The sequence below is a fragment of the Pseudarthrobacter xylosi genome (assembly GCF_055412765.1).
Map to the genome: position 1 here is coordinate 1 of NZ_JBVAYT010000006.1, position 57188 is coordinate 57188.

The following is a 57188-nucleotide window of genomic DNA, read 5'->3' on the forward strand; positions in this document are numbered from 1 at the left end:
ACGCCACCTCCACCACGGCCTCATCCGGGGCCGGGGCCGCCACCGGGACCTCCTCGATCCGCAGATCCCCGGCCGCATACGCCACCACCGCCGCACCAGAAACCCGCAGCGCTGTATCTTCGGTCCCCTGAGCCACTGTTTCGATGCCCATCAGACCACCACCGTCATTCCACCATCGATAAAGATCGTCTGCCCGTTCACAAAGTCCGAGCCCTCCGAGGCCAGCCACACCGCCGGACCGGCCAGGTCCCGGACCGTGCCCCACCGGTGCGCCGGGGTCCGGCCCAGGATCCAGGCATTGAACTGCTCATCGTCCACCAGGTTCTGCGTCATCTCCGTATGGATATAACCCGGGGCGATCCCGTTGATCTGCAACCCGGAGCCCGCCCACTCCGCCGTCATCGCCCGGGTCAGGTTCCGCAGCCCACCCTTCGCCGCCACATACGGGGCGATCGTGGGCCGGGCCAGATCCGTCTGCACCGAACAGATATTAATGATCTTGCCCTTCCCCCGCGGGATCATGTGCCGGGCCGCCTCACGCCCCACCAGGAACGCGCTCGTCAGATCCGTCCTGATCACCCGCTCCCAATCCGCAACATCGAGCTCCAGCATCGGCACCCGATGCTGGATCCCCGCATTGTTCACCAGGATCGCCAACGGCCCCACCTGCTCCTCCACCCACAAAACACCCCGCGCAGCCTCGGTGTCTTTAGTGACGTCAAATGCAATGCTGTGCACCTGCCCGGGGGCGAAGTCCGCAGCCATGGTAGTTTCGGCTGCCTTGAGCCGCTCTTCGTTGATCCCGTTGAGGACCACGGTGGCCCCGGCCTCCGCCAACGCCCGGGCCAGGGCGTTGCCGATCCCCCTGCTCGAGCCTGTCACCAAGGCAACCCGCCCCGTCAAATCAAAAAGTCCACTCATGGTGCAGCTGTCCCTTTCGTTGCGGTCTCCGCAGGTCCCGCGATATTGGTGTTGTCGCTCAGATTCGAAATGGCCTGGCGGACCACGGCAAGGTCCTGGTCGCCAAGGCCCTGGCGCTTGAGCTCCGCGTAAAGTTCGACGCAGGCGGTGGCCATCGGTACGGCAGCGCCGGCCGCACGTGCTGATTCGAGCACAAAGGACAGGTCCTTATGCATGAATTTCGCCGGGCCTGTGGGTGTGTAGTCCTTCCGGACCAGGCGCGGTCCCACGTTCTCCAGCACACGGCTGCCCGCAAGGCCGCCGGCGAGGACGTCGAAAAGCGCCGCCGGATCCATCCCGGAGCGCTCGGCGAGCTCGGCCGCTTCGGCGAGCGCCGCCGTCGTGGTTACCACAATGAGCTGGTTGCAGGCCTTGGCGAGCGACCCCGCGCCCAGGGGGCCTATGTGCCTGACGGTGGTTCCCATCGCGTTGAAGAAGGGCTCGACCCGCCGGAAGTCGTCGGCGGTACCGCCGGCCATGATGGCCAGTGTCCCGTCGGTTGCGCCCTTGGTGCCGCCGCTGACCGGGGCGTCCACTACGGCGGCGCGGCCATGGCTTGCCTCGTGTACCCGGAGCCCGAAGTCCTGGACCTTTGCCGGTGAGACCGAACTTGTGACCACCACGGTAGTGCCGGCCTGCGGCGGCGTTTCATCCCAGCTCGCCAAGAGCCCCGCCGAAGCCTCTTCGATGAAGGACAGGTCCGGAAGCATAAAGGCGATGATTGGCAGGTCCCGCAGGGATGCAACGTCCGGCGCTGAGTGGCCGCCCTGCGCCACAAGCTCCTGCAGGGGTCCCTCGGATCGATTCCAGGCGGTGACCGCCCAGCCGCCGCGGACCAGATTGACCGCCATCGGCAGCCCCATCAGCCCCAGGCCTACAAAGCCCGCTGTTCTGTCTTCCATAAATAGGCCTCGACTCACATCGTTGTGTGGTTAATGAAGGGAAATCTGTCCAATATCCTAGCCGCTATTCAGTATGATGAACACTATGACGACTCTAACCACCGTCGCGATCGCCGTCCCGCTCGAAGCAGAGCTGGTGGAGCGCATCCGCGCCGTAGACCCCTCCGTAACTGTCCTTTACGAGCCGGACCTGCTTCCGCCGGAGCGTTTTCCGGCCGACCACTCCGGGGATCCGGACTTCAAAAGGACCCCTGCGCAGGAGGAACAGTACTGGGCCATGCTCAACCAGGCGCAGGTGCTGTACGGCCTGCCCAACGAAAGCCCCGCGGGCCTGGCCCGCATCGCACGCGAGAATCCACGGCTCCAGTGGGTCCACGCCATGGCCGCCGGCGCCGGCGGTGCCGTCAAGGCCTCCGGGCTGGATCAGGAAACCCTCCTCAAATTCAAGGTGACCACCTCCGCCGGCGTCCATGCCCTGCCGCTGGCAGAATTCGCTGCCCTGGGGATCCTCAACGGCTTTAAGCGCAGCGCCGAGCTGGCACAGGACCAGGCCGCCAAGGTGTGGCCCGAGCTTCGGACCCCCACCCGCTTGGTCAGCGGGTCCACGCTGGTAGTGACCGGCCTGGGCGAAATTGGCCTGGAGACGGCCCGGATCGCCCGCGCCCTGGGCATGACTGTCAGCGGCACCAAGCGAACCGTTGAGCCGATCGAAGGAATCGAGCAGGTTGCCGGCAACGACGGACTGCCCGGGCTGCTCGCCACGGCAGACGCCGTCGTCAACACCCTGCCCGGCACGCCGTACACGGAAAAGCTGTTCAACCGTGAGGTGTTCGCCGCCATGAAGCCGGGAACGGTGTTTGTGAACGTGGGCCGCGGCACCGTGGTGGACGAGGACGCCCTGCTGGAGGCCCTGGACAACGGCCAGGTCTCCTACGCCTGCCTCGATGTCTTCGCCGTGGAACCACTCCCCCAGGACAGCCCGCTGTGGAACCACCCCAAGGTTATGGTGTCGCCGCATACCTCGGCGCTCAGCGCCGCGGAGAACCGCCTGATCGCGGAACGCTTCAGCAGCAACCTGCGCACGTTCCTCGACGGCGGCGAGCTGCCCCATCTGGTGGACCCGGTCCACTTCTACTAAGGGGCACTGCCGCAGCAGCACTAGCGGCGCCCAAACAACAGCCGGCACAGAAATAGGCGGCCTCCCCAACCGGGGAGGCCGCCTATTGCACTAATGGAGTGCCTAGCTGGCGTCCTCCGTAGTCAGGAGATCGCGGCCGACAGTTTCCGGAGTGAAGAAGGTGGTGACGAAGGAGATGAGCGCCAACACCAGGGAGTAAATGGACAGCACCAGCCACGAGTGGTTAGTGGCGGCCAACAGAAGGGCACCGAGCAGGGGCGCGAGACCGCCGGCCAGCACAGCCGAGATCTCGCGGCTCATAGCCACACCCGTGAAGCGGTACTGCGAGCCGAACAGCTCAGGGAGCAGCGGGCACTGCGGGCCGAGCATCGACTGCACGCCGATGGCGATGCCCACGGCCATGACGATCCACACCAGGGTGACATTGCCGAGCGTGACCAGGTAGAAGGCAGGAAACGCGATGATGGCCTGGAACAGAGCACCGTAGCGGTACACCGGGACGCGTCCGAAGCGGTCCGACAGAGCGCCGAAGGTGACCACCAAGACAGCGGCGAATCCTGCGGCAATCAACAGGCCCACAGGGCCGATGGAGTTGTTTCCTGCGAACACTCCGGCCGGCATGCTCATGAAGGAGACCAACAGCGCCGAGTAGATCGAAGAGTTGCCGTTCTCGCCCATGCGCAGGCCGATGCCAATGAGGACGTTCTTCTTGGAGTGCCTCCAGAGCGCGCTGATCGGGTTCTTGACCACGTTCTTGTGCTTCTCCAACTCCTGGAACGCAGGCGTTTCCTTGAGCTTGAGTCGGATGAAGATGGCAACGGCGATCAGGATGAAGCTGGCAAGGAACGGCACCCTCCAGAGCCAGCCCTGCAGGACGGACTTGTCCGCCATGGCGATGAGTGCGAACGTTCCCGCACCCAGCAGAGTGCCGAGCTGGATGCCGACAAACGGAAGCGAGGCAAAGAACCCACGACGGCGGCGCGGTGCGACTTCCGAGATCAGGGTGGTGGCGCCGGCCTGCTCTGCCCCGGCCCCGAGACCCTGGACAATCCGCAGCGTCACCAGGAGGACCGCGCCCAGCATACCTGCCTGCTCGAAAGTGGGCAGCAAGCCGATGGCGAAGCTTGCCGTTCCCATCAGGGCGATGGTGAGGATCAGGACCATTTTGCGGCCGTAGCGGTCGCCGATGTAGCCGAACACCAGTCCACCGAAGGGCCGTGCTGCAAAGCCGACACCGTAGGTGGCGAACGAGGCAATGAGGGCACCCTCCGGACCCAGCGGCGAGAAGAACAACGGTCCAAAGATCAAGGCCGAGGCGAGGCCGTAGATGTAGAAGTCGTAGTACTCCAGTGCGGAGCCTACTGAGCTGGCAAGAGTTGCCCTTCGCAGCTGCTCCGGATCGACGGCGGCGCCGTCCACGTCAGTCTGCGGTGATTTAGTACGAGCTGTCACAAGAACTCCCTCAAAAACACTCCAGGCCCCCGTTGGCCTAGTGGGATAGCGAGGACACCCCGTGGCGTCGATCACTATATTGAACAGAGTACAGCAAGTTGAACACGGAGCAAGTGCTTGCCGGATATTTGTTTACAACCGGGGTTATGAACGTTGGGCCGGCCCGTCACGGCTGTGCGCTCAGCCCATGGGGTTACCCAGGGACCGCGCCAGCTCGTTCAGTTCCTTGACCATCTGGGAACCCTGCTCCGCGGAATATGTGGCCTTAAGAGCCGTGACGGACAAGCCAAGGCTAGGGCCGTGGGCGCCGCGCGTCGGCACCGCCACAGCGAGGCAGACTACTCCCGTAGTGGATTCCTCATCTTCGAAGGCATAGCCCTGTTCCCGGATGGTGGTCAGTTGTGCCTTCAACTCGGCTCCGGTGCGGAGAGACTTCGGGGTCAGGACCGGAAGTTCAACGTCATCGGAAAACATTGCGTCGACGTCATGGTCATGAAGGCGGGCGACCAGGGCCTTGCCCACGGCACACAGGGATACCGGCATCTTGTCGCCGATATTGGACGTCAGGCGGACCGCCGGATGCCCCTCGTAGCGGGCCAGATAGATGACGTTCGTTCCGTCCAGCATGGCGATGCGTACCGTCTCCCCGGAAAGGGTCGGCGCCTGTTCGCAGAACCGGTAGAATTCCTGCACTTCATCGAGCCGGCTCAGATATGCAGCACCGAGTTCCACGAGCTTCCGGCCGAGCGTGAATTCGGCGCCGTGACGGCTAATCAGCCTGGCTTCTTCCAACGCCAGCAACAGGTTGGACGTGGACGACTTGGGGATACCCAACTCGCGGGCCAGGTCGCTCAGCGTCAGCCGTCCAGTAGCAGAGGCTGCCAGTGCGTCCATGACGGCGGCGGCACGCGTGACCGCCGGCGCCGGTGACGTACTCCCCAAACCTTCGGAGGAGCGGGGGGTGCGGGAATCGGCCATGATTCTCCTTCGATCGGCACGCCGGGGCGCTTCGCGTAGATGCGTTCATTCTGCTGAACAGTAACCATCATAATGGCTTATTGATGATTCGGGGCCTGAGTCAGGGCGCCGTCCGCCGCACCTTGCAGGACTGTTCGCGTGGCATTTGTTTGTTGCGGGAAGTTCACGGTATATTCATTTCAGACCCTCCACCGCGGCATCCCCCAATAGTCGCGGTGGAGGGTTTTCCAATGCCCAAATATGCTCTGGACATCTGCCGCCGAATTCAGGCGGCGTCTACCACGGCCTCCCTCAGCCTCCAGCCGCCGCCGAGTCCGTCGCGCTCCAGCATCATGGTTGTCAGCGCGGAATGCGGATTGTGGCCCAGGCGCACCTGGACCTGCAACACTTCAACGTCCACACGACCCAGCCCCTTGGGCATACGGCGCTCCGCCTCCCACCAACTCACGCGCTCAAACCATCTCACTGCGTCGGCACCCACAGCCCATTCTCTGCCGCTGATGACTACCGCCGTCGGGCTGCCGTCATGGGCCATCTTCACCACCACATATTCCATAGCGGGAACACTAAGGACAGCCACTGACAATATTGCGACTTGGCCGAATCGCATCTGACAGATGGGGCCCATGAGGGAATTCCTGCCACGCGGATACTCGACCCCAACCACACTCATGCGACGGCCCTACGCCCCGAACCGCTCATGGCAACAAAAAACCCGTTGGTCCCGGCCAGTGGGCCAGGAACAACGGGGTTTGGTAGTGGGTCCTACCGGGATCGAACCGATGACATCCACGGTGTAAACGTGGCGCTCTACCAGCTGAGCTAAAGACCCAAACTGCAGGTTTTTCGCGCCTCAGCGCGTCAACCAACGAACATAAACTCTACCTGACGGTCGGGAAGAAAAGCCAATCGACGCATCGTCTCCGTCATGGGTCAAGATCGGGGAGTTCGGCGGCGAGCCAGGTCAGTGCCTCGCTGACGCCTGCGTGCAGCTTGATGGTGGCGTACTGGTCACCCCGGGTGTCGCCCCTGTTGATGATCACCACAGGTTTGCCATCCTTGGCCGCGTGACGGACGAACCGCAGTCCGCTCATTACTGTCAGTGATGATCCTGCAACAAGTAAAGCGGCGGCGCGGTCCACCATCACGTAGGCGTCTTCCACGCGCTCCTTGGGCACGTTCTCGCCGAAGTAGACAAAGTCAGGCTTAAGCGTTCCGCCACAGGCGGGGCAGGCAGCGACCACAAAACTGCTGATCAGCGCCGTGTCCTCAACAGTGGCATCGGCGTCGGGCGCCATTTTCACCAGGCCGGACGTGGTGGCGCGCGCAAGGAAGCCGGGATTCAGTTCTTCGAGCACCTCCGCAAGCAGGTGGCGGGTGTACGTGCGTTGGCAATCCAGGCAGACCACCCGGTCGTAACGGCCGTGGAGGTCAATGACATTCCGGCTGCCGGCATCTTCATGCAGCCGGTCCACGTTCTGCGTGATCAACCCGGTGAGCAGGCCCCGCCGTTCCAGTTCTGCCGCCGCACGGTGCCCGGGGTTTGGATCCGCGCGCCGCAACTTGGACCAGCCGATGTGGTTCCGTGCCCAGTAGCGCTGGCGGTTGGCGGCCTCGCGCACGAACTCCTGGTAGGTTATGGGTGAACGTGGCACGGCGTCCGGCCCACGGTAGTCCGGAATGCCCGAATCGGTGCTCAGCCCTGCGCCAGTCAGTAAAGCCAGCTGCCTGCCAGACAACAGCTCCCTGACGCGTTCCAGTCCTTGTAGATCCGCGCTGGACAGCGCAGCAGGGTCAGCGGCCGGCAGGCTCGCGAAGCCCGTCAGGCCGATGCCGTGCGGCTGCTGGTCCATGCGGCGTCAGCTCTGTTCCAGGCCTGCCAGAGCATCCTGGTAGTCAGCGAGCTCGCGGGCCTGGCCACGCGGATTCACCACAACGTAGCGGATTGTTCCGGTTGCATCGATGATGAACGTCCCGCGCCCAGCCATGCCGCTCTCCGGGTCGAAGACACCATACTCACTGGCGACGGCGCCGTGTGGCCAGAAGTCGGCCAGAAGGTCAAAGCCGTAGCCTTCTTTCTCGGCATACGCCCGCAGGCTGAACTTGCTGTCCACGGACACCGCCAGGACTGTGGCCCTTGCATCTTCGAACGCGGCAAGGTTGTCTCTGATTTCACAGAGCTCACCGGTGCAGACACCCGAAAATGCAAACGGATAAAATACCAGCACAACGTTCTGGCCGCGGAAAGTGGACAACCGGACAGGTTCTCCGAACTGGTTCACGAGTTCAAAGTCCGGGGCAAGCTCCCCCACCGCCGGAACAGTCTGTCCGGCTACGGCAAGGGCTGCCGTCACTTGTTCTTCCTGCTAACCAGGCGGGTGGCACTCCAGTCCTTCGACACGCCCGCGGAGGTGGTCAGGTGCAGGCCCGCAGTGGGCGCCGCTTCCTGGATTTCCGCCGGCGAGACATACCCGGTGCGCCCGGACTTTGGCGTCAGCACCCAAACAACCCCGGTTTCACTCAAGGTGGTCAGGGAATCCATGAGGGTATCAACCAGATCCCCATCGCCGTCCCGCCACCAAAAAATGACGGCGTCAGCAACGTCGTGGTCGTCCTCGTCCAGGAGCTCGGACCCTGTCAGGTCCTCAATATCATCACGTAAGTCGAAATCGACGTCGTCGTCGTAACCGAACTCCTGAATCAGATCCCCATTTTTGAAACCCAATTTTTCCGCCACATTTACCGAAGTGGCGGCGTCGGCCTCGCTCACGTGTTCCTCCAATGCCTAATACATGCAATGCGCATAGTGATTTCCATTACTCCCAGCCAACACCCTTTGTGCCTGCGCTTCAAGCTGCCACCACCGCGATTCGCCATATTTTGCGTCACATCCGGCGCTGTCAGCCTGCGTTGCAGCGGCTTTCGTCACACAACCAGTATGACGGCGAAATACAACAGGGACGCCATAGACGCGGCTACGCATCGCGCTGGAGTCACAGCTAGAGTGACTGGTGACAACTATGCCTGCGGGGCGACCGCCTGGAACTCAATGGCAGACATAGGCGTGATAGGACCCTGCCCGGCGCACATGACCGGGCTGTTGTAACCGATACGTCGCACACGTCGCATTCATGCCGGACAGTCACCCTGCCCGGCATGTGGGCGCCGATGCATGCGCGCAAAGAGAGGTTGGACGTGGCTGCAGGAGAAGATACCTCCCATATCCTCAGCGGGTTGACAAACCAGCTGCCTGATCGTGATCCGGAAGAGACCGCCGAATGGGTTGAGTCCCTGGATGCACTGATCAGGGAACAGGGCACGGAACGTGCCCAATACATCATGCGCAGCCTGCTGCAGCGCGCCGGCGCGCAGAGCGTCGGAGTTCCGATGGTCACCACCACGGACTATGTGAACACCATCCCGGTGGACCAGGAAACAGCGTTCCCCGGCAACGAGGAGTTTGAGCGCCGGTACCGGGCATACATGCGGTGGAATGCCGCCATTATGGTGCACCGGGCGCAGCGGCCGAACATCGGCGTGGGCGGGCACATCTCCACCTACGCCGGCGCCGCCACCTTGTACGAGGTGGGCTTTAACCACTTCTTCCGCGGCAAGGACCACCTCGGCGGCGGTGACCAGGTCTTCTTCCAGGGCCACGCCTCCCCCGGCATGTACGCCCGCGCGTTTATGGAAGGCCGGCTCTCCGAGGAGGACCTGGACGGATTCCGGCAGGAAAAGTCCAAGGAAGGCCACGCGCTTTCCTCCTACCCGCACCCGCGCCTCATGCCGGAGTTCTGGGAATTCCCCACCGTGTCCATGGGTATCGGCCCGATGAACGCGATCTACCAGGCCCAGTCCAACCGGTACCTGCACAACCGCGGCCTCAAAGACACCTCGGACCAGCAGGTCTGGGCATTCCTGGGCGACGGCGAAATGGACGAGCCCGAGTCCCGCGGCCTCCTCCAGCTCGCCGCGAACGAGAACCTCGACAACCTGAACTTCGTGATCAACTGCAACCTCCAGCGCCTCGACGGTCCCGTGCGCGGCAACGGCAAGATCATGCAGGAACTCGAAGCGTTCTTCCGCGGCGCGGGCTGGAACGTCATCAAGGTGGTCTGGGGCCGGGAGTGGGATGACCTGCTCACCCAAGACGCCGACGGCTCGCTCGTGAAGATCATGAACGAAACCCCGGACGGGGACTACCAGACCTACAAGGCCGAATCCGGCGGGTTCGTCCGCGAGCACTTCTTCGGCAAGACCCCGCAGACCAAGGACATGGTCGCGGACCTCTCCGATGACGAAATCTGGAACCTCAAGCGCGGCGGCCACGACTACCACAAGGTCTACGCGGCGTATAAGGCAGCCACCGAATTCAAGGGCAAGCCCACCGTCATCCTGGCCAAAACGGTCAAGGGCTACGGACTCGGACCCCACTTCGAGGGCCGCAACGCGACCCACCAGATGAAAAAGCTCACCCTCGATGACCTGAAGAAGTTCCGCGACCACCTGCGGATTCCGGTCACCGACGAGCAGCTGGAGAAGGACCCGTACCAGCCTCCGTACTTCCACCCGGGCACCGATGCGCCGGAGATCCAGTACATGATGGAACGCCGTGCCCAGCTGGGCGGTTCTGTTCCTGAGCGCCGTTCCAAGCACCAGGAGCTCGCTCTCCCGGAAGCAAAAACGTACGAGGTTGCCAAGCGCGGTTCCGGGAAGCAGCAGGCCGCCACCACTATGGCGTTTGTCCGGCTCCTCAAGGACCTGATGCGGGACAAGAACTTCGGCAAGCACATCGCGCCGATCATCCCCGATGAGGCGCGCACGTTCGGCATGGACGCGTTCTTCCCCACGGCCAAGATCTACAACCCCAAGGGCCAGAACTACCTGTCGGTGGACCGGGACCTGGTCCTCGCGTACAAGGAATCGGCGCAGGGCCAGCTGATCCACCCCGGCATCAACGAAGCCGGCGCCGTTGCAGCCTTCACCGCAGCCGGCACCGCTTACGCCACCCATGGGGTACCGCTGATCCCGGTCTACGTGTTCTACTCCATGTTTGGCTTCCAGCGCACCGGCGACGCCTTCTGGGCCGCCGGGGACCAGATGGCCCGCGGCTTCATCATCGGCGCCACTGCCGGCCGCACCACCCTGACCGGGGAAGGACTCCAGCACGCCGACGGGCACTCCCCGCTGCTTGCCTCCACGAACCCGGCAGTGGTCACCTACGACCCCGCCTACGGGTACGAGATGGGCCACATCATCCGGGACGGCATCGAGCGCATGTACGGGCCCGATTCGGCTGACCGGAACCTCATGTACTACATCACGGTCTACAACGAGCCCATCACGCAGCCCGCGGAGCCCGAGGAGCTCGACGTGGAAGGTGTCCTCAGGGGCATCTACCTCGCGGCTCCGGCGAAGATCGACGGTCCCCGGACCCAGATCCTGGCTTCCGGTGTCTCGGTTCCTTGGGCCATTGAAGCCCAGCGGCTGCTCGCCGAGGACTGGGGCGTCTCCGCCGACGTCTGGTCCGTGACGTCCTGGAACGAACTGCGCCGCGACGGCATGGCCGCCGAGGAAGAGGCGTTCCTGAACCCGGGCAAGCCCGCCCGCGTCCCGTTTGTGACCCAGCAGCTTGCCGGTGCCACAGGACCCGTAGTGGCGGTCTCGGACTACATGAAGGCCGTTCCGGACCAGATCCGCCAGTTTGTACCGAACGAGTTCGCCACGCTGGGTGCGGATGGCTTCGGCTTCTCCGACACCCGTGCAGCTGCCCGCCGCTTCTTCAAGAACGACATCCACTCCATCGTGGTCCGTTCCCTTGAACTGCTGGCGCGCCGCGGCGAAGTTGATGCCCAGGCCCCGGCCCAGGCGATCGAGAAGTACAAGCTGCACAACGTCAACGCCGGTTCCACCGGCAACGCGGGCGGCGAGTCCTGATCAACTCCTGCTGACACCGTAAATGAACGACGACGGCGACCCTCACCGAAAGGCGAGGGTCGCCGTCGTCGTTCCCGGCGTTTCTGTACATGATGCCGTCTGTGATGCAGGTCCAACAACGTTGTAGCCTTCGCACAAATGGAGCTTGCCGGGCAGGCACCGTATGCTCGAAGGATGCCAGAGCCAACCACCCCGCCCGTGAAGCGCAAGCCGTCCTCGCGCAGCATGACACCGGAGAAATCCGAAACCCTGAAAAAGCTCCGGGCGAGCGTGGGCCAGCTTTCCACCACCACCCTTCGCCAGCTGGAGAAATCGCTGCCGTGGTATTCACGGCTCAGCTCCGATGAGCGCTCGGCGCTGGGCATGGTGGCGCAGAACGGCATCGCAGCGTTTGTCACCTGGTATGAGCGGCCCAGCTCGCCGTCGTGGATTCTCTCCGACGTTTTCGGGACGGCCCCCACGGAGCTGACGCGTTCCATCAGCCTCCAGAAGGCGCTCCAGCTTATCCGGATCGTGGTTGAAGTTGTGGAAGACCAGGTGCCGGTCATCGCCCCCGAAGCTGACCAGCCCTCCCTCCGCGAAGCGGTACTGCGGTACTCACGGGAAGTGGCTTTCGCGGCGGCGGACGTCTACGCGAGGGCCGCAGAATCCCGTGGTTCCTGGGATACGCGGCTGGAAGCGCTGATCGTGGACGCCATCCTCCGTGGCGAAAATACGGACGCACTGCGGTCCCGGATCGCCGCGCTGGGTTGGAAGGCACAGGAGAGGTTCACTGTTATGGTGGGCAATTCACCGTCTGAACCCAGTGCCAGCTACGTCAGCGAACTGCGCCGCCTGGCGGGCCGCTACGCCGAGGATGCGCTGGTGGGTATCCAGGGCGACCGGCTGATTCTGATTCTTGGCGGCGTCCAGGACCGGGAGACCGCGTACCTGAAACTCAGCGAAATGTTCGCCCCCGGGCCGGTGGTCTACGGCCCGGAAGCCGGTTCCCTGCTGGAGGCGAGCGGATCAGCGCAGTCGGCCTTTGCTGGCCTGACCGCTGCGAGGGCGTGGCCCGCCGCTCCCCGGCCAGTAGCCGCCGACGACCTGTTACCCGAACGCGTCATCTCGGGTGACGAAGCTGCGCGCCGCTCTCTGGTGAAGAACATCTACCGCCCGCTTGTCGCTGCCTCCAACGGGCTGGTCGAGACCCTGGGCACCTACCTGGAGTTGGGTCATTCCCTCGAGGCGACTGCCCGTGAATTGTTTGTCCACGCCAACACCGTCAGGTACCGGCTCAAGCGCGTCTGCGACGTCACGGGCTGGGATCCGCTGCTTCCTCGGGAGGCGTTTGTGCTGCAGGCGGCGTTGGTAGTCGGCCGGCTTTCGGCACCGCCAAAAGCACCGACAGAGCGTCATCCGGCGCGGAATCAGTCCTGAGTCGTTGTAGACTTCCTACAATCTGACCCCTTGAGCTTGGTGCAGACAAACACCCCTGGATGACCCCGTAATTTGGAAAGCTGGATACGTGCTTGCAATAGTCTGCCCTGGACAGGGCTCACAGACCCCGGGTTTCCTGGCCCCTTGGCTGGAACTGCCTTCGGTAGCAGGCCATTTGGCCTCCCTCAGTGAGATCGCAGGCATCGACCTGACCGCCCACGGGACTACCTCTGACGAGGACACCATCAAGGACACTGCCGTTGCGCAGCCCTTGATTGTTGCCGCCGGGCTGGTCGCCGCGAAGTCGCTGTTCGACGTCGAACTCGGCACGCTTCCGGTGATCCTTGCCGGTCACTCCGTTGGTGAAATCACTGCCTCGGCACTCGCCGGCGTGCTCACGGAGCAGGAAGCCATGACGTTCGTCCGTGAACGCGCCAACAGCATGGCCGCCGCCGCTGCCGTGACCCCCACCGGCATGAGTGCCGTGGTGGGCGGGGACCCTGCAGAGGTTCTGGCCGCCATCGAGGCCACCGGGGCCACACCGGCAAATGTCAACGGCGCGGGCCAGACCGTGGCAGCCGGAACCTTTGAACAGCTCAAGGCACTGGCGGACAACCCGCCAGCCAAGGCCCGCGTCATCCCGCTGAAGGTGGCCGGCGCGTTCCACACCTCACACATGTCCCCCGCCGTGAGCGCCCTTGAGGCGCTCAGGCCGGGCCTCAAGCCGCAGAAGCCACAGGTGCCCCTGCTGTCCAACTTTGACGGACGGGAAGTGACCGACGGCGATGCCGCCGTCGAGAGCCTCATCGCGCAGGTCTCCCGGCCGGTCCGCTGGGACCTCTGCATGGAAACACTCGTGCGGCGCGGCGTCACCGGTGTCATTGAGCTGGCCCCGGCCGGTACACTGGCGGGGCTCGCCAAGCGCGGCATGCCCGGCGTCAAGACCGTTGCAGTCAAAACGCCGGACGACCTCACGGCCGCACTGGCACTCTTCGCAGAACTGGAGGGAAATGCATGAGCGTTCCCACGCTGAAACAGGTTCCCGTCAATGAATACAGCCGCATCCTCGGCCTCGGGGTATTCCGGCCTGACGTCATCGTCACCAACGACGACGTCTGCCAGTGGATTGATTCCTCGGACGAATGGATCCGGCAGCGGACCGGCATCGTGACCCGGCACCGGGCCGCCGCCGACGTCAGCGTCATCGACATGGCCGAGGGTGCTGCCCGGGAGGCCCTGCAGCAGGCAGGCATCGAAGCCTCCCAGCTGGGCGCCGTCATCATTTCCACCGTCACCCACCCGTACGCCACGCCGTCTGCTGCCGCCGCCCTGGCTGACCGCATCGGTGCGACGCCGGCACCTGCCTTCGACATCTCGGCCGCCTGTGCCGGGTACTGCTACGGCATCGCCCAAGCTGATGCCTTGGTCCGTTCCGGCACCGCCACCTACGTGCTGGTGGTTGGCGCGGAGAAGCTTTCCGACGTCATCGACAACCGGGAACGCACCATCTCCTTCCTGCTGGGCGACGGCGCGGGTGCTGTTGTCATCGGCCCCTCCGACACTCCCGGAATCGGACCCTCAGTGTGGGGTTCGGACGGCAGCAAGTGGGACGCCATCGGCATGACGCGTTCCATCCTCGATGTCCGTGATCTCAGCATGGCTGCCCGCCAGTCCGATGAGTCCGGCGACTTTGCACTGCTCGAGGAAGCGCAGGAGCTCTATCCCACACTCCGCCAGGACGGCCAGACGGTCTTCCGCTGGGCTGTCTGGGAAATGGCGAAGATGGCACAGCAGGCCTTGGACGCCGCCGGCGTCAAGGCCGAAGACCTTGTTGCGTTCATCCCACACCAGGCCAACATGCGGATCATCGATGAGATGGTCAAGAAACTGAAACTTCCCGAATCCGTCACGGTGGCCCGGGACATCGCCGATGCCGGAAACACCTCGGCGGCCTCCATTCCCCTGGCCACCCACCGCCTGCTCAAGGAAAACCCTGAGCTCAGCGGCGGCCTCGCACTCCAGATCGGCTTCGGAGCCGGGCTGGTCTTCGGCGCCCAGGTAATCGTCCTTCCTTAGGAACACCCCCAAAACAGGCCGCATCCGCGGACTGCAGCGTTTCCGGCACCCCCTGCCGGCAATAACAAGAAAAGGAGCCATCAATGGCTAGCAACGAAGAGATCCTGGCCGGCTTGGCAGAAATCGTCAACGAAGAAACCGGCCTTGCCCCCGAGGCTGTGGAACTGGACAAGTCCTTCACCGAGGACCTGGACATCGACTCCATCTCCATGATGACCATCGTGGTCAACGCCGAAGAGAAGTTCGGCGTGCGTATCCCGGACGAAGAGGTCAAGAACCTCAAGACCGTGGGCGACGCCGTCAGCTTCATCTCCGGCGCACAGGCCTAACCACGGATTCAGCCCCTTATGGCTGACTGGGCTGCCGGTCCGTGCTTACGCCGGACCGGCAGCCCACCACATTTTTCGGCAGCCAGCTGCCCTACACGCGGGACCCCGCCGGATATCCGGATACGGCCTGCCCACCGACAGAGAGTGATCCAATGACACGCAAAGTAGTCATTACCGGTCTGGGTGCCACCACGCCCATCGGCGGCGACGTACCCACCATGTGGAACAACGCGCTGAAGGGGGTCTCCGGTGCCCGCACGCTGGAAGACGAATGGGTCGCCAAGTACGAACTGCCGGTCCACTTCGCTGCCCGCTGCTCCACGCCCGCCCTGGAGGTCCTGAGCCGCGTGGAGGCCAAGCGGATGGATCCGTCCACCCAGTTCGGCGTCATCGCGTCGCGTGAAGCCTGGGCCGATTCCGGCATCACCGAGATTGACCCCGACCGCCTTGCGGTCGCCTTCGCCACCGGCATCGGCGGCGTTTGGACCCTGCTGGATGCCTGGGACACGCTGAAAGAAAAAGGCCCGCGCCGCGTCCTGCCCATGACGGTGCCGATGCTGATGCCCAACGGCGTCGCCGCAGCCGTAAGCCTCGACCTTGGCGCCCGTGCCGGCGCCCACACCCCGGTTTCGGCCTGCGCATCGGGCACCGAGGCCCTTCATTTGGGCCTGGAGCTGATCCGCTCCGGCAAGGCCGACGTGGTCATGTGCGGCGGCGCCGAGGCAGCCATCCACCCCATGCCCCTGGCCGCGTTCTCGTCCATGCAGGCGCTCTCCCGCCGCAACGACGACCCCCAGGGCGCCTCACGCCCTTACGATCTGGGCCGCGACGGCTTTGTAATGGGCGAAGGCGCAGGCGCGCTGGTGCTCGAAGCCGAGGAACACGCCATTGCCCGCGGCGCCCGCATTTACGGCGAACTGGCCGGCACCTCCGTGACGGCTGACGCCTACCACATCACCGCCCCGGACCCCCAGGGCCTGGGCGCCACCCGGGCGCTGAAGGCGGCCATGTTCGACGGCCGGATCCAGGCTGAGGACGTTGTCCACGTCAACGCGCACGCCACGTCCACGCCGGTAGGTGACAAGCCGGAGTACACGGCCCTCCGCGCGGCGCTGGGGAACCACCTCGACGACGTCGCAGTGTCCGCCACCAAGTCACAGATGGGCCACCTGCTGGGCGCGTCAGGTGCCGTGGAGGCAGTACTCACCGTTCTGGCCGTGTACCACCGCAAGGCCCCGGTCACCATCAACCTTGAGAACCAGGATCCGGAGATCCCGCTCGACGTCGTCACGTCGGCGAGGGATCTGCCGGCAGGCGACATCGTGGCGCTGAGCAACTCGTTTGGCTTCGGCGGCCACAACGCCGTGATCGCTGTCCGCAGCATTTAGCAGCAACGCGGGAACAGCAAGTACCCCAGACACAAGCAGAGGCCCCGCCACGTGGCGGGGCCTCTCCTTTTGCTATGGAGCGCGCATTCCGATCCGGCGCTTATGCCGGGGCAGCGGACCGGAAGTACGACAGAGTGCTGTCCGACGGCGTCAGCCGACCTGGTGCAGCCAGCGGACCGGTGCGCCTTCGGCTGCATGGCGGAACGGCTCGAGTTCCTCGTCCCACGCCTCGCCTAAGGCTAGGGAAAGCTCGTGGTACACGGCAGAGGGATCTCCGGCGCCCGATTCGTAGGCGTAACGGATGCGGTCCTCAGAGACCATGATGTTGCCGTGGACATCCGTGGTGGCGTGGAATATCCCCAACTCGGGGGTATGCGACCAGCGGCCGCCATCTACGCCCTGGCTCGGCTCTTCAGTCACCTCGTAGCGCAGATGGGCCCAGCCGCGAAGTGAGGAAGCCAGCAGCGATCCGGTTCCCGGGGTTCCGGTCCAGGAGAGCTCGGCGCGGAACATTCCGGGCGCAGCAGGCTGAGGGGTCCACTCAAGATCCGTCCGCTTATCCACGACGGATCCAATAGCCCACTCAACGTGCGGGCACAGTGCTGTAGGGGCTGAGTGAACAAACAGCACACCACGGGTCATTGCAACAGACATTCCATCCTCCATAGCTGTAGGTACGTCTTCCCCAACGACCTCTGCCTGGATGAAACTGCCCGGTACTTATGTTCCAGCGGCGGTGTTCCCTGCCTGATTATTAAGCTGTGTCCGGACTTGCGAATGACGCGCGAAGCGAAAGAGCTTCAAGCGAAACTTGAAAGTTGCCGGACGTGACTCTTATTGTGCCGTACACCGCGTAATTACGCCAGTGCGATTCGCCACAGGTGACACGGTCCTGCAATTACCCCGCGTTGCCGGGAGTCCCCGGCTCTCAGGCCCGGGGATGGGCCTGCTGGTAGCTGCTCCGTAGCCGCTCAACGGACACATGGGTGTAGATCTGCGTGGTGGCGAGGCTACTGTGACCCAGGATTTCCTGGACCGCACGAAGATCGGCCCCGCCATCGAGCAGGTGCGTTGCCGCACTATGCCTCAGCGCGTGCGGACCGGTTGCTGAAGTGTCGCCCAAAGCTTCGAAGAGTGCGTTCACCACGGTCCTGACCTGACGCTGGTCAACACGGCTTCCTCTGGTGCCCAGGAAAAGTGCCGGTCCGCTCTGCCCGGTGGCCAGGAGCGGCCTGGCCCTGCGTAGCCAGTCGTCAACGGCCACGGCGGCCGGGACGCCATAGGGAACCGTCCTTTCCTTGTTACCCTTGCCGACAACCCGCAGGGTCCGGCGGTCCGGGTTGAGGTCGTCCACATCCAAGGCGGCCAGCTCCCCCACCCGCAGCCCAGTGGCGTAAAGAAGCTCCACCATGGCCCGGTTGCGCACCGGCACGGGTGACCCGTCAGCCGCGGCTGCCGCCAGACTGTTCAGCAGCCTGAGGAGTTGTTGGGACTGCAGCACCCCTGGCAGTGACTTTTCCGGCTTGGGAGCCCTGAGACGGAGGGCAGGATCGGTCTCGATAAGTTCTTCCCGCATGGCCCACGTGGTGAAGGAACGCGCTGTGGCCGATCTCCTCGCAAGGGTGGCCCGGGATATTCCGGCCTGGCTCTGCGCCCCGAGCCAGCGTCGGAGGGTGCCCAGCTCCAGGCCTGGCAGATCCGTGACACCCTCGGAGGCCGCGTATTCCAGAAGGCTTCGAAGATCGGACAGGTATGCCCGAAGTGTATGCCCGGACCGGGCCCGCTCGGCGGTCAGGTATCTGCCGAAGTCCGCAAGTGCCTGCTCGAACGCCCGCGACAGTTCCTGATTATCCACTCTTCCACTGTCCCAGAAGTCCGCGGGCATTCCCGTGCCGGACACAGGCAACTACCCGGATTCCTTGGCCCGTATCCAGCCGCCCCTTTCTGAAGCTGCCAGCCCCAGCAGGCCTAGCCTGCCTAACCCGGCCCGGACGGAGTCCGCACTGAGGCCTGCAACTGCGCAGAGCTTGTCCACCGACGTGGTGGACCGCAGTGGCAGGGCGTCAAGAAGGATCAGGTCCTCCAAGGTAAGTCCGTCATGGTCAGCCACATGTGCGTTCCCGGGCTCCGCTAGCCCCAGGCCGCTAGGGGAGGCTAACTCGGCGATCTCCGCGGCGTCAGTCACGCAGACAGCGCCGCCATCCCGGAGCAGCCGGTGGCAGCCAGCGGAGTTGGCGCTGTGAACCGATCCCGGCACAGCTCCCACCGCCCGGCCAAGGGTCTCCGCGTGGTGGGCCGTATTCAGGGCACCGGACCGCCAGCGGGCTTCCACCACCACCGTCACGGCGGCCAGGGCCGCGATCAGCCTGTTCCGCTGGAGAAAGCGGTAGCGGGTGGGCGCCGACCCCGGCGGCACCTCCGCGAGCACCGCTCCCTGGTTGCAGACCGCCCGCAGGAGATCCTCGTTTCCGGACGGGTAGAACCGGTCCACACCACCGGCCATCACCGCGATGGTAGGCACCGCCGCTGATCCCCCGGCCAGTGCAGCCCGGTGCGCGTGGGCATCGATGCCATAAGCGCCCCCGGAAACCACCGTGAAGCCCCGCTGGGCCAGGGAGTAGGCCAGGTCCCCGGTCACCGAGGCGCCGTAGCTGGTGCTGTCGCGGGACCCCACCAGCGCCACGCTCCGGGCCGGGCCGGGAAGCTCCTGTTCCAGGCCCCGCCACCACAGACAGATAGGCTCCTGCATCCCCAGGTCGCCGAGCTGGGCAGGCCAGAGATCGTCCGACGGGACAATCAGCCGGCCGCCAAGGCGTGCCATGGTGGCCAAGTCCCGCTCGGGCGCCAGATCCGGAATGCGGGGCGCCCAGCGTTTGAGGCAGGCCGCCATCCCGGCCCAGCTGGTTCCGGCACCGTTGTCCGCCAGTAATCCGGTGATCTCCCGTTCCAGGTCCGGGCCGGCGGCCGCCTGTCCGGTGGCAATTTTCAGGGCGTCGAGTGCACCGGTGGCCTGCACGAGGGCAAGTCCGGCAGCGTCCTGCGGTTCCATAAGCCGCGACAAGGCGGCCCTGGCGATCCGTTCGTTGTCCATGTGGTCTACTTCCTTCACGCAGCTGCCGAGGCAGCCTGCCGGAGGCCAAGGGCCTGGCCGATGTCGTTGGTGTCGGGCATGTCGCGGTGCGACAGGTCCGCCAGGGTCCACGCCAGCCGCAGGACCCTGTCATAGCCCCTGGCTGTCAGCACCCCCCGCTCCAGTGAGTGGTCCAGTATCCGGGTGGCGCCGGCCGGCAACCGCAGTGCCCCCCGGAGAATCCGGCCGGGCACCTGCGAGTTCGTTTCCATCCCGAGCGGCTGCAGCCGTTCGGCCTGCCGCCGGCGTGCGTCACCGACCCGCCGGGCCACGGCGGCTGTATCTTCTTCGGCGCCCGCCTGGCCGAAGTCGGCCAGCGACACGCGCTCCACCTGCAGCTGGATATCAACCCGGTCCAGCAGCGGACCGGACATCCTGGCCACGTAGCGGCGCCGCATCATAGGTGTACACGTGCAGTCCAGGCCCTTCCCCGAGGCCTTCCCGCAGGGACAAGGGTTGGCGGCAAGGACCAGCTGGAACCGGGCAGGATAGGCCGCCGTGCCAGCCGAGCGGTGGATAACCAGCTCGCCGCTCTCCAAGGGCTGGCGAAGGGCGTCCAGGACACGCCGTTCGTATTCCGGGGCCTCGTCCAGGAAAAGCACTCCGCGGTGGGCCCGGGATGCCGCACCCGGCCGGGGCAACCCCGATCCCCCGCCGATGATGGCGGCCGCTGTGGCCGAATGATGCGGATTCTCGAACGGCGGCCGCCGCACAAGCTGAACGGCGGATGAGGGCAGACCGCAGAGCGAGTGGATGGCGGTGACTTCCATGGCCTCATTGTCGGCAAGGTCCGGCAGGAGACCGGGAAGTCTTTCGGCCAGCATGGTCTTGCCCGCTCCCGGAGGTCCGGTCAGGAGCAGATGGTGTGCCCCAGCCGCGGCCACCTCGAGGGCACGCCTGGCTTCACCCTGCCCGGAGACGTCGGCCATGTCAGGTACGGAGTGAGCCCCTGGTTCGGAATAGCAGTGCCCGGCCTCGTCCTCCGGTTCGAAGTCCAGTGCGAGCTCCTGCGGGTCGGCACCGAACTCGAGCGCGAGCCGCGCCAGCGTGCGGTATCCGCGGACGTTAGCTCCGGGAACCAGTGCCGCTTCGCCGAGATTTGCGTGTGCGACCACCACGTCCGGATAGCCAGCCTGCACCGATGCCATCACTGCCGGCAAGATGCCGCGCACCGGGCGCAGCCGGCCATCCAATCCGAGTTCGGCGATGAAGACCGTCCGTCCAGTGGGCTTGATGTCGTTTGCGGCCCTCAGGACGGCCATGGTCACGGCAAGGTCGAAGCCGGAACCGCGTTTGGGCAGCGACGCCGGGATGAGGTTGGCCGTGATCTTCCGCCGGCTCAGCGGAATTCCGGAATTTTTGGCCGCGGAACGTATCCGCTCCTTGGCTTCGTTGAGGGCGGCATCCGGCAGGCCCAGGATCACAAATGCCGGCAAAGTCTGGCCGATGTCGGCTTCCACCTCGACGATGTACCCGTTCAAACCCACCAGCGCCACGGAGTAGGCCCGGCCCAGCGCCATCTACCCCACGCCCTTGAGGTGTTCCACCAAGGGTTCGCCGGCGCCGTTATCCACCACGGCAATGACATCCACGCGCCGTAGCGGCATCCGGAGCTCCCGGTCCCGGCACCACGCCGATCCAAGCCGATGCAGCCGGGCGAGTTTGTCCGGCCCAACGGCTTCGAAGGGGTGCCCGTAGTCCAGGGAACGGCGGGTCTTCACCTCTGCAATAACCAGGGAGTCCCCGTCAAGGGCCACGATGTCTATTTCACCTTCGGTGCAGCGCCAGTTGCGTTCCACCACCAGCATGCCGAGCGATTCAAGATAGCCGGCCGCGAGCTCCTCGCCGCGCCGACCCAACAGGTCTTTGGATTTCATTTCTACCTCCGCAACCAGCCTGCGGTGGCAGGACAACGGAGGACAGGAGGCTACTGGCGTATGTGGGTAACCCCGGAAAATCGCCCCAATACAGCCGCGCTGTGGAGGAACAGTGGCCGGCGTCAGTTGCCGAGGTCAACATCCTTCGGCAGGGCGAGTTCCTCGTTGCGGGGCAGTTCTTCGACGTTGACATCCTTGAACGTCAGGACGCGGACAGTCTTGACGAACCGTGCCGAACGGTACACATCCCACACCCAGGCATCCTGCAAAGTCAGATCGAAATAGACCTCGCCGTCGGCGCTTCGGGCCTGCAGGTCAACGTGGTTTGCGAGGTAAAAGCGGCGTTCGGTCTCGACAACGTAGCTGAAGAGCCCGACAACATCGCGGTATTCACGGTAGAGCTGCAGCTCCATGTCGGTTTCATAGTTTTCAAGATCCTCAGCACTCATGCTTCCATCTTGCACCATCCAGGGCGCCGCAGTCGCAGCGTCCGCGCCGCGTGAGCCCTACCAGTGCGGCAGGCACCAGTGCGGCAGGGAATCAGAGTTCGCCGCCAAGGAGGTTCCAACTCACCCGGTGGTACGGTGTGGCTCCGGCGGCGCGGAGCGCGTCACGGTGAATTGCCGTGGCGTAGCCCTTGTTGACGTCCCAGCCAAACCCGGGGTATTCACTGTGCAGGCCGCGCATCTGCTCGTCGCGTTCCACCTTCGCAATCACGCTGGCGGCGGCCACGCTCAGGCACTGCATGTCCGCCTTGATCTTGGTGTGTACGGGGGCAGTGCATGCGACGTCGACCGGTGGCTCGTCAAACAGGGAAGGCTGCCCGGCGGGCGAGAGCCAGTTGTGGCTGCCGTCGAGCAACACCACATCTGGGCTGATGCCAGCCGCAAGGATGTCCTGCCAGGCGCGCGTACCGGCCAGCCGCAGCGCAGCAATGATCCCCAACGCGTCGATCTCCCGCGCAGAAGCGTGCCCGACGGCAGACGCAACACTCCAGCGCCGGACCAGGGGTTCCAGCCTCTCCCGTTCGGCGGGGCTGAGCAGCTTGCTGTCCCGCACACCGGCCAGGGGCTTCTGGGTGTGGAGGTCCACGACGGCGATCCCAACGCTCACAGGTCCTGCCAGCGCCCCGCGGCCCACTTCGTCCACGCCCGCCAGGTAGCGGGCACCTTGCGCTTTGAAGGTCCGCTCATGCCGAAGCGTCGGTGCTTTGGAGCGGACACCGGCCGCCTGGCGGGCCGGGGCCTTGACTGAGGCCGTGGCCGGAGCCGGAGTGGCCGGCATCACTGCGGACACTGTCAGCCTCCCGCAGGCACGTTCCGGAAGACGGCCGGATAGTTATCAAGGACCGTGATCCGGTTCAGCGGCCACGCGATCACGGCGGCTTTGCCTTCCACGTCCACGAGGTCGACGAAACCGCCATTGGACTCCATGTGCGAGCGGGAATCCGCGGAGTGGTTCCGGTTATCACCCATGACCCAGACCTTTCCTTCCGGAACAACGACGTCGAAGGCGCGGATCTGGGGTTCTTCAGCCCCGTTGACATAGGTTTCATCAATAGGGGATCCGTTGAGGGTCAGTTTACCGCCGTCGTCGCAGCAGATCACCTCGTCGCCGGGCAGCCCGATGACGCGTTTGACGAGGTGCTGCTCGGAGTTGTCCGGGAGCAGTCCCACAAATGTCAGTCCGTCCTGGACCCATGTGAACGGTCCCTTCGGTTCATCCGGCGCGGTGCTCAGCCAGCCCTTGGTGTCACGGAACACCACTACGTCGCCGCGTGAGAGGGAAAACGGCTCCGGAACCAGCAGGTTCACGAAGATGCGGTCGTTGACGTCCAGGGTGCTGACCATGGACTCGGACGGAATATAGAACGCGCGGAACAGGAAGGTCTTGATCAGGAAGGACAGCACCACCGCGATCACCACCACCGTGGCAACCTCCTTCAGCCAGACAAAGAGCTGGCTGGGCGCGTCGGGCTCGGTAGTGGGTGCCGAGGACCGCCTGCCGGACGGTGGCGCCGGGCTGCCGTCCGCTACGTCGTCCGAGTCGCCACCGTTGGCAATAGCATCGTCGGCCATCACACCGTCCGAGGTCCTGCCGCCGGAAATCGTGTTGGCGGACATACCGTCGGCGTCGGCACCTGGAGCGCCATCGCGAGGCGGCTCGGGTGTCTGCGCATTGTTCTCGGGCATTTACTGTCCGTCCTCTGTTGTTGATCCTGCCGCTGGCGGCCGTAGTACTGCAGCAAATCTATCAAGTGGCCAGACGATCTGGACCGGCCTGCCGATGACACGGTCCATCGGCACCATGCCACCGCCGGGCGCACCGAGCAGGCTGCGCGAATCAGCCGACGCCGAGCGATGGTCACCGAGCAGCCACAGCCTCCCGTCAGGCACCATCGCGCTGAAGACCTGCTTGCTTGGGCTGTCTCCGTTGAACAGGTACGGCTCATCGAGTGCCGCACCGTTGACGGTGATCTTTCCGTCGGCATCGCAGCAGACTACGGTGTCCCCCGGCAGGCCGATAACTCGCTTGACGTACGTGGTGTCACTGCCGGCCAGGCCCAGCCACTGCCCGGCCGCAGCCAAGGAATCCAGGACGGGGCCCTTGCCACTGTTCAGGGGTGCGAACGAACCCCTGCCATCGAAGACCACAATGTCGCCCCGCCGGATGGGTTCGGCGTGGAAGTCTGTCCTGGAGACCAGGATGCGGTCCCCGTCCGCAAGGACCGGCTCCATCGATTCGGACGGGATGTAGTACACATCCAGCCACAGCGACCGGACCAGGCCGCTGACGGCCACTGCCAGGAGAACTGCCAGGAACACAAAACGCCAGCCCATTCTTCTGGGCTGGCGTTTTGTCTGGTCCATGATCCGTATTCCTGGGGCGCTGTTGCGAAGGGCTCCGGCGCTGGCCTGATACGGCTGGGCCTGCTTTGTAGGTCCCTGGGGACTTACTTCTTGGGCTGGAAGTCGCGCTTTTCCTTGATCTTCGCAGCCTTGCCGCGCAGGTCGCGCATGTAGTAAAGCTTCGCGCGGCGGACGTCACCCTTGGAGACGACCTCGATCTTGTCGATGATCGGGGAGTGCACCGGGAAGGTACGCTCCACACCGACGCCGAAGGAGACCTTGCGGATGGTGAAGGTTTCGCGAAGACCATCGCCGTGGCGGCCCAGGACGAAGCCCTGGAATACCTGGACACGGGAGTTCTTGCCTTCGATGATGTTCACGTGAACCTTGAGGGTGTCACCCGCGCGGAAGACGGGAACATCGGTGCGCAGCGAGGCTGCATCTACGGAATCGAGAATATGCATAATTGCACTCCTGGTGAACGCCACGGGTCATTCACTTTGGGTCACGGCGGGCAAGCCCGGAAGCACCGGGAATTACCGCCGAAAGTTAAGTGGGTCCGGTTCCTTCACTGATTGAAGGTCCCGGGGTGTCCAGCTGTTGGTTGCGCTCCCCCTGTGGCAGGTGCGGACCCAGCAGACACAAAGACTAATTTTGCCACACTCACAGGCCTACAGCCAATCGCCGCAGACCGCCGCCGCGCCGGTTCAGAGTGAGGGGTCGGTTCCGGCGTCCTGGTTGGTCCCGGCCGGCCGCCGCGCCCGGAGGTGACCGTCGACGACGTCGTACCCGAGGTCGCCAAGAGCTGTCCGGTCGGCACGCGGCAGCTTCCCGGCGTCGAACGTTTCCAGCAGGTCCGGGCGGCGTTCCGCCGTCCGCCGGTACTGCTCGTGGCGGCGCCACTGCGCGATCTTCCCGTGGTTGCCGCTCAGCAGCACCGCCGGGACATCCCGGTCCCGCCAGCTGGACGGTTTGGTGTACACGGGGTATTCCAGCAGCCCGTCCGAATGCGATTCCTCCACCAGGGAATCGGGGTTGCCCACCACGCCGGGCAGCAGCCTGCCGATGGCTTCGACCATCGCCAGAACGGCCACTTCGCCGCCGTTCAGCACGTAGTCGCCAAGGCTCATGGGGCGCACCGTGAAGTGCTCTTCCGCCCACTCGATGACACGCTCGTCGATGCCCTCATAGCGGCCGCAGGCAAAAACCAGCTGATTCTCTTCGGCGAGCTCATAGGCCAGGGCCTGGTTGAAACGCTCCCCTGCCGGCGATGGGACGATCAACACCGGCTTGGCGGACCCGTGCTCCGTGGTTTCGGCGCCTGCTCCAGCGCCTGCGGCGACAGCAGCCAGCGCCTGCGCCCACGGCTCCGGCTTCATCACCATGCCGGCACCGCCGCCGTAGGGGGTGTCGTCCACTGAACGGTGCTTGTCCGTGGTGAAATCACGCAGGTCATGGACGCGCAGGTCCAGCAGGCCGTCCTGGCGGGCCTTGCCGATGAGCGAGAGTTCCAGGGGCGCCAGGTACTCCGGGAAGATACTGACGACGTCGATTCTCATCTACGCGTTTTCCTCCGGTTCGCCGGCAGCGGCTTCGCCATCGTTGACCTCAAAGAGTCCGTCCGGCGGCGTCAGCAGGACAAAGCCGTCGGCCACATTGACCTCCGGCACGATCTGCTCCACGAACGGGACCAGAATTTCCTTGCCTTCCGGTGTTTCAACCACGAGCAGGTCCTGGACAGGCAACGTGTGCAGGGCGGCGACCTTGCCCACCACCTGCGAGCCTACGCGGGCTTCGAGCCCCACGAGTTCGTGCTCGTACCAGCCTTCGTCGTTGTCCTCGTCCAGCTCTTCGGTCTCGATGAAGAGCTTGGCGCCACGCAGGGTCTCTGCCTGGTTGCGGGTTTCGATTCCCTCGAACGCAAGCAGCAGGATGTCCTTATTCCACCGCGCACTCTCAACAATGAGTGCGCTGGCGGATGCAGGCTCCACCACAAACTCCGTACCGGGAACGAACCGGTCCCCGGGAGCGTCGGTCAGCACCTGGACCGTCACTTCGCCGCGGATTCCATGCGGTTTGCCGATTCGTGCCACCTGAAGCTGCATCTGTTCCTCTGTCTGTGATCGTGCCGGGATTAGGCGATGTGGTGAAAGCACTCCGGCCCCTCCACCGTTGCTGGTGGAAGGGCCGGAGCAAAAACTGATGTTGCCGAGCGCTTAGCGGCGGCGGTCGGTGTCGACGACGTCGACCCTGACCGGTTCGCCGTCTGCCAGTGCAGCCACAACGGTGCGCAGTGCCCGTGCGGTGCGGCCCTGGCGGCCGATCACCCGTCCCAGGTCATCCTGATGAACACGAACCTCGAGGGTGTCCCCGCGGCGGTTGTTCTTCGAGCTGACCTTGACATCGTCAGGCGAATCAACGATTCCCCGGACGAGGTGTTCGAGCGCTTCTGCCAGCAATCTACTCAGCCTCGGTGGTCTCTGCTTCGGCCGGGGCCTCGGCTGCGTCAGACTGCTTTGACTTCTTGGTGATGGCTTCCGGGATAATCACGGAACCCTTCTCCGGGGCGACAAAGGCAACCTTCGGAGCTTTGGTCTTCAGGGTGCCTTCCTGGCCCGGGAGGCCCTTGAACTTCTGCCAGTCACCGGTGATCTTGAGGATCGCGGCAACCTGCTCGGACGGCTGTGCGCCGACGCCGAGCCAGTACTGGGCACGGTCCGCGTCAACCTCGATGTATGAGGGCTCTTCGGTGGGGTGGTACTTGCCGATCTCTTCGATGGCACGGCCGTCACGCTTGGAGCGTGCGTCCATAACGACGATGCGGTAGTACGGTGCGCGCATCTTGCCAAAGCGCTTAAGGCGAATCTTTACGGCCACTTTTGTGGTCACTCCTGTTTCAGAAAAGGGGTAAACCGACGTTCTGCACCCGTGGGGCGGGCCATACTTGCGGGTTCAAAGGACAGGATCCAGACGCGGAGAGAGGGGCCACGCAGATCGAGTACCTATTTATTGTGCCAGATCAGCGTCCGGATTTCGACTTGACACGTACGGATGGAGCAGCCGGCCGGCCACGGCAGGCCTAGGACGACCAGACGTAGACCCCGGTACGCGCGGCGTCATCGATCGAGTTGGCCAACTCGGCGAACTTCTGGACATACGCCCGGGCTTCGACCACGCCGAAGGGCATGTCATCCTGGGCGGCCCACTTTTCAGCGACTTCATCCAGGACATTGCCCTCCCCCTCAGTCTCATAACTGAGCAGGTCCGCCAGGGCACGCACCATGGCCGGCGGAACCCCAAGGAGCGAATCGCTGGCCACGTCAACCATGGCCAGTTCGTAGTCAGCGCCACCGGCGTGCACCGCAGCACCGGCAAGATCACCCAGCTGTTCGATTTCGAAATCGCTGATTCCGGGAATCCGCAGGGCCTGGCCCGCCGGGGTGCCACCCGCATCCAGGACGACCGCCCGCTTCAGCGCGGCATCGTGAGTGGAAACAAAAATTTCAGTGAAGCCCATGGGAACAGCCCTCATTCCGTCGACGGTGCGGCCCAGAAGGACTGCATCAGATGCCGCCCCGGCCGTTCAGAATCAGCCTAGTACAAGGCGCCCCGCACATTGGGCATCCGTGCTCAGCGGACGGCGACACGGATCCTGTTGCGCCACGGATCCTCGAACCGAAGCTCGGCGCCCGTGTGGTGCGAGGCCACGCCGGCGACCTTCAGACGGTCGGCGAGCGCACCGACGTCGTCCGCGGAAGTGACCTCGATGAGCACTTCACCCAAGCCCAGGGTGTCCTTGCGGGGACCGGCGCCGCGGCTGTTCCATACGTTCATGGCCATGTGGTGGTGATACCGGCCGGCGGAGACAAACAGCGCCTGCCCGTGCCAGCCTGCCGTCTTTTCGAAGCCCAGCGTGCCCACGTAGAAATGGTGCGCCGACTGGACGTCACCCACCTGGAGATGGACGTGGCCCACCCCGGCTTCGGTGGCCTGCTGGCCGGCCACGGACTCCTGGGTCAGGTGCTGCTCAAGGTAGCGCTGCGGCGGCAGTGCCAGGCTGTCCATCACCACATCCTTCCCATTCCAGGACCAGTTTTCACGGGGCCTGTCCCAGTACAGTTCAATGCCGTTGCCCTCGGGGTCATTGAAGTAGAAGGCCTCGCTCACGAGGTGGTCGGCGCTGCCCGTGAAGGACCGGGGTTCGTACTGGGCTGTGGTGGCTACCGTGGCAGCCAGTGACGCCTGGTCATCAAAGAGCAGTGCCGTGTGGAACAGCCCGGCCTCTCCCCTGCCTGGCAGGTTCAGGGACGGGGCGGCCGCGAGATGGACCAGCGGACGTTGCAGGCGGCCAAGGTAGACGCCGCCATCCTCTTCGGCCACAACCTCAAGGCCGAGTGCGCGCTGGTAGTAATCGGTCATCAGCTTCATGTCGCCCACCTTGAGCATCACGGTGCCCATGGAGAGGTCGGCAGGAAGGAGATCCCGGCTGGTGGCTTCTGCAGTCATTGAACGCTCCCGGTCCATTGGCCTTCAGTCGAAGGCGGCTATACCACCAATTTACTTGAAGCTTCAATTTAATTCAAGTGCTTGAACGGATAGGTTGCGACCCCGTTTCGTGATTGCTGTCACCGGGCCGCCCGCGGCCTGTGGTAGCTTCGACTTGACCACACGGGAGCCCTTGCAGGGGCTGAGATCGGGCTGACGCAGCCTGCGACCGTTGAACCTGTCCGGGTAATGCCGGCGAAGGAAGTGAGTATTCATTGAATACACAAGAATCACAGCTGATCCCTGCCCAAAGTGGGGCCGACCAGGATCAACCGCTCCAGCCAGAAACCCAGTCACTGAAGTCCCACTCGCTGGCGTATATCACCGATGAAGCAACGGGCATCCAGGTTCCAGTGACCGAGATCGCACTGGAGCCGTCGCCGAACGGTGAGGCGAACGGGCCTTTCCAGACCTACCGCACGGCGGGTCCGGGCAGCGATCCGGTGGTGGGCCTCAACCCGTTCCGCTCGGAGTGGATCGCCGCCCGCGCCGACACCCAGCCCTACAGCGGACGGGAACGGAACCTGCTCGACGACGGCAAGTCTGCCGTGCGCCGCGGCGCGGCCTCTGCGGAGTGGAAAGGGGCACAGCCAGTGCCCCGCCGCGCCGTCGACGGCCACACCGTCACCCAGATGCACTACGCGCGGCAGGGTCACATCACCACCGAGATGCAATTCGTTGCCCTCCGCGAGAACTGCGACGTGGAACTGGTCCGCAGCGAAGTCGCTGCCGGTCGCGCCATCATCCCCAACAACATCAACCACCCGGAATCCGAACCGATGATTATCGGCAAGGCCTTCCTGGTCAAGATCAACGCGAACATCGGCAACTCCGCCGTGACCAGCTCCATCGCCGAGGAAGTGGACAAACTCCAGTGGGCCACCCAGTGGGGCGCCGACACGGTGATGGACCTGTCCACCGGCGACGACATCCACACCACGCGGGAATGGCTCATCCGCAACTCCCCTGTGCCCATCGGCACGGTGCCCATCTACCAGGCCTTGGAGAAGGTCAACGGCGAGGCCAACGCACTGACGTGGGAAATCTTCCGGGACACCGTCATTGAGCAGTGCGAGCAGGGTGTGGACTACATGACCATCCACGCCGGTGTGCTGCTGCGTTATGTGCCGCTGACGGCCAACCGCGTCACCGGCATCGTCTCCAGGGGCGGTGCGATCATGGCGGGCTGGTGTCTGGCCCACCACCAGGAGAACTTCCTCTACACGCACTTCGACGAGCTGTGCGAGATCTTCGCCAAATACGACGTCGCGTTCTCTTTGGGCGACGGACTGCGCCCGGGAGCGACGGCTGACGCCAACGACGCCGCCCAGTTCGCGGAGCTGGACACCCTGGCGGAGCTGACGCAGCGGGCGTGGGACTTCGATGTGCAGGTCATGGTGGAGGGTCCCGGGCACGTCCCGTTCCATTTGGTGCGGGAAAACGTGGAACGCCAGCAGGAACTCTGCAAGGGCGCACCGTTCTACACACTGGGGCCGCTGGTCACGGACATTGCCCCGGGCTATGACCACATCACGTCCGCCATCGGCGCCACCGAAATCGCCCGCTACGGCACAGCCATGCTTTGTTACGTCACGCCCAAGGAGCACCTTGGCCTGCCGAACAAGGACGACGTGAAGACCGGGGTGATCACGTACAAGATCGCCGCCCATGCAGCCGACCTTGCCAAGGGCCACCCGGGCGCCCATGCACGGGACGATGCCCTGTCCAAGGCCCGGTTCGAGTTCCGCTGGCGGGACCAGTTCGCGCTGTCCCTGGACCCGGTTACAGCGGAGGCCTTTCATGACGAGACGTTGCCGGCCGAGCCGGCGAAAACGGCGCACTTCTGCTCGATGTGCGGCCCGAAGTTCTGCTCCATGAAAATCAGCCAGGACATCAGGGACGAATACGGTTCCGCAGATTCGCAGGCGGCCATAGCCGAGGCCTACAGCGGGATGCGCGAAAAGAGTGCGGAGTTCCTGGCCGCCGGCGGGAAGGTCTACCTCCCCGAGCTTCGGATCCCTGCCGGGAGCTGACTGCTCAGGATGCCTGCACCGAGCGTGACCTGCCGACGCTGGCGATGAAGGACCGGATGGCTCGGTCACCTTCGGCAGAGTCCTGGGGCCGGTGTCCTCCCGCAGCAATGCGGTGCAGGGCGCCGGTTTCCTGCAGATATCCGGCGATCTCCTCGTAGAGCGGTTCCCAGCCGCCAGTCAAGACCATGGTGGGAACTCCCGGAACAATGTGCAGCGGGGCATCCCAGGAAGGTGCCTGCAACCGGAGCCGGCGAGCTGACCGTTTCTCCTCCGGTGTGGCGGGCTCCTGCAGGTCCATTGCGAACATTCTTCGCACGAACTCACGCTGGAAGTCGTCGTCGCTGAGCTGGCGCCGGATGTCGAACAGCGGTTGCATCAGCGCCCTGTGGGCAGAGGTGGCCGGCAGTTCGGCGGTCAGGGACAAGCACGCCGGTTCAACCAGCGTGAGGGAAAACACCAGGTCGGGGCGTTCGACGGCGGCCATCATGGCCGCAATGGCGCCCTCGGCGTGGGCCACAACGTGGCCGCCGGCGGCACCGCGGCCGTCATCGGCCAGTGAGCGCAAGATGATGGCGGTGTCTTCGGCGAACGAGGACTCCAGGGGCTCAGCAACGGGGTCAAAGCCGTGCCGCCGCAGGAACAGGGCGTCGTACGTGAGCGCCATTCCGTGCTGGCGCGTCCACGCCGCCGCACCGAAAAGTCCGGCGCCGTGCACGAACACTACCCGCTGTTTGAACATGACCCAACCCTATTCCACGGCGCCGACATCCCGATTGGGCAGCAGTAAGTGTCGGCGTGAATGCGCAACACAACCCTTGCTGCTACCCAGCCAAGAGGGGTGGTTACTTGCCGAGGAACTTGTCGAATCCCTTAGGCAGGTTCAACTGCGAAGGATCGAAGTCGCCGCCCTGCTGGCCGAACGACGCGCCCGTGGGAAGAGCTTTCGCCGCGCCGGCCCTACGGGCTTCGGCGTCCTTGAGCTCCTGGGCAGCCTTGGCAGGGTTGCCTGAACGGGCCTTCTTCTTCGGGGCGTTCTTGCCGCCCTTCCGCGCACCGCCGGGGCCGGCCATTCCGGGCATCCCCGGCATTCCGGGCATGCCGCCGCCCTGGGCCATCTTCTTCATCATCTTCTGGGCCTGGCCGAAGCGCTCCAGCAGGCCATTGACCTCAGAGACGTGCACACCTGAACCGCGGGCGATGCGTGCCCGGCGGGAGCCGTTGATGATCTTCGGGGCGACGCGTTCGTGCGGCGTCATGGAACGCACGATCGCTTCGACCCGGTCGATCTCGCGCTCGTCAAAGTTCTCCAGCTGCTCGCGGATGTTCTGCGCACCGGGCATCATCATGAGCATCTTCTTCATGGAGCCCATGTTGCGGATCTGCTGCATCTGGGAGAGGAAGTCGTCCAGGGTGAAGTCTTCCTGGTCGGCGAATTTCTTCGCCATCCGGGCGGCTTCGTCCTTGTCCCAGTTCTTCTCGGCCTGCTCAATCAGGGTGAGGACGTCACCCATGTCCAGGATGCGGGAGGCCATGCGGTCCGGGTGGAACAGCTCAAAGTCATCCACGCCTTCGCCGGTGGAGGCGAACATGACCGGCTTACCGGTGACCGACGCAACTGACAGGGCAGCACCACCGCGGGCGTCGCCGTCGAGCTTTGACAGCACGATTCCGGTGAAGTTCACACCCTCGTCAAACGCGACAGCCGTGTTCACGGCGTCCTGTCCGATCATGGCGTCAATAACGAACAGCACTTCATTGGGGACGATGGCGCGGCGGATCTGGCTCGCCTGCTCCATCATCTCGGCGTCAACACCGAGGCGCCCGGCGGTATCAACAATCACGACGTCGTGCAGCTTCTGGCGCGCCTCCTCGACGCCGGCGCGGGCGACGGCGACCGGGTCACCGGCGGGGTGCTCCAGTTCCGAGGTGGCTCCGGGGTGCGGTGCGAAAACAGGCACGCCAGCACGCTGGCCGACAACCTGGAGCTGTGTGACGGCATTGGGCCGCTGAAGGTCACATGCCACCAGGAGGGGGCTGTGGCCTTGGGCCTTGAGCCACTTGGAGAGCTTGCCCGCGAGGGTGGTCTTACCGGCACCCTGGAGGCCGGCCAGCATGATGATGGTGGGGCCGGTCTTGGCCAGGCGGATGCGGCGGGTCTCGCCACCGAGGATCTCAACGAGCTCCTCATTGACGATCTTGACGATCTGCTGGCTAGGGTTCAGCGCCCCTGATACCTCTGCCCCGAGGGCACGCTCGCGGACGCGGGCCGTAAACTCACGCACCACGGAAACGGCGACGTCGGCATCCAGGAGGGCGCGGCGGATCTCCCGGACTGTGGAATCAACGTCGGCCTCAGTGAGGCGGCCCTTGCCACGGAGATTCTTGAAGGTTGCTGTCAACCGGTCAGAGAGTGAATTGAACACGCGCCGCGCACTTCTTTCAGTGGATTTACAGGGGGGACTCGACTATCTAGGGTACCAAGTCGGGCTTGCCGGATGGCATGCTGGCAGGGTGACGAGCCAAACAAGTGTAAAAACCCTGCTCATTCTGGGCGCCTCAGGCGATCTGACCGGCCGCCTCCTGCTGCCGGGACTGGCCCGGCTGGTGGCTACCGGCCGGGCTGATGGGCTGACCCTGGTAGGCGCCGGATCCGACGCCTGGACACCGGAACAGTGGCGTTCCCGGGTCCACGAGGCCTTCGCCCCCGCCGCGGAGGCCGCCGACACGGCTGGAAAAAAGGCCCTCACCGCCTTGGCGAAGGCCACGGCTTACCACCAGCTTGATGTTACGGCGGACGGAACCCTCGCGGCACTGTTGGCTGGACTGGAAGGCCCCACCGCCATCTATTTTGCGTTGCCTCCCCATGTCAGCCAGCTGGCCTGCGAGTCCCTGCACCGCGACCAGGTTCCGGCCGGAACACGGCTGGTCATGGAGAAGCCCTTCGGCTCCAGTGAGGCCTCGGCCCGTTCCCTTAACCACACGCTCGCTGCGCTGGTGCCGGAGGACCACATCCACCGGGTGGACCATTTCCTGGGCAAGGCGACGGTGCTGAACATCCTTGGCCTGCGCTTTGCGAACAATTTCCTGGAACCCGTCTGGAACCGCGAGCATGTGGAAAAGGTCGAGATCATCTTCGACGAGGACCTGGCGCTGGAAGGTAGGGCGAGGTATTACGACAATGCCGGCGCCCTGCGCGACATGATCCAGAGCCACCTGCTGCAGATCATGGCCCTCATGGCCATCGAGCCGCCGGCCACCATTGGGGAGCGGGATCTTCGGGACGCCATCGCGGCCGTGCTTCGCGCCAGCAGCATCAGCGCGCCGTACGCGAAATCCACTCGCCGGGCCACATATACGGCGGGTTCGGTAGGCGGCAGGAACGTCCCGGACTATGCGCAGGAAGACGGGGTGGATGCCGCCCGCGGGACGGAGACCCTGGCGGAAGTCCGGGTGGACATCGACAACTGGCGCTGGAAGGGGGTTCCGTTCATCCTGCGTTCGGGCAAAGCCCTCGGATTGAAACGCAAGGAGGCCGTGGTCACTTTCCGCCCCGTCCCGCATCTGCCGGGAGGCTTCACGGGCGTGGACTCACCCAACCAGCTGCGGATCGGGTTCGGGCCGGATACCCTGGCGTTCGATGTCGACGTCAACGGTCCTGGCAGCATGTTCAGCCTGAGCCGCACAACGCTGAATGCGGAGCTGAGCGCTTCTGAGCTGCTCCCCTACGGCGAAGTGCTGGAAGGCGTCCTGAGCGGCGATCCGCTGCTCTCGGTGCGCGGCGACACCGCCGAGGACTGCTGGCGGATTCTTGAGCCCGTCCTGAAAGCCTGGCAGCGGGGCACGGTTCCGCTGGAAAAGTACGACGCCGGTTCGGCCGGTCCCGCCGGATGGCCAGGTTCCGCGGCGGCCGGCTAAGTGCTGGCTGGCTAATCGGCGGCGGTTGGGTACGCCGGAACAAACGGAACGGGCAGGGAACCTTTCGAGGTTCCCTGCCCGTTCCTACGTATGGATCTATAGACTGCTGGAACAGCTAGATGGCGGCGACGCCGCGTTCGCCGGTCCGGACCCTGACCGCTTCGAAGACGTCCACGGTCCAGACCTTGCCATCGCCGGCGCGGCCAGTGTTGGAACTGGCGATGATGACGTCCAGGATGTCATCGGCCTGTTCGTCCGTGGCGAGGACTTCCACCCGGATCTTGGGCAGGAGGTCCACGTTGTATTCAGCACCGCGGTAGACCTCCGTGTAGCCGCGCTGGCGGCCGTAGCCGCTGGCCGCACTGACCGTCAGCCCCTGGACGCCGTAGGACTCCAGGCCTTCCCGGATGGCTTCGAGCTTCTCCGGGCGGACTATAGCTGTAATCAGTTTCATGCTTCCACGCTCTCCTTGCCGACTGCCGGCTCGGTCTTCTTGACGCCGGCAGCTTTGCCCTCTGTGGCCGATGCCTTGCCCGTGATCAGTTCGTGGAGCGGCTGGAAGCTCCCGCCCTGGCCGCCCACACCGAACTCGTAGGCAGTCTCAGCGTGCAGGCTGAGGTCAACACCAACAGCTTCCTGCTCCTGCGAAACGCGGAAGCCCATAGTCTTGTGGATGGCGAAGGCGATGATTGCCGTAAGGACTGCGGAGTAGGCAATGGCGATACCGGCTGCAGCGAGCTGGGCCCAGAGCTGAGTCAGGCCGCCGCCGTAGAAGAGGCCGCCGCCCACACCGTCGGCGGGGAGGGCGATGAAGCCCAGGGCAACCGTTCCGATGATGCCGGAGACCAAGTGCACGCCCACAACATCGAGGGAGTCATCGAAGCCCCAGCGGAACTTGAGGCCGACGGCCAGGGCCGAGGCGACACCGGCGATGACGCCGAGGCCGAGGGCGCCCACCGGGCTGACGTTGGCGCAGGCAGGGGTGATGGCAACCAGGCCGGCAACCACACCGGAGGCAGCACCAAGGGAGGTGGGGTGGCCGTCGCGGATACGTTCGGTTACGAGCCAGCCGAGCATTGCGGCGGCCGGGGCTGCGAGGGTGTTGACCCAGATCAGGCCGCCCTGCTCAGCAGTGGTGGCCGCGCCCCCGTTGAAGCCGAACCAGCCGAACCACAGGATGGCTGCACCGAGCATCACGAACGGGATGTTGTGCGGGCGGTGGTTGGGGTCCTTGCCGAAGCCGCGGCGGTTGCCGATGATCAGGACGAGTACGAGGGCTGCCACACCGGCGTTGATGTGGACCACGGTGCCGCCGGCGAAGTCGATGGCCGGGCCGAGGGCCTGGCCAATGGCGCCTTCGGGGCCGAAGAGGCCGCCGCCCCAGACCATGTAGGCCAGGGGGCAGTAGACGAGGGTGACCCACACGGGGACGAAGACGGTCCAGGCGCCGAACTTGGCGCGGTCTGCGATCGCGCCACTGATGAGGGCGACGGTGATGATGGCGAAGGTGGCGGCGTAGCCGACCTTGATGAGCCCGTCCGGGGTGGTGATGCCTTCAAGGCCGAAGGTGGCGAACGGGTTCCCGACGATCTGCAGGAATCCTTCGCCGGAGCTCATCGAAGCGCCCCAGAGGACCCAGACCACGCCGACCATGCCGATGGAGATGAAGCTCATCATCATCATGTTCAGTGCAGCTTTGGCGCGCGTCATGCCGCCGTAGAAAAATGCCAGACCTGGTGTCATGAACAGCACGAGTGCTGCTGCCACCATGAGCCATACGTGACCTGCGGTAAGTTCCATGGTGCACGTCCTCCCTATGATCGATGCTGCGGAATGCTCCGCCTTACTAACGCCTTTTGCGTCCTGTATCGAGTCTGTCGCTGCCGTGTTTCGCCCGCAGAGGATTTACATTGCCGGCTTGTTACAACAACCTCCCGGAAGTAAATGGTGCATATCTGGCTTGTTACGGTTATGTTTCACCACTGCCGCCGACCCTCGGCTGCCTACTTTGCAAGGAAACCGCCCCATGACGGCACCATCTCGCGTGAGCCGCGCCACAATGCGGATTTTGTCCGTTATCCGCCCGCAGAGGCCCGCGCTTCCGCGCGACATCAAGGTGATGCTCGCTGCGGCGTTCCTGATTGCCCTCGGGTTTGGGCTGGTGGCGCCGGTCCTGCCCCAGTTCGCCACCACTTTCGACGTCGGGGCGACGGCCGCCGCCGTGATCGTGAGCATCTTCGCCTTTATGCGGCTGGTGTTCGCGCCGGCGGGCGGGGCCTTGATTGCCCGATGGGGCGAGCGGCCGATCTACGTGGCAGGGCTGCTGATTGTTGCGGTCTCAACCGCGGCGTGCGCCTTTGCCCAGGACTATTGGCAGCTCCTGGTCTTCCGGGGGCTTGGCGGTGTGGGCTCGGTGATGTTCACGGTGGCGTCGATGGCCCTTGTGGTGCGGTTGGCGCCGCCGGAAAGCCGGGGCAGGGTATCCGGCGCTTACGCGTCCGCGTTCCTGATCGGCAGCGTCCTGGGCCCGGTGGTGGGCGGGCTGCTGGCCGGGTTCGGCTTGCGGGTACCGTTCCTTTGTTACGCGGCCGCGCTGATCCTTGCTGCCGCGGTGGTGCAGACCCAGCTCAGCCACGCGCCGTCCGCGGCCCGGTCCACAGTGGGCCGCGCCCCTGACATGCCGTTCATCGAGGCCTGGCGAGTCGGTGCGTACCGCTCGGCGCTGATGTCCAGCTTCGCCAACGGCTGGGCCACGTTCGGTGTGCGGATGGCCACCGTCCCGCTGTTTGCTGTTGCCGCGCTCGGCGCCGGTCCGGAGGCCGCAGGCCTGGCGCTGGCCGTCTTTGCTGCCGGCAATGCCGCAGCGCTGACGTTCTCCGGCCGGCTGGCGGACAGCCTGGGCAGGCGTCCGCTGATGGTCGTTGGGCTCCTGGTCGCCGGGCTCGCCACGGCCGCCATCGGCTTCACGTCCCACCTGGGTTGGTTCCTGGCCGCGTCGGTTGTGGCCGGGGCGGGGTCCGGCCTGCTGGGACCCGCCCAGCAGGCCGCCGTCGCGGACGTCATCGGCAATGAGCGGTCCGGCGGGCGGGTCCTGGCCGCGTACCAGATGACCTCAGACGTTGGTGCCATTGCGGGACCGGTGCTGGTGGGCATCCTGGCGGACCGGCTGGGGTACGGCTGGGCCTTCGGCGTTACCGGCGCTGTGCTGGTGCTCGCGGCCGCCTGCTGGATCCCCGTCCGCGAAAGTTCTGCGCGGGCTGGAACTGACCCCCAAGGCCCGTCCCGGTAGCCGACACTTCACAAGCATTGGTTAGGCTTGGCCCTAAGCCACCCAAACGTTGGAGAAACCCGCATGTCCCATTCTGATCCCTTACCCCCCGATCTTCCTGCACAGGAGAGACGCGGCCGTGACAAGCGCGGCTTCCGGAAGTGGTGGCCGTTTGCGCTGATTGCCATTGTCGTTGTTGCTGCTCTGGTACTGGCCACGCAACTGTTCCGACCGGATGCTTCCGCTCAGGTCGTTGCAGAGCCAACCTCTTCCGCGACCCCCACCCCCACAAAGGCCCTCCCACCGGCGCCGGCCGTGACCATGTACCAGCAGGCCGGACCGCCAGCCGGCTCGCCTCTGACTCCCGTTGAGCCGCTCCGCGTGAAAGTGGCATCCGAGAAGACCGGGACTTCCCTGCCCCAGGGCATTGTGGGCCTTTCCCTCGAAGCCACTGATCTCGCCGACCCCAACCTCAATGGTGGCAACGCTGAGATGGTCGGGCTCCTCCAGGGCCTGGGCAAGCCTCTCGTCCGGTTCGGCGGAAGCTCGGTGGACAGGCGCATGTTCTGGACATCAACCGGGGAGCGGATTCCCTCGAACCTGACCGGCGACAAACCCCGCCCCGTCCGGGCTGTCACCCCCGCCGACTTGCAGCGTGTCAACACGCTTCTGGAAGCTGCAGACGCCACAGTGGGTTTGACCGTGGACCTGGGCAACTATGACCCCGCCAGGGCTGCCGACATGGCCAAGTACGCTTCCGAAATCTTCAAGACGCGGTTGGTCAGCATCACCGTAGGCAACGAGCCGAACGGTTTCCCCACAAGCGGTGTCCGGCCTTCGAGCTGGGGTCTGAAGGATTTCACGGCCGAGCTCCAGGAATATGCCAAGGCAATTCATGCGGTAGCTCCCAATGTTCCCCTGTTGGGTCCCGGAGCGTATGCAGAGTCCTGGTGGCAGCCCTTTGCGGATACCGAGGTTCCGCAGAAGAAAATACTGTCGCTGCACCACTACCCGCTGACGAGCTGCGACGCGAAGGATCCGCAGAGCGCACCCACCATGGCTAACCTGCTGACGGCGAACATGCATGATCGCACGTTGGCTTACCAGCAGGAAGCTTTCAAGGTTGCCCGCCCGGCAGGCCTCGAGGTATGGATCCCCGAGACGGGAATCTCGGCCTGCGATGGTGCGAACCCCACAAGCAGGACCCACGCCTCTGCCCTGTGGAGTGTCGACTACGTCCTTGCCTCCGCACAGAACGGAATCCAGCGGTTGGGATTCCACAGCTCAATGTTGACCTGCAAGGGCGGACCTCCCCTGTCATCCATTTGCTCGGGCGGAGCCTACCTCAAGCCGGACGGCACTATGTTTGAACGTGCATCGTACTTCGGGCTCTCGATGGCAGCGTCGCTGGGATCCGGCGATTTCCTGAAGCTGGATCAACAGGGTGGTGGACTGACTTACGCCTACGCTCTCCAACAGGCAGACGGCAGCACCAGCGTAGTAATCGTGAACGAGAACGACCCGAAGGTTAACGCGCAGTTGGATGTTTCACTGACGCTTCCGGGCCGGGCCCTCACGGGGACCATGACACAGTTGACCGGCCCGAGCTATGACGCACAGGACGCCACGACGATCGACGCCGGGCAGACGACGCCGACTCCGTTGGCGGACCGGGCCACTGTAGAGGGCTTCAGCTACGGGTCTGAGACTCAGACCTTAAAGCTGACCGCGGGGACCGCAACGGTCCTGAATTTTAAGTACTAAGGCAACGAGGGGTGAGATCCCGCCACTAAAGCTTCGGCTTTGCGGCGGGATCTCACCCCTCGTTGTTTAAACCCAGTGTTCGGGAGACCCGCTCCCTAGTTCAGCAGGGCGTCAACGAAGCTCTCGACTTCAAACGGGGCCAGGTCATCGGCGCCTTCGCCAAGACCGATCAGCTTAACCGGCACACCGAGTGATTTCTGGATGGCCACCACGATGCCGCCCTTGGCGGTCCCGTCCAGCTTGGTCAGGACAATGCCGGTGATGTTTACAACCTCGGCGAAGACGCGGGCCTGGTTCAGGCCGTTCTGGCCGGTGGTGGCGTCCAGAACCAGCAGAACCTCGTCGACTTCCGCCAGCTTCTCGATGACGCGCTTGACCTTGCCGAGTTCGTCCATCAGGCCGGTCTTGTTCTGCAGCCGGCCGGCGGTGTCGATCATAACAACGTCGACTTCCTGCTCAATGCCGGCCTTGACCGCCTCATAGGCGACGGACGCTGGGTCTGCGCCGTCGACGTCGGACTTCACCGTGGGTACACCCACACGCTGGCCCCACGTGGCCAACTGCTCGGCGGCCGCGGCGCGGAAGGTGTCCGCCGCGCCGAGCAGCACGTCCTTGTCCTCGGCAACAAGCACGCGGGCGAGCTTGCCCACGGTGGTGGTTTTTCCCACACCGTTGACGCCCACCACCAGCACGATGGCCGGCTTGTCCGCGTGCCTGTCGGTGCGCAGCGCGCGGTCCATGGTGGGGTCCACCAACTTGATCAGTTCCTCGCGGAGCAGGGCCTTGACCTGCTCGGGGGTCCTGGTGCCGAGTATCTTCACGCGCTCGCGGAGGGCGTCTACCAGCTGCATGGTGGGTTCGGTGCCGAGGTCGGCCAGAAGGAGGGTCTCCTCCACTTCATCCCAGACGTTCTCGTCGATCTTGTCGCTGGAGAGTAACGCAAGCAGGCTCTTGCCGAGGATGTTGTTCGACCGGACCAGACGCTCGCGGAGGCGGGTCAGGCGGCCGGCAACGGGGAGGGGGGTCTCAACCTGGATGGTTTCCAGGCCGGCCACGTCATCAGGAACATCGGTAACTTCAAGGTCGTCGAGGTCGACGCCGGCGGGGGCGTTGCGCTCGGCCGGAACCACGGGCGAATCCTCGAGCAGTGTTCCCCCGCCGGTGACGGGGTCATTGGCGTCGCGGGTCCCGGGGTACTGGGTGATGTTCTTCCGCGTCTTCAACAGGACCGGGATCAGCCCGCCAATAACCGCCAGGGCAGCAACAATGGACAGAATAATGGGGAGGATGTCATTCACTCCCCTAGCTTCTCACAAACGTGGCAGGCCTTAGGGGCGGCCACCTGCGCGGACGCTATACGTCGGCGCCCAGCCGCTGGCTGATGACGGTGGACACGCCGTCGCCGCGCATGGTGACGCCGTACAGCGCATCAGCCACTTCCATAGTCCGTTTCTGGTGGGTGATCACAATCAGCTGGCTGGACTCCCGGAGCTCTTCGAAGATGGTGATGAGCCGGCCGAGGTTGGTGTCATCAAGGGCCGCTTCAACCTCGTCCATGACATAGAACGGCGAGGGGCGGGCTTTGAATATGGCCACCAAAAGGGCGACGGCGGTGAGTGACCGTTCGCCTCCTGACAACAGTGAGAGCCGCTTGATTTTCTTGCCGGCAGGTCTCGCTTCGACTTCGATTCCGGTGGTGAGCATGTCCGAAGGGTCCGTGAGGACCAGCCGGCCTTCGCCGCCGGGAAAGAGGCGTTCAAAGACGTGGACGAACTGGTCCCGGGTGTCTTCAAAGGCTTCGGTGAAGACACGCTGGACCCGGTCATCCACCTCCTTGATGATGTCCAGCAGGTCCTTGCGGCTGGATTTCAGGTCCTCCAGCTGGGTGCTGAGGAACTGGTGCCGTTCCTCCAGGGCGGCGAACTCCTCCAGTGCCAGCGGGTTGACCTTTCCCAGGGCTGACAGGTCCCTTTCGGCCTTACGGAGGCGTTTCTCCTGCTCCTCCCTGACAAAGGGCCTGCCTTCAGGGACCGGTGTGCCGTCGTCGTTAACGGGGGTCCGCAGGGCCGCCCATTTGTCGCCGCTTTCCTCTGCGGGGACGGGCACGGGAACGTCCGGGCCGAAGTCCGCCACAAGGACGTCGGGGGTGATCCCGAGTTCCTCGATGGAACGTGTTTCCAGGGCTTCAATCCGTGCCCGCTGCTGCGTGCGGGCCAGTTCGTCGCGGTGAACCGAGTCCGTCAGTTCCGCCAGTTCGCGGGTCAGGGTGTCATTGGATGTCCGGGTCTCAAGCAGTGCGCGGTCCCGCTCTTCCCGGTTCTCTTCGGCAAGGTCTCGTTCCTGCCTGGCCAGCTCAACAGACACGTCGATGAACCGGATGGCCAGCTCCACCGCAGCGGAGACAGCGGCCGCCCGCTGGGCCTGGATCCGACGGCGCCGCGCGCGTTCGGCGGCCTCTTCACGTGCCCGGCGTTCGGTGGCCGCGGCACGTTCCAGCGACAAAGCCCTGTTGCGGGTGGCCGTCAGCTGCTCTTCCGTGCTGCGGAGCGAGAGCCTCGCGTCCATCTCCGCGGACCTGGCCAACGATGCCGCCAAGGCGAGGGCATCACGCTGTTCGGTAGAGGGTTCGTCTTCGACTGGCGCCTCCTGTGCCGCAGCAAGGCGCGCCGCAACGGCGGCGAGCGCCTGCTCCTCTGCCACAACATTGGCCTCCGCCCTTGCCAGCGACGTGGCCAGTCTGTCGCTTTCGCCGACGGCGCTGCGCAGGATGGAGTTCAGGTGGCCGAGTTTTTCGGCCACGGCCGCGAGCCGGGCGTCGGAATCGTGCAGTCGGTCCAGGGCAGCCTCTGCCCTCGTCCGGGCTTCGGCACGCCGAACCTCCGCGCCGGCCAGTGCGAACCTGTTCCGTTCCAGATCCGCGGTGACAACAGCCAGCCTGGCCTCGGCGTCGTCCACGGCGGCCTGCACCTCCAGCAGGGACGGCGCCTTCGCCGAGCCGCCGGTGACCGTGAGGGCGGTGAACACGTCGCCGGCACGGGTCACGGCTGTCAGGTCCGGGCGTTTGGCGACCAGCAGCGCCGCGCCCTCCAGGTCTTCAACAACTGCCACCCCGGTCAGGAGCGCGGCCACCGCGGTGTCGGGCCCGCAACTGGCGGATGCCAGGGCCACAGCCCAGCGTGCGCCCGCCGGCAAGGGTGTGTCCGGGCCGGAGGTTGCGTCCCCTGTAGGCACAGCAGACGCCAGCAGCAGGGAGGCACGCCCCGCATCGTCGTCCTTCAGGAGCTGCACCACGACGGCGGCCACGCCAGGATCCCGGACCACGATCGCTTCGGCGGCCCCGCCCAGTGCCGCGGCAACCGCAGCCTCATAACCCGGCTGAATAGTGAGGCTCGAGGCAAGCGTTCCCACAATGCCATCCAGCCCGGAGTTGAGGGCATGCGCCGCGCCGTCCTTGCGGTTAAGGCCGAGCTGCAGCGCATCCCGACGGGCCACAAGGGCGTCACGTTCGCGGACAGCCTCTCCCCCCACGGAAGTCAGCTCGGCAATCTCGTGGACGACGGCGTCGAGCTGTGCGCTGGCGTCCTCGTAGTCGGCGTCGAGGCTTTCCTCCCCTTCTTCCACCCCCGCCACCTGGGTTTCAAGGGCGGTGAACTCGGACTGCGTCCGGCGGCGGCGTTCCTGTCCGGCGGCGAGTGACTCCCGCAGCCGGCCCAGCTCGGCCTGCGCGGATTCAACCCGTGATCTTGCCGCACCCACCTGTCCGGCCAGCTTCGCCAGACCCTCGCGGCGGTCGGCGGCGGCCCGGAGGACGGCGGTGAGCCTTTTCTCCTCCGCGGACGCCTCGAGTTCGGCCCCGTTCTTCGCCGCCGTTGCTGAGTCCAGCGCGCTGCGCCGGTCCATAATGTGGCGCTCCAGCTCCGTCAGCTCATCCCGGACCCGCACAGCCTGCCGTTCCAGCTGTTCAGGATCCCTGCCCGAGTACGGTTCTGCATCAGCGGCACCCAGCAGCCGGCCGCGTTCCTGGGCCAGCGACCCCAGGGAACGAAGCCGTTCCCTGGAAGCGGAGAGCCGGTACCAGTTATCGCGCGCGGCGTTGAGCTTTGGTGTGGCCTCGGCTGCGAGCTGTTCCACGGCTGCCTGTTGCCGGCGCCCCGCCTCCAGCTGCTGCTCCACTACCGCGCGGCGGGCCTTCAGTGCCGTTTCATCGGCCACATCCTGCTCGAGTGAATTCTGTTGCTCGACGAGGTCGTCGGCCAACAGCCGGGCGCGTGCATCGCGCACGTCGAATTGGACCCATTGGGCGCGGCGCGCCACATCGGCCTGTTTGCCGAGTGGCGTGAGCTGGCGCCTGATCTCCCCGGTCAGGTCGCTCAGCCGCTGCAGGTTCGCCTGCATGGCTTCAAGCTTGCGGACGGTCTTTTCCTTGCGGCGGCGGTGCTTGAGGATCCCGCCCGCCTCCTCGATGAAGCCGCGGCGGTCCTCCGGCGTGGCATGCAGGACCTTGTCCAGCTGACCCTGGCCCACGATGACATGCATTTCCCGCCCCATGCCGGAATCAGAGAGCAGTTCCTGGATGTCGAGGAGGCGGCAGCTGGCACCGTTAATAGCGTATTCAGAGCCCCCGGTGCGGAAGAGAGTCCGCGAGATGGTGACCTCGCTGTACTCGATGGGGAGAGCGCCGTCGGTGTTGTCGATGGTCAGGGAGACATGGGCCCGGCCCAGCGGTGGCCGGCCGGACGTCCCCGCAAAAATGACGTCCTCCATTTTGCCACCGCGGAGCGTTTTGGCTCCCTGCTCCCCCATCACCCAGGAGAGGGCGTCCACCACGTTGGACTTGCCCGAACCGTTCGGCCCCACCACCGCCGTTACGCCCGGCTCAAAATCGAAGGTTGTGGCCGATGCAAACGACTTGAACCCACGGACGGTAAGGCTTTTGAGGTGCAAGGTGTTTCTGTTCTCCTGAGTGGCTGAAGCTGCGGCTTTGCTGCCCCAAATCTACTGCGTCATGGCGGAAATCCGCGGATTTGCGGCCCATCTGCTGTGACAGCTACTGCCGGACCACCGCCGGAGACCAGGCATGCTCGATGAAGAGCGAGGGCTGCGCCGCCGGATCTATGGACAGTGACCAAATATCGCTGTCCTGGCCGGAATCCTCCCGCGGAAGGCCGTAGACAACTGTACTGGCGTCGAGCCACTCAAGCTGGTCGTCGATGTCGCGTTGTTCCGCAAGGACAGTTTCCGTTCCCGCGGCAATGTCCAGCACTGCGATGTTGCGGTGTCCCACGAGCGTTCCGGTGACACTCTTTTTGTAGGCGATCCGGGTTCCGTCCGGTGAGACCGAGGGACACTCGATGCCCGTTGCGGTCACTGTCAGGGTCCGGTCCTTCAGGCTCCCCCGTACAAGCCATATTTTCCCCTGGGAGGAGGCCGTGGCGTAAAACGCATCGGGCTGGCCGGGAACGAAGGTTACACCCCAGACGTTGCGGTCCGATGCCTTGATCTGCGTTCCGCCCGAAATGAGTGCGAATTCTTCGAGGTTGCCGTGGATGGTGCCGTCCCGCCCACGGACCACTGTCTCCGTGGAAAACCCTGCGCTGGCGTATGAGTGCCCGGAAACGAACACGGTGCTTGCCAGCAGTGACCCGTCGGCGCTGATGCGGGTGCGGCTGGGAATTCCTGCCAGCGGCCACGATTCGACCGCGTCCAGGGAGTCGTCGTACGTGGTCGCCTCAAAATTCGTGGGGATCTCATTCCTGGTGCGCAGGCAGCTGACCAGGCCACGCACCGCGTAGACGCGGTCACACGCGTGTCCGCTGAGGGCCCGCTGGCCGGCGGGGTCAGACAGCAGGACTGTGGCGGCCTCCCCGAAGCCCTGGCCCGGCGCCGTATTCCTGAACATCACAAAGGGTGCAGAGGGAAGGGATTGGGCGGCGACGGTTTCAACGGACGACGGCGCCGCCTGGCTGCTTCTGGCCGACTGGAACGCCGAGACGGCGTAGGCTGCCGTCCCCGCCGCAACCAGAACCGCCACGGCGAGCAGGACAAGCCACCGTGCCCAGCCGCGGCTCACGCTGTCCTTGTCCACCGGCGGACTCCGCCCATCAGGACCGTGCCAGTGACGAGTGCTGCGGCCAGAAGCCCAGCCACGCAGATCATGGCTGTCACCGGTCCGAGCAGGAACCACAGCACGCCGAATCCGGCGGCAGCAAGCATTCGCGTCAGGGCAACTACAGTCTGCGCGGTACCAAGCGCCGTTGCCACGTTTGATGCCGGTGACAGCTGGCTGACGATTGCGGAGAGGACCCCATCGGTGGCGGCGTAGAAAATTCCCAGCAGGAGCAGGCACCCGAGGGTGGCGCCGAGGCCGCCGAAGGGCAGGGCGGCAAGGACGTAGCAGGCCAGCAGCGCCAGGTGTCCGCTCAGGAAAACCGGAATGCGTCCCCACCGGTCAGCCAGTTTCCCCAGCGGGATGGCGAACAGGAGGAAGACTACGTTCGTTCCCACGTATAGCAGCGGAAACCACTGCACGGCGAAGGAACCCTTGTCCTGAAGGATCAGGTAGACAAAACCGTCTCCGATGGTAAGGATGCCAAGCAGGCCAGCGGTCACCAGGAGCCGTGCCAGTCCGTGCTTCTTCACGGTGGCCCATCGCAGCTGCGACCACCGAAAACCCGGACGGCTCTCACGCGGCGGCGCACCGGGGCTCCGCCCGCGGCCCGGGACCATCAGCACCAGCACGGCCACGCCGAGTACCGAGAAAGCCAGTGACACCATAAATACGGTGCTGAAACCGTTCGGGATCAACACCAGCACCAGGAAGGCGAGCAGCGGCCCGGTGGCGGCACCGATGCTGTCCAGCATGCGGTGAACGCCGAATGAGCGTGCAAGGTAGTCCGGCTGCGCGGCGCCGGAGATCAAAGCGTCACGGGGCGCCGTCCGGATGCCCTTTCCGATTCTGTCCCCGGTGACGACGCCGGCGATTGCCCAGAACCCTCCTGCAAACAGGAATCCAATCCGGGCGGCCGCGGAAAGACCGTAACCGGCCACGGCAATGCGCTTGGGCTGTCCTGTGCGGTCCGAGACCCAGCCTGCGGCGATCCGCACCACCGCACTGGCTCCCTGGTTGATGCCGTCTATGATTCCGAAAGCGATGGTGGACAGGCCCAGGAAGCCCGTGACGTAAAGCGGAAGTATGGCAGCCACGGACTCGGAGGAAATGTCCGTCATCATGCTGACGATGCCGAGCCAGATGATCACCGGGGACAGCCGGAACGCCGTAGCGGCAACAGCGGGCGTGACTGACTGCGGGTCCTTCTGGCCGCCGGTGCGGTCCGACATCGAAAGGTACAAAGGCTTGCCTGGTTCCTACTCAGGGACGGGGCACGGAGAGCCGCCCGCAGGCGCCGAACCGTATTATGGCCTCAGTCTGCCAACGGAATCCACATTGCGGAACCGCAGAATCCGCACACTTTCCCTTTGGGCTACCAGCGGCCGTTGCGCGGTCGCGGCTGACAGACCGGGCAGGAGTATGAGGATCGGTTCATGAACTGCTCACGGCGGATCGTGGAGTTAATTCCGACGGCGGCACAACGGCTGCAGGGTTTGCCTTCCCGCCCGTAGGCGCTCAAGGAGCGGTCGAAGTAACCAGAGGCCCCGTTGACGTTGACGTACAACGCATCGAAGCTGGTGCCACCTGCCGCCAGAGCGTCCAGCATGACCTCGCGCGCGCTGGCGATGAGCCGTTCCGCGTCGCCGCGCCGCAACGTATCGGTGGGCCTGGCGTAGTGCAGCTTCGCCCGCCACAGGGCCTCATCGGCATAGATGTTGCCAATTCCTGAGACCAGTCCCTGGTCCAACAGCGCACGCTTGAGGCCCGTCTTGCGCTTCCGCAGCCTGCTGTAAAAAAGGTCAAAGGAAAATGCCGGGTCAAGCGGGTCCCGGGCGATGTGGGACGCTTCCTCGGCGATCAGCGCCACGGGAGATTCCGCTTGGCCACCAGGTCCGCCGTCATCCGTGGGAACCATGCCAGTGACGAACAAACCGCCGAAAATCCGCTGGTCAACAAACCGAAGCTGTTCAGGCATTCCGGCCACGGGACTCAGGCGCAGCCTGACCTTGAGGTGTTTCTCGTCCGGCACCTCGCCGTCCTGCATCAGGAGCTGGCCGCTCATCCCGAGGTGGGCCATCAGTGCAACAGGCGGTGCGCCGGCGGACTCCGCAGCCTCGCTCAGCGGCATCCACAGGAATTTTCCCCGGCGCACAACGTCCACAACCGTGGTGCCTTGGAGGTTGCCCCTGAAGTCCTCAGTGCCCATGGCATGCCGGCGGACGGAGCGCGGGTCCAGCACGTCTACCGCAGTGATGGTTCGGCCGCGGACCCAACTCACCAGTCCGCGGCGGACCACTTCAACTTCAGGCAGTTCCGGCACGGCTCAGCCTAGACGCTGCGGGAAGACTCTGGAGGCGCGCCCTCCGCTGCAGGGGCAGCGACCGCGCCCGCGGTTCCGGAGAGCTGACGCCAGGCGTCCGCGGCAGCTTCCTGTTCCGCTTCCTTCTTCGAGTGGCCTGATCCGTTGCCGTACGGTTTGCCACCAATGTTCAGGACAGCTGTGAAGGTTCGGGCGTGATCCGGCCCGGCACCCTCAACGGCGTAGTAGATAGTGCCCATCTGCCTGCTGGCTGCCAGTTCCTGGATGCTGGTTTTCCAGTCGGTGCCGGCGCCGAGGGCGGCAGCATCCTTCAGGAGCGGGCCAATGAGGCGCATCACCAGCTGACGGGCAGTCTCGATGTCGTTGGACACGTAGGTGGCACCAATGAGTGCTTCCATGGTGTCCGCCAGGATGGAGGCCTTGTTCTTGCCCTCGGTGAGCTTTTCGCCCTGCCCCAGGTAGATGTAGTCTCCGATGCCGAGGCTTCGGCCGATGCCGGCGAGGGCGCGTGTGCTGACCACCGCAGAGCGGCGTTTGGCGAGGTCGCCTTCTGGCAGGGTGGGGTTGTCCCGGTACAGGGCATCGGTCACGGAGAAGCCCAGAATTGAGTCGCCCAGGAATTCGAGCCGCTCATTGGTGGGGATGCCGCCGTTTTCGTAGGCGTAGGAACGGTGTGTGAGAGCAAGACGAAGCGTCCCGGCGTCAATGGAGACACCGAGACGCTTCAGAAGCTCTTCAGTTGAAGACATCATGTCAGCCCAAGCGGCCGATTAGACGTCTGCGACCTTGCGGCCCTTGTACTCAAGGAACAACGCAGTGCCAGCCGAGTCGGTGACGACCTTCGCCTGGTGCGGCAGGCTGTAAGTAACCTGGCCGTTCTCTACGGTCTTCACCAGGTGGGGGGCAGTTGCCTTCCACTGGGAGCGGCGGGCGCGGGTATTCGAGCGAGACATTTTCCGCTTCGGGACAGCCACGGCTAACTCATTTCTCTCTAGAAAAACACTTACAAATCAGTTTTGCCGGTCAGGCTTAGCCAAGTCAGCTAGGGCAGCCCAGCGAGGATCTACGACCTCGTGGTGGTGCCCCGGCTCGTCTTCCAGGCGTACTCCGCATTCGGAGCAAAGGCCCTGGCAGTCTTCCCGGCACACCGGCTGGAACGGCAGCATGGTTACAACTGCGTCCCGCAACACCGGCTCAAGATCGATTAGATCGTACTCGATTCGATATTGCTCTTCTTCGTCTTCTCCGTCGGAGAACGTAGCGCCCTCGTAGAAGAAAAGTTCTTGCACATTGACCTCAAGGTCATACGCAAGGGGATCCAGGCATCGGCCGCATTCGCCTTTAACTTCGGCGACCGCGGTTCCTGATACCAGAATTCCTTCGTGTACGGCCTCAAGCCTCAGATCCAGCTCGATATCCGAGCCTTCCTGAACGCCAATGAGTGCCACACCAAGATCACTTGGTGCGGGTACATGTTCTTTCAGTGTCCGCATGCTTCCCGGGCTGCGCCCGATATCCTTGACGTCGAACGCCAAGGGCGAACTAGCATCTCGTTTAATGAGAACTCCTGTTGAACATATGACCGACGTACCATCTTAGCCTGAAGAACCGCAGAGACTCAAACCAGGCCTGCGAACCGCAAGGCAGCGGACGTCGAAGTACCGGACTAGCCTACCCTCTTGGCGGCTGATCGGGCGCAGACCCGCCCGCGAGCAACCTTTTATGTACCGACCGGGGCACATAGTCGGACACACTGCCGCCCAGACCGGCCACTTCTTTGATCAGGGTGGATGACAAATGCAGGTAGTGCGCCTCGGCCGGCAGGAACACCGTTTCGACGCCGCTGAGCTGGCGGTTCATTGTGGCCATCGGAAGTTCGTAATCGAAGTCCGAGGATGAGCGGAGACCTTTGACGATCGCGGACACCCCGCGCTGGCGGCAGTACTCGGCCAACAGACCGTCGCCCACGGGTTCCACCACAATGCCTTTGAGGGACGCCAGCGTTTCGCGCGCCATGTCCAGGCGGTCCCCCAGGCTGAACATGTACTTCTTCGCATAATTGGTCGAAACCGCCACGATCACCTCGTCGAAGAGGCCGGCGGCACGGGCGATGACCTCGAGATGGCCGTTGTGAATGGGGTCAAAGGATCCAGGGCAGACAGCGCGTCTCATGCACCGAACCTACCGCATGGGACGGCCGGGATACCATGACTGGATGCATCCACCACGGGACGTTTCCATGCCCACTGCGCCTGCCCCGTGGCAGCGCACCGCAGCAGGCGCCAATCTGCTGGGACCTGCCGGCCAACTCGGCGTCACGATCTTCGAAGAGATGACCACGCTGGCGTCGCAGACCGGCGCCATCAACCTCGGGCAGGGCTTTCCTGACGAGGACGGACCGCTGGAAATCAAGGCGGCCGCGATGGCCGCCATCGAGGCCGGGGCCAACCAGTATGCACCCGGCAAGGGCATCTTCGAACTGCGTGAGGCCGTGGCTGCGCACCAGGAGCGTTTCTACGGGCTGACTCCGGACCCTCAAACGGAGGTCATCATCAGCACCGGTGCCACCGAAGGGATCGCCGCAACGTTGCTGGCGTTCGTCGGCCCCGGTGATGAGGTGCTGACGTTCGAACCCTTTTATGACTCGTACGGCGCCGTCATCGGCCTGTCCGGCGCCACCCACGTCACGGCCCCGCTGCTGGCTCCCGACTTTTACCCGGACATGACGGCCCTGGAAGCGGCCTTCACCGACCGCACCAGGGTGGTGTTGTTAAATAATCCGCACAACCCCACCGGCGCCGTCTTCCCCCGGCATGTCCTTCAGCGCGTCGTCGAACTTGCCACAGAGCATGACTGCCTCATCATCACCGATGAGGTGTACGAGCACCTCACCTTCGGTGTCAGGCACATTCCTGTCGCCACCCTGCCGGGTGCAGCTGAGCGGACCATCACTATCTCCTCCGCCGGAAAGACCTTCTCCTTCACCGGCTGGAAGATCGGCTGGCTGACCGGCCCGGAACACCTGGTGGCGGCCGTCCGCACGGTCAAGCAGTTCCTGACTTACAGCTCCGGTACACCGTTCCAGTCGGCCATTGCGACAGGGCTCGCGCTGCCGGACGAGTTTTACCAGGGCGTTTCGGCCACTCTCCAGAAGAAGCGGGACATCCTCAGCGAAGGCCTCCGCGCCGCAGGATTCGATGTTTACACGCCGCAGGGAACCTATTTCGTCAACGTGGACACCGCACCCCTTGGCATCAGCGACTCCGTGGACCTGGCCCGAAGGCTACCCGGACTGGTGGGAGTGGCTGCCATTCCCGTCCCCGTCTTCTGCCACCCGGCGGGCGCGGAACGGACACGGAGCCTGCTCCGGTTCGCGTTCTGCAAGAAAGTGGAGCTCCTCGAGGAGGCCGCCGCCAGGCTGGCGACCCTCAGCGGAAAGCTCTGATGGCGGACCCCGGCGGCACACGGTCCACGCGGTTCCTGCGGACCACTGGACAGCACGCCTCCATCGAGGCCGATGCTTTCACCGACGGCGGCTACGTGCTGAGCATTGGCGGGGCCGAGCAGTCCCACGTTAATCTGGCGCATCCTGAGGAGATCTTCTACGAGTACCTGCGGCGGATCGGCCATCTGGTGGACCTCGCCGCTCCCGAAGGCCAGCCGATCACAGCCCTGCATCTTGGGGCCGGGGCTTTGACCCTGGCCCGTTATGTGCAGGCGACGAGGCCCGGATCCGTCCAGTATGCGGTGGAGCTGGAACGAGAGCTCCTCGACTTTGTCCTACAGCAACTCCCGCTGCCTGGCGGAACCCAACTTCATACCGTCATCGGGGATGCCCGTGACGCCCTGGCGGACCTGGACCCGGAACTTCAGTTCGACGTCGTGATCCTGGACATCTTCTCCGGACCGGAAGCCCCCGCCCACATCGCCTGCCAGGAGTTCTACCGGGAGGCCAGTGCACGCCTTGCCCAGGACGGATTGCTGATCGTCAACGTGGGCGATGAACCTGGACTGACCCTGGTGCGTAGCCAGGCCGCCGCCATGCGCCGCGCCATGACCGACGTGGCGGCGTTCGCCGAAACCGGGATGTTCGCAGGCCGCTACCCCGGCAACATCATCCTCGCCGGAACAAAGACCCCGTGGCCCGAAGCCTGGACAGCCGAACTGACGGCACGTGGCCCGCACCCTGCGAAGGTTCTCGCCGGCGTGGACCTGGATGGCCTCGCCGGCTGAATCTCAGTCCTCCGGAAGCACCGAGGGCTCCGCGAACCAGAGCCGCGTTTCGCCGTACTTCTTCTCTGCGAACCGTTCCAGGCCGGCCGGCCAGAACGGCTCCGGTGAACGCGTGGACCGCTCCACCACTATAACGGCCGCCGGAGCCAGATGAGCTTCGAGTTTGCCCAGCACCGCCGACAGGGCAGGGTCATCCAGCGGATACGGCGGGTCCAGGAACACCAGGTCCCAGCTGGCCGTCTCCGCCGTGCGTTCAAGGAAGGACTCCACCTTGGACCGGTGGACGGTCACTGCCTTGCGGCCCAGCACGCCATTAATCAGGTCCGCATTGCGTTGGCACACGGAACTGGCCTTGGCATCGAATTCCACGAGGTCAACGGCCTCAGCGCCCCGGCTGCCGCTCTCCACGCCCAACGATCCGGACCCTGCGTACAGGTCCAGGACCCGGGCCCCGGCAATGATCCCGAAGGCGTCGAGCCGGGAGAAGAGCGCTTCCTTAACACGGTCGGTGGTGGGCCTGGTGAGGGAGCCGGGAACGCTGACCAAGGTGGTCCCGCCTGCGGCGCCCGCGATGATGCGGCTCAAGGCCGCCTCCTATCCGCGCTCAAGGAACGCCTCCTTCTCGGGGTTCAAATACTCGTCAATGGCCTCCGCCAGCCGCGGATGTCGAGCCAGGGCCGGATCTCCGCCCACAATTTCCTGGGCGTCCTGGCGCGCCTGCGCAATGATGTCCTCATGCTCCAGCACGCGCAGCAGTTTCAGGGTGGAGCGGCCACCAGACTGGGACGCGCCCAGGATGTCGCCTTCGCGGCGCAGCTTCAAGTCCTCCTGCGACAGTGCGAAGCCGTCGGTGGTTGCCGCCACGGCATCCAGCCGACGCCGGCTCGGGTGTCCGCGTTCCAGGCTGGTGACCAGCAGACACGTTCCGGGAAGCCCACCGCGTCCTACACGGCCGCGCAGCTGGTGCAGCTGGGAAATGCCGAAGCGGTCGGCGTCGAGGATCACCATCAGCGTTGCGTTATGGACGTCGACCCCGACTTCGATGACGGTGGTGGACACCAGCAGCTTGGTTCGGTTGGCAGTGAAGTCTGCCATCGCCGCGGTCTTCGCGGCAGGGTCCAGGCGGCCGTGCATGGGCCCCAGCGGCACGCCGGCAAGGGCCGGCTCCTGCTGGAGATGTTCGACGACGGCGGTCACGGACGCGAGTTCCCGCGCGGCGCCGTCACCCGCCAGGTCAGCCGCGGAAGGTTCCGCTTCCCCCGTACTGAAGTCGCCGTCGTCGTCCGTTCCGATCCTGGGGCACACCACATACACCTGGTGCCCGGCGTCGATCTCCTCACGGGAACGTGACCAGATGCGGTCTGCCCAACCGGGGTTCTCGGCGAGGCCCACAACATGAGTGGAAATCGGTGCCCGGCCGGCGGGGAGTTCGTCCAGGACAGAGGTCTCGAGGTCGCCGAAGACCGTCATGGCCACGGTGCGTGGAATGGGGGTGGCCGTCATGACCAGCAGGTGCGGCGGCTTGTTGGCCTTCGACCTGAGCACGTCCCGCTGCTCCACGCCGAACCGGTGCTGTTCGTCCACCACGATCAGGCCAAGGTCGTAGAACGCAACATTGTCGCTGAGCAGCGCGTGCGTGCCGATCACGATCCCGGCCGCACCGGATGCGGCGTCCAGCATGGCCCGTTTCCGGGCAGCGGTGGGCATGGAACCCGTGAGGAGAGTGACCTGCACGGCCCCTTCGGCCAGGCTGCCCAGCAGCCCGTCCGGGGACAGCATGGGGTCGCGGGACAGGGAGCCCAGGGTCCGCCGGATGGAATCGAAGTGCTGGGCGGCGAGGACCTCGGTGGGCGCAAGGAGCGCCGCCTGCCCGCCGGCATCCACCACCTGCAACATGGCCCGCAGCGCCACGATGGTCTTGCCCGAGCCGACCTCGCCCTGCAGCAGCCGGTTCATGGGGCTGTCCTGCGCCAGCTCAGTGGCGAGCGTTTTTCCGACGGCGGCCTGGCCGGCGGTGAGCGTGAAGGGTAGCTGGCTGTCGAAGGCCGTCAGCAGCCCGTTGACCGCCGGGCGCCGCGCCGTGGCTTCCTCGGCGGCAAGCTGGGCACGGCGCCGTGCCAGTGCCGCCTGCAGGACAAGGGCCTCCTGGTAGCGCAACCGCTCCTGCGCCTTCTTCCAGTCAGCGGGCGATTCGGGCATGTGTATGAGCCGGTAGGCCTCGGCCACCGGCAGGAAGTTCTCCCGCACGGCGACCGACTCCGGTAACGGATCCGGCAGGGCGTCAAGATCCACGGTTTCCAGGAGCGTGGAGATGACTTTCTGAATCGACCAGCTGGTGAGTTTTGCGGTGGCCGGATACACCGGGATCGGCATGGCGGCGAGCTTTTCGGGGTCCATGGCCGGCATGTCCGGGTCCTCGTCAAGGAGGTGGAAGTCCGGGTTGGTCAGGCCCAATGACGGGCCGTACCTGGTCACTTTCCCGGAGAACATCACGCGCCGGCCGGGCAGGAGCTGGGCTTGGGCCCGGTAGCCGCTAAAGAAGGTGATCTTGAGCGTGCCGTGCCCGCTGCCCGGGCCCACGGCCGCAAGGCGCGGACGGCCATGGGAGGCGGCGTCGTCAGTAATCACGACGTCGGTGATGGAACCGCGGCGGGTATGCATCTTGCGGGTGCTGTTGGAGAGCACCCGCGCAATGAGGGTGACCTCCTCGTCCACCGGAAGCTCGCTGATGGGTGTCAGTTCGCCGCGGTTCAGGTAGCGGCGGGGGAAGTAATTCAGCAGGCCGCCCACTGTGGCGATGCCCAGGTGCTTCTCAATGGCCGACGCTGACCGTTTTCCGATCAGGCGTTCCAGGCCCAGGTCGAGTTCAGCGCTCATGCCCACTGGAGTTCACCGGAGCTGGTTCGGGATCCCGGGGCATGGCTAGTTCGCTGACCGAAATGTCGCTGGGTTCGCCGAGGGAACGGATCAGCGCGACCGCGGGTGCGGCGTCGGGGACGTGGACGTGGACCCGCCACCGGTAGCTCCCCTCAGCATCGGCCAGGCTGTCCACCTGGCTCATGATGACGGACTCGCCGATTTCGTCGAGCCGCTGGCGCAGCGTGGCGGCGCTGAGCGGCGAAAGGCTGATGGTGCACATAACCTCGACTCCGTCGTCTACCGGCATGTCAGCGTGGATATGGGGGTCCTGGACGTCATAGCCGTGCAGCCCGTCGAGGAGTTCGCCCTGCAATCCTTCGCCCAGGACGGCGGAACGGAGGCAGTCGAGGATGAGCAGCATGCCGACGCCCCCGGCATCGACCACATGCGCGGCTTCAAGGGCGGCCAGCTGGCTCTCGGTGCTGACTACTGCTTTCAACGCACCGTTGACGGCAGCATCCAGGGCCTTTCCCAGGGCCAGGTTGCTGTCATCGCCGTTGTGGCCGGCGTCCACCGCCGCGGCGGCCCGGGCTGCGGCTTCCATGACGGAAAGCATGGTGCCCGGTACGGGATCGCTCAACGCGGACCAGGCACGGATCTGGGCACGGTTCAATGCGGCGGCCAGGAGGGTAGACGTTAGGCGGGTATGACCGGCCAGGGGCTCGGCCGCGGCGCAGAGGAAAACCGCGAAGAGGGTTCCGGAGTTACCGCGGGCCTGCTCCATCGCGGCCCGGCCGGCGCGCGCCAGCACTGCTCCGACGTCAGTCTGGCCGGCGTCAGCGGCGGCTGCCGCGTACTGGCCTGCCGGGTCACTGTGCAGGGCCCGGGCGGCTGCCCGCACGGTTTGGTAAAGGTTCGTGCCGGTGTCACCGTCCGCCACGGGGAAGATGTTGATGGCGTTCAGACGGTCGCTGTGGTTGGCAATGGCGGTTTCAGCCTTGTCCAACCACCGCTTCATCGCTTGCGCGTTGGCGGCAACCTTAGTCTGCAAAGTGATCCCATCCCCCGGTGCCAGCGGCGTGGCCCGCAATTGTGACGCCCGGAAGTCTAGTGCTGCCCAGGGCTTGTACTGAGCCTATCGCAGTGAATCCGGCAGGCAGCTGAACGCCGGCCGGGAATGTGGCCAGCAGCCCGTGGTCCTCTCCCCCGCCCAGCACCCAGGCCATGGGGTCAGCCCTGAGAAGGTCCGACGCCGGTCGCAGGGCTTCCGCGAAAGGTTTCAGTGCGGCGGGGTCAAGGTCAAGGACCACGCCGCTGGCGGCGGCGAGGCGGCCGCCGTCGCGGACCAGACCGTCCGAGATGTCAAGCATGGCGGTGGCGCCTGCCCGCGCTGCGGCGGGCCCGGCTGCGAGGGGTGGCGTGGGCCTGCTCTGGCTGTCCATGAGCTGCCGCTGTTCAGCGCTGAGCGTGTCCGCCGGAACGGCGCTCTCGAGGAGGGCGAGTCCTGCGGCGGCCCGACCGACAGTTCCTGCCAGGGCGAGAGTGTCCCCGGGGCGGGCACCCGAGCGCAGCACCGGCGGGAGGCCGTCCAGGGTCCCGACGACGGCCACGGTCACCGCTATCTCCCGGCCGCGCCCCAGATCCCCGCCGGCAACGGAACAGTCAGCAGCGCCGAGCCCGATGATGCCGGCAGTCAGCCCTTCGGCG

At 64.9% G+C, this 57188-nt stretch carries 54 protein-coding genes, 1 tRNA gene and 1 riboswitch (1 of these 56 running past the window's edge); of the genes, 13 read left to right on the forward strand and 42 right to left on the reverse strand.

Annotation, left to right across the window (positions count from 1 at the left end; all coding sequences use genetic code 11):
- Positions 1–150: 150 nt before the first annotated feature.
- Positions 151–921: an SDR family oxidoreductase gene (locus ACZY1F_RS13745; RefSeq protein WP_463942278.1), complete on the reverse strand. Its 771-nt coding sequence runs from the start codon at positions 919–921 to the stop codon at positions 151–153.
- Complete coding sequence (locus tag ACZY1F_RS13750; protein ID WP_463942279.1) at positions 918–1862, reverse strand: NAD(P)-dependent oxidoreductase; 945 nt, start codon at positions 1860–1862, stop codon at positions 918–920. Before ACZY1F_RS13750 ends, ACZY1F_RS13745 begins: the two co-directional genes overlap by 4 nt.
- Before the next feature lie 73 nt (positions 1863–1935).
- Here ACZY1F_RS13750 and ACZY1F_RS13755 point away from each other — a divergent pair, with 73 nt between their 5' ends.
- A complete protein-coding gene (locus ACZY1F_RS13755; protein ID WP_463942280.1) occupies positions 1936–3000 on the forward strand; it encodes a D-2-hydroxyacid dehydrogenase in 1065 nt (354 codons plus the stop codon).
- Positions 3001–3102: 102 nt separating this feature from the next.
- On the opposite strand, the gene ACZY1F_RS13760 is transcribed toward ACZY1F_RS13755, so the two are convergent.
- From ACZY1F_RS13760 to ACZY1F_RS13790, 7 genes are all read right to left on the reverse strand, one after another.
- Positions 3103–4452, reverse strand: coding sequence for an MFS transporter (locus tag ACZY1F_RS13760; protein WP_463942282.1), 1350 nt, complete (start codon positions 4450–4452; stop codon positions 3103–3105).
- Between the two features lie 180 nt (positions 4453–4632).
- A complete protein-coding gene (locus tag ACZY1F_RS13765; RefSeq protein ID WP_463942284.1) occupies positions 4633–5430 on the reverse strand; it encodes an IclR family transcriptional regulator in 798 nt (265 codons plus the stop codon).
- A 265-nt stretch (positions 5431–5695) separates the two neighbouring features.
- Positions 5696–5986, reverse strand: coding sequence for a hypothetical protein (locus tag ACZY1F_RS13770; RefSeq protein ID WP_463942593.1), 291 nt, complete (start codon positions 5984–5986; stop codon positions 5696–5698).
- A 203-nt stretch (positions 5987–6189) separates the two neighbouring features.
- Positions 6190–6262 (reverse strand) — tRNA-Val (locus tag ACZY1F_RS13775).
- 94 nt (positions 6263–6356) lie between these two features.
- Positions 6357–7283, reverse strand: coding sequence for an NAD-dependent protein deacetylase (locus ACZY1F_RS13780; protein WP_463942286.1), 927 nt, complete (start codon positions 7281–7283; stop codon positions 6357–6359).
- Between the two features lie 6 nt (positions 7284–7289).
- Entirely contained in the window at positions 7290–7784 is a 495-nt protein-coding gene (locus tag ACZY1F_RS13785; protein WP_463942288.1) for a peroxiredoxin, read from the reverse strand.
- On the reverse strand, positions 7781–8200 hold the full coding sequence (locus ACZY1F_RS13790) for a DUF3052 domain-containing protein (RefSeq protein ID WP_463942289.1): 420 nt from the start codon (positions 8198–8200) through the stop codon (positions 7781–7783). Before ACZY1F_RS13790 ends, ACZY1F_RS13785 begins: the two co-directional genes overlap by 4 nt.
- Positions 8201–8598: 398 nt before the next feature.
- Between ACZY1F_RS13790 and aceE the strand changes: the two genes are divergently transcribed.
- From aceE to ACZY1F_RS13820, 6 genes are all read left to right on the forward strand, one after another.
- Positions 8599–11367 carry a pyruvate dehydrogenase (acetyl-transferring), homodimeric type gene (aceE, locus tag ACZY1F_RS13795; protein ID WP_463942595.1) on the forward strand — a complete coding sequence of 923 codons (2769 nt, stop codon included), beginning with the start codon at positions 8599–8601 and terminating at the stop codon, positions 11365–11367.
- Between the two features lie 174 nt (positions 11368–11541).
- The gene (locus ACZY1F_RS13800) at positions 11542–12786 is read left to right on the forward strand and encodes a PucR family transcriptional regulator (RefSeq protein WP_255482037.1); all 1245 of its coding nucleotides are present in this window, start codon (positions 11542–11544) and stop codon (positions 12784–12786) included.
- 88 nt (positions 12787–12874) lie between these two features.
- Entirely contained in the window at positions 12875–13804 is a 930-nt protein-coding gene (locus tag ACZY1F_RS13805; RefSeq protein WP_463942292.1) for an ACP S-malonyltransferase, read from the forward strand.
- A complete protein-coding gene (locus ACZY1F_RS13810) occupies positions 13801–14862 on the forward strand; it encodes a beta-ketoacyl-ACP synthase III (protein WP_463942293.1) in 1062 nt (353 codons plus the stop codon). The genes ACZY1F_RS13805 and ACZY1F_RS13810 overlap by 4 nt, the downstream gene beginning before the upstream one ends.
- A gap of 83 nt (positions 14863–14945) precedes the next feature.
- Complete coding sequence (locus ACZY1F_RS13815) at positions 14946–15191, forward strand: acyl carrier protein (protein ID WP_056335424.1); 246 nt, start codon at positions 14946–14948, stop codon at positions 15189–15191.
- A gap of 152 nt (positions 15192–15343) precedes the next feature.
- Positions 15344–16579 carry a beta-ketoacyl-[acyl-carrier-protein] synthase family protein gene (locus ACZY1F_RS13820; protein ID WP_463942294.1) on the forward strand — a complete coding sequence of 412 codons (1236 nt, stop codon included), beginning with the start codon at positions 15344–15346 and terminating at the stop codon, positions 16577–16579.
- Positions 16580–16729: 150 nt separating this feature from the next.
- On the opposite strand, the gene ACZY1F_RS13825 is transcribed toward ACZY1F_RS13820, so the two are convergent.
- From ACZY1F_RS13825 to ACZY1F_RS13900, 16 genes are all read right to left on the reverse strand, one after another.
- Complete coding sequence (locus tag ACZY1F_RS13825; protein ID WP_056349065.1) at positions 16730–17233, reverse strand: DUF3145 domain-containing protein; 504 nt, start codon at positions 17231–17233, stop codon at positions 16730–16732.
- A gap of 274 nt (positions 17234–17507) precedes the next feature.
- On the reverse strand, positions 17508–18434 hold the full coding sequence (locus ACZY1F_RS13830) for a tyrosine recombinase XerC (protein WP_463942295.1): 927 nt from the start codon (positions 18432–18434) through the stop codon (positions 17508–17510).
- 51 nt (positions 18435–18485) lie between these two features.
- Complete coding sequence (dprA, locus tag ACZY1F_RS13835) at positions 18486–19670, reverse strand: DNA-processing protein DprA (RefSeq protein ID WP_463942296.1); 1185 nt, start codon at positions 19668–19670, stop codon at positions 18486–18488.
- 14 nt (positions 19671–19684) lie between these two features.
- Positions 19685–21229 (reverse strand): YifB family Mg chelatase-like AAA ATPase, encoded by a 1545-nt coding sequence (locus ACZY1F_RS13840; RefSeq protein ID WP_463942297.1) that lies wholly within the window; start codon positions 21227–21229, stop codon positions 19685–19687.
- The gene (locus ACZY1F_RS13845) at positions 21230–21586 is read right to left on the reverse strand and encodes a YraN family protein (RefSeq protein WP_463942298.1); all 357 of its coding nucleotides are present in this window, start codon (positions 21584–21586) and stop codon (positions 21230–21232) included.
- 122 nt (positions 21587–21708) lie between these two features.
- Entirely contained in the window at positions 21709–22035 is a 327-nt protein-coding gene (locus ACZY1F_RS13850) for a DUF2469 domain-containing protein (protein ID WP_111909356.1), read from the reverse strand.
- Positions 22036–22126: 91 nt separating this feature from the next.
- On the reverse strand, positions 22127–22870 hold the full coding sequence (gene rnhB / locus ACZY1F_RS13855; RefSeq protein WP_463942597.1) for a ribonuclease HII: 744 nt from the start codon (positions 22868–22870) through the stop codon (positions 22127–22129).
- Positions 22871–22884: 14 nt separating this feature from the next.
- A complete protein-coding gene (gene lepB / locus ACZY1F_RS13860) occupies positions 22885–23778 on the reverse strand; it encodes a signal peptidase I (RefSeq protein WP_463942300.1) in 894 nt (297 codons plus the stop codon).
- On the reverse strand, positions 23779–24456 hold the full coding sequence (gene lepB / locus ACZY1F_RS13865; protein ID WP_463942302.1) for a signal peptidase I: 678 nt from the start codon (positions 24454–24456) through the stop codon (positions 23779–23781).
- A gap of 83 nt (positions 24457–24539) precedes the next feature.
- Complete coding sequence (gene rplS, locus ACZY1F_RS13870) at positions 24540–24899, reverse strand: 50S ribosomal protein L19 (protein ID WP_056349088.1); 360 nt, start codon at positions 24897–24899, stop codon at positions 24540–24542.
- Positions 24900–25142: 243 nt separating this feature from the next.
- Positions 25143–25994 (reverse strand): tRNA (guanosine(37)-N1)-methyltransferase TrmD, encoded by an 852-nt coding sequence (gene trmD, locus ACZY1F_RS13875; protein WP_463942304.1) that lies wholly within the window; start codon positions 25992–25994, stop codon positions 25143–25145.
- Positions 25995–26540 carry a ribosome maturation factor RimM gene (gene rimM, locus ACZY1F_RS13880; protein ID WP_463942306.1) on the reverse strand — a complete coding sequence of 182 codons (546 nt, stop codon included), beginning with the start codon at positions 26538–26540 and terminating at the stop codon, positions 25995–25997. It lies immediately after the preceding gene.
- Positions 26541–26651: 111 nt separating this feature from the next.
- A complete protein-coding gene (locus ACZY1F_RS13885) occupies positions 26652–26894 on the reverse strand; it encodes an RNA-binding protein (protein WP_160671756.1) in 243 nt (80 codons plus the stop codon).
- A 1-nt stretch (position 26895) separates the two neighbouring features.
- The gene (rpsP, locus tag ACZY1F_RS13890; RefSeq protein ID WP_463914956.1) at positions 26896–27312 is read right to left on the reverse strand and encodes a 30S ribosomal protein S16; all 417 of its coding nucleotides are present in this window, start codon (positions 27310–27312) and stop codon (positions 26896–26898) included.
- A 202-nt stretch (positions 27313–27514) separates the two neighbouring features.
- Positions 27515–27952 (reverse strand): hypothetical protein, encoded by a 438-nt coding sequence (locus ACZY1F_RS13895; RefSeq protein WP_463942308.1) that lies wholly within the window; start codon positions 27950–27952, stop codon positions 27515–27517.
- 113 nt (positions 27953–28065) lie between these two features.
- Positions 28066–28941: a VOC family protein gene (locus tag ACZY1F_RS13900; protein ID WP_463942310.1), complete on the reverse strand. Its 876-nt coding sequence runs from the start codon at positions 28939–28941 to the stop codon at positions 28066–28068.
- Between the two features lie 152 nt (positions 28942–29093).
- Positions 29094–29201: riboswitch (TPP riboswitch) on the forward strand.
- On the opposite strand from ACZY1F_RS13900, the gene thiC reads away from it, so the two are divergent.
- Positions 29196–31013, forward strand: coding sequence for a phosphomethylpyrimidine synthase ThiC (thiC, locus tag ACZY1F_RS13905; RefSeq protein ID WP_463942311.1), 1818 nt, complete (start codon positions 29196–29198; stop codon positions 31011–31013). (Overlaps the previous riboswitch by 6 nt.)
- Positions 31014–31017: 4 nt before the next feature.
- On the opposite strand, the gene ACZY1F_RS13910 is transcribed toward thiC, so the two are convergent.
- Both ACZY1F_RS13910 and ffh read right to left on the reverse strand, forming a co-directional pair.
- A complete protein-coding gene (locus ACZY1F_RS13910; RefSeq protein ID WP_463942313.1) occupies positions 31018–31752 on the reverse strand; it encodes an alpha/beta hydrolase in 735 nt (244 codons plus the stop codon).
- 103 nt (positions 31753–31855) lie between these two features.
- Positions 31856–33436 carry a signal recognition particle protein gene (gene ffh / locus ACZY1F_RS13915; protein WP_463942315.1) on the reverse strand — a complete coding sequence of 527 codons (1581 nt, stop codon included), beginning with the start codon at positions 33434–33436 and terminating at the stop codon, positions 31856–31858.
- An 88-nt stretch (positions 33437–33524) separates the two neighbouring features.
- On the opposite strand from ffh, the gene ACZY1F_RS13920 reads away from it, so the two are divergent.
- A complete protein-coding gene (locus tag ACZY1F_RS13920) occupies positions 33525–34928 on the forward strand; it encodes a glucose-6-phosphate dehydrogenase (protein WP_463942317.1) in 1404 nt (467 codons plus the stop codon).
- 115 nt (positions 34929–35043) lie between these two features.
- On the opposite strand, the gene ACZY1F_RS13925 is transcribed toward ACZY1F_RS13920, so the two are convergent.
- On the reverse strand, positions 35044–35382 hold the full coding sequence (locus tag ACZY1F_RS13925) for a P-II family nitrogen regulator (RefSeq protein ID WP_056349123.1): 339 nt from the start codon (positions 35380–35382) through the stop codon (positions 35044–35046).
- Complete coding sequence (locus tag ACZY1F_RS13930) at positions 35379–36728, reverse strand: ammonium transporter (RefSeq protein ID WP_463942319.1); 1350 nt, start codon at positions 36726–36728, stop codon at positions 35379–35381. Before ACZY1F_RS13930 ends, ACZY1F_RS13925 begins: the two co-directional genes overlap by 4 nt.
- 226 nt (positions 36729–36954) lie before the next feature.
- Between ACZY1F_RS13930 and ACZY1F_RS13935 the strand changes: the two genes are divergently transcribed.
- Both ACZY1F_RS13935 and ACZY1F_RS13940 read left to right on the forward strand, forming a co-directional pair.
- Complete coding sequence (locus ACZY1F_RS13935) at positions 36955–38217, forward strand: MFS transporter (protein ID WP_463942320.1); 1263 nt, start codon at positions 36955–36957, stop codon at positions 38215–38217.
- A gap of 300 nt (positions 38218–38517) precedes the next feature.
- Complete coding sequence (locus tag ACZY1F_RS13940; RefSeq protein ID WP_463942599.1) at positions 38518–39960, forward strand: hypothetical protein; 1443 nt, start codon at positions 38518–38520, stop codon at positions 39958–39960.
- 95 nt (positions 39961–40055) lie between these two features.
- On the opposite strand, the gene ftsY is transcribed toward ACZY1F_RS13940, so the two are convergent.
- The 9 genes from ftsY to coaD all read right to left on the reverse strand — a co-directional run bounded on the left by ftsY (position 40056) and on the right by coaD (position 50561).
- Entirely contained in the window at positions 40056–41258 is a 1203-nt protein-coding gene (ftsY, locus tag ACZY1F_RS13945) for a signal recognition particle-docking protein FtsY (RefSeq protein ID WP_463942322.1), read from the reverse strand.
- A 55-nt stretch (positions 41259–41313) separates the two neighbouring features.
- Entirely contained in the window at positions 41314–44904 is a 3591-nt protein-coding gene (gene smc, locus ACZY1F_RS13950; RefSeq protein ID WP_463942323.1) for a chromosome segregation protein SMC, read from the reverse strand.
- A 103-nt stretch (positions 44905–45007) separates the two neighbouring features.
- Complete coding sequence (locus ACZY1F_RS13955; protein ID WP_463942324.1) at positions 45008–46045, reverse strand: TolB-like translocation protein; 1038 nt, start codon at positions 46043–46045, stop codon at positions 45008–45010.
- On the reverse strand, positions 46027–47298 hold the full coding sequence (locus ACZY1F_RS13960; protein ID WP_463942326.1) for an MFS transporter: 1272 nt from the start codon (positions 47296–47298) through the stop codon (positions 46027–46029). The genes ACZY1F_RS13955 and ACZY1F_RS13960 overlap by 19 nt, the downstream gene beginning before the upstream one ends.
- 143 nt (positions 47299–47441) lie before the next feature.
- Complete coding sequence (gene mutM, locus ACZY1F_RS13965) at positions 47442–48389, reverse strand: bifunctional DNA-formamidopyrimidine glycosylase/DNA-(apurinic or apyrimidinic site) lyase (protein WP_463942328.1); 948 nt, start codon at positions 48387–48389, stop codon at positions 47442–47444.
- An 8-nt stretch (positions 48390–48397) separates the two neighbouring features.
- Positions 48398–49138, reverse strand: coding sequence for a ribonuclease III (gene rnc / locus ACZY1F_RS13970; protein ID WP_463942601.1), 741 nt, complete (start codon positions 49136–49138; stop codon positions 48398–48400).
- 21 nt (positions 49139–49159) lie between these two features.
- Positions 49160–49363 (reverse strand): 50S ribosomal protein L32, encoded by a 204-nt coding sequence (gene rpmF, locus ACZY1F_RS13975; protein ID WP_009356569.1) that lies wholly within the window; start codon positions 49361–49363, stop codon positions 49160–49162.
- 36 nt (positions 49364–49399) lie between these two features.
- Complete coding sequence (locus tag ACZY1F_RS13980; RefSeq protein ID WP_463914971.1) at positions 49400–49924, reverse strand: YceD family protein; 525 nt, start codon at positions 49922–49924, stop codon at positions 49400–49402.
- 136 nt (positions 49925–50060) lie between these two features.
- Positions 50061–50561, reverse strand: a complete 501-nt coding sequence (coaD, locus tag ACZY1F_RS13985; RefSeq protein WP_058932102.1) for a pantetheine-phosphate adenylyltransferase — start codon at positions 50559–50561, stop codon at positions 50061–50063.
- Positions 50562–50604: 43 nt separating this feature from the next.
- On the opposite strand from coaD, the gene ACZY1F_RS13990 reads away from it, so the two are divergent.
- Positions 50605–51834, forward strand: a complete 1230-nt coding sequence (locus tag ACZY1F_RS13990; RefSeq protein ID WP_463942330.1) for an aminotransferase class I/II-fold pyridoxal phosphate-dependent enzyme — start codon at positions 50605–50607, stop codon at positions 51832–51834.
- Positions 51834–52622, forward strand: coding sequence for a spermidine synthase (locus ACZY1F_RS13995; protein WP_463942331.1), 789 nt, complete (start codon positions 51834–51836; stop codon positions 52620–52622). The genes ACZY1F_RS13990 and ACZY1F_RS13995 overlap by 1 nt, the downstream gene beginning before the upstream one ends.
- 3 nt (positions 52623–52625) lie before the next feature.
- Here ACZY1F_RS13995 and rsmD read toward each other — a convergent pair whose 3' ends face one another.
- The 4 genes in view from rsmD to ACZY1F_RS14015 are tightly spaced (at most 22 nt apart) and all read right to left on the reverse strand, a layout consistent with a single transcriptional unit that may run on beyond the window.
- Positions 52626–53207, reverse strand: a complete 582-nt coding sequence (rsmD, locus tag ACZY1F_RS14000) for a 16S rRNA (guanine(966)-N(2))-methyltransferase RsmD (RefSeq protein ID WP_463942332.1) — start codon at positions 53205–53207, stop codon at positions 52626–52628.
- A 9-nt stretch (positions 53208–53216) separates the two neighbouring features.
- On the reverse strand, positions 53217–55499 hold the full coding sequence (locus tag ACZY1F_RS14005) for an ATP-dependent DNA helicase RecG (RefSeq protein ID WP_463942334.1): 2283 nt from the start codon (positions 55497–55499) through the stop codon (positions 53217–53219).
- The gene (locus ACZY1F_RS14010; RefSeq protein ID WP_463942603.1) at positions 55489–56499 is read right to left on the reverse strand and encodes a DAK2 domain-containing protein; all 1011 of its coding nucleotides are present in this window, start codon (positions 56497–56499) and stop codon (positions 55489–55491) included. The genes ACZY1F_RS14005 and ACZY1F_RS14010 overlap by 11 nt, the downstream gene beginning before the upstream one ends.
- Positions 56500–56521: 22 nt before the next feature.
- On the reverse strand, positions 56522–57188 hold the 3' portion of the coding sequence (locus ACZY1F_RS14015) for a thiamine-phosphate kinase (protein ID WP_463942336.1). It continues 362 nt past the right edge of the window; 667 of the gene's 1029 nt are visible here — the last part of the coding sequence; its start codon lies beyond the right edge, outside the window; it ends in the stop codon at positions 56522–56524.

Bases quoted from the DNA above. Each gene is read 5' to 3' on its own strand.
- ACZY1F_RS13745 (WP_463942278.1), bottom strand. From the start codon at position 921: ATGAGTGGACTTTTTGATTTGACGGGGCGGGTTGCCTTGGTGACAGGC.
- ACZY1F_RS13750 (WP_463942279.1), bottom strand. From the start codon at position 1,862: ATGGAAGACAGAACAGCGGGCTTTGTAGGCCTGGGGCTGATGGGGCTG.
- ACZY1F_RS13755 (WP_463942280.1), top strand. From the start codon at position 1,936: ATGATGAACACTATGACGACTCTAACCACCGTCGCGATCGCCGTCCCG.
- ACZY1F_RS13765 (WP_463942284.1), bottom strand. From the start codon at position 5,430: ATGGCCGATTCCCGCACCCCCCGCTCCTCCGAAGGTTTGGGGAGTACG.
- ACZY1F_RS13770 (WP_463942593.1), bottom strand. From the start codon at position 5,986: ATGGAATATGTGGTGGTGAAGATGGCCCATGACGGCAGCCCGACGGCG.
- ACZY1F_RS13780 (WP_463942286.1), bottom strand. From the start codon at position 7,283: ATGGACCAGCAGCCGCACGGCATCGGCCTGACGGGCTTCGCGAGCCTG.
- aceE (WP_463942595.1), top strand. From the start codon at position 8,599: ATGCATGCGCGCAAAGAGAGGTTGGACGTGGCTGCAGGAGAAGATACC.
- ACZY1F_RS13800 (WP_255482037.1), top strand. From the start codon at position 11,542: ATGCCAGAGCCAACCACCCCGCCCGTGAAGCGCAAGCCGTCCTCGCGC.
- ACZY1F_RS13810 (WP_463942293.1), top strand. From the start codon at position 13,801: ATGAGCGTTCCCACGCTGAAACAGGTTCCCGTCAATGAATACAGCCGC.
- ACZY1F_RS13815 (WP_056335424.1), top strand. From the start codon at position 14,946: ATGGCTAGCAACGAAGAGATCCTGGCCGGCTTGGCAGAAATCGTCAAC.
- ACZY1F_RS13820 (WP_463942294.1), top strand. From the start codon at position 15,344: ATGACACGCAAAGTAGTCATTACCGGTCTGGGTGCCACCACGCCCATC.
- ACZY1F_RS13825 (WP_056349065.1), bottom strand. From the start codon at position 17,233: ATGTCTGTTGCAATGACCCGTGGTGTGCTGTTTGTTCACTCAGCCCCT.
- dprA (WP_463942296.1), bottom strand. From the start codon at position 19,670: ATGGACAACGAACGGATCGCCAGGGCCGCCTTGTCGCGGCTTATGGAA.
- ACZY1F_RS13840 (WP_463942297.1), bottom strand. From the start codon at position 21,229: ATGGCGCTGGGCCGGGCCTACTCCGTGGCGCTGGTGGGTTTGAACGGG.
- ACZY1F_RS13845 (WP_463942298.1), bottom strand. From the start codon at position 21,586: ATGAAATCCAAAGACCTGTTGGGTCGGCGCGGCGAGGAGCTCGCGGCC.
- ACZY1F_RS13850 (WP_111909356.1), bottom strand. From the start codon at position 22,035: ATGAGTGCTGAGGATCTTGAAAACTATGAAACCGACATGGAGCTGCAG.
- rnhB (WP_463942597.1), bottom strand. From the start codon at position 22,870: ATGCCGGCCACTCCGGCTCCGGCCACGGCCTCAGTCAAGGCCCCGGCC.
- lepB (WP_463942300.1), bottom strand. From the start codon at position 23,778: ATGCCCGAGAACAATGCGCAGACACCCGAGCCGCCTCGCGATGGCGCT.
- lepB (WP_463942302.1), bottom strand. From the start codon at position 24,456: ATGGACCAGACAAAACGCCAGCCCAGAAGAATGGGCTGGCGTTTTGTG.
- rplS (WP_056349088.1), bottom strand. From the start codon at position 24,899: ATGCATATTCTCGATTCCGTAGATGCAGCCTCGCTGCGCACCGATGTT.
- trmD (WP_463942304.1), bottom strand. From the start codon at position 25,994: ATGAGAATCGACGTCGTCAGTATCTTCCCGGAGTACCTGGCGCCCCTG.
- rimM (WP_463942306.1), bottom strand. From the start codon at position 26,540: ATGCAGCTTCAGGTGGCACGAATCGGCAAACCGCATGGAATCCGCGGC.
- ACZY1F_RS13895 (WP_463942308.1), bottom strand. From the start codon at position 27,952: ATGGGCTTCACTGAAATTTTTGTTTCCACTCACGATGCCGCGCTGAAG.
- ACZY1F_RS13900 (WP_463942310.1), bottom strand. From the start codon at position 28,941: ATGACTGCAGAAGCCACCAGCCGGGATCTCCTTCCTGCCGACCTCTCC.
- ACZY1F_RS13910 (WP_463942313.1), bottom strand. From the start codon at position 31,752: ATGTTCAAACAGCGGGTAGTGTTCGTGCACGGCGCCGGACTTTTCGGT.
- ACZY1F_RS13925 (WP_056349123.1), bottom strand. From the start codon at position 35,382: ATGAAACTGATTACAGCTATAGTCCGCCCGGAGAAGCTCGAAGCCATC.
- ACZY1F_RS13930 (WP_463942319.1), bottom strand. From the start codon at position 36,728: ATGGAACTTACCGCAGGTCACGTATGGCTCATGGTGGCAGCAGCACTC.
- ACZY1F_RS13935 (WP_463942320.1), top strand. From the start codon at position 36,955: ATGACGGCACCATCTCGCGTGAGCCGCGCCACAATGCGGATTTTGTCC.
- ACZY1F_RS13940 (WP_463942599.1), top strand. From the start codon at position 38,518: ATGTACCAGCAGGCCGGACCGCCAGCCGGCTCGCCTCTGACTCCCGTT.
- ACZY1F_RS13960 (WP_463942326.1), bottom strand. From the start codon at position 47,298: ATGTCGGACCGCACCGGCGGCCAGAAGGACCCGCAGTCAGTCACGCCC.
- rnc (WP_463942601.1), bottom strand. From the start codon at position 49,138: ATGTCTTCAACTGAAGAGCTTCTGAAGCGTCTCGGTGTCTCCATTGAC.
- coaD (WP_058932102.1), bottom strand. From the start codon at position 50,561: ATGAGACGCGCTGTCTGCCCTGGATCCTTTGACCCCATTCACAACGGC.
- ACZY1F_RS13990 (WP_463942330.1), top strand. From the start codon at position 50,605: ATGCATCCACCACGGGACGTTTCCATGCCCACTGCGCCTGCCCCGTGG.
- ACZY1F_RS13995 (WP_463942331.1), top strand. From the start codon at position 51,834: ATGGCGGACCCCGGCGGCACACGGTCCACGCGGTTCCTGCGGACCACT.
- ACZY1F_RS14005 (WP_463942334.1), bottom strand. From the start codon at position 55,499: ATGAGCGCTGAACTCGACCTGGGCCTGGAACGCCTGATCGGAAAACGG.
- ACZY1F_RS14010 (WP_463942603.1), bottom strand. From the start codon at position 56,499: ATGAAGCGGTGGTTGGACAAGGCTGAAACCGCCATTGCCAACCACAGC.